Genomic DNA, 53,518 nt, shown 5'->3' on the forward strand with positions numbered 1-53,518 from the left:
GCCCCGGCCCCCCCCCCCCCCCCCCCCCCCCCCCCCCCCCCCCCACACGTGTGGTCGTCCGTGCCCTGAAGAGGGCGTCACGTCCGAACTGCATCACTCTCGAAGTACGCCCGAAGAAGGGCGGGAGAGCTAGTCCTGCTCGAACCTGCGTTTGAATCGATCTTCCATCCGCGACGAGAATCCGCCGCCGGACTTCCGGCCGCGTCCCCGCCCGGATCCGCCGGCACTACCCCTACCCGGCGGACCGGAGGGATGATTGCCACCTTCGGAAGCGGAGTCGGCGGCCGGCGCAGACTTACGTCCACCACCCCAGAGGAACAACACCCCTGCGCCGAACATGAACAAGAAACCGAACAGGCTGATGATCGGAAAACCGCCCGGCTTGAGCGGGAGTGCAACCCCCGCGATCAGCAGGACCAGACCCAGCACGAATAGAGCCGCTGCTTGGAACCGCCGTCTACTCGACGGCGCCCGCATACGGCCGCCCCTCACATTGGAGGCGAACTTGGGGTCTTCGGCATAGAGAGCGCTCTCGATCTGATCGAGCATGCGCTGCTCGTGCTCGGAGAGTGGCACGGTACCTCCCCCGGCACTGGAAGTTTGGCAACCACCCCACGGTGTGAGGCGGCGGGTAATCAAGTTGGACGATTACCTGTTTTCATAATACGAGCAGTTTAGGTCTCGGACCACCAACTCCGGGTACGAGTTCCGCCACAAGCGTACGTATTCGTGCGGAAGGGCCCCGATTCGGCTCCATTTGCCTGTGCGGACCAGGAAATTCCCCGGAAACAACTGCCGACACGGACCATTTGTTCACGACGCTCGCAAATGCTCGGACGCGTCCTGACCGATGAAATCTTCGACCGCCGTGAGAAAACGGCCGACCTCGGCGAAGAATGCGTCGGAATCGGAGTCCGTGATCACGATCGACACGCCGGTTTCCACGGCCGCACGCGTAGAGGACCACCCTGCGAAGAACTTCGACCACGCTCCGAACGCGGGCGCTGCGGCGTCCATCAGAACCCACGCGTTTCCGCTTCGCTTGCGCTTCGAGCCGGCACCGGCAGGAGCTGCGGCCAACACTGCCCCGGCACCACGTAGGGCCGCCAGGTAGGCACACCGGAACCGGTCGGCAGGATCGCCCGCCCCAATCGCTTCCTCGAGAAGCGCATCCGCCTTCCGGAGCAGCCCCCACGCCACACCGGACTTTCCCACTCGAGCAGTGCGGTCGCTGGCGTCCCTCGCGCCGAAGGACCGCCTCGCCGACATCGGCAATCGAGAAATTGCGGCATCCGACGGACTCGACAACTCGGCAGGAAGAGTTCGTTGGCACTTCACACGTTCAGGCTTCACACGCTCGGACATCGGGGCACCTCCTGCACCGTGAGGATCCAAGACCAGGTGGGCCGGAGATGCCCGCTTCCCTTCGGGCATCTCCGGATCACCCACATCGAACATCTGTTCGACCTATTCAATATAACTGCACCCACCGACACGCCGTCAAGAGAAGAGGTGAGACCGGTCGACCCGCAGATCGCCTGGACACCACATACGGTCGACCTCGATCGCGCAGAATTCGCGAGTCGACTCCACGAGGCACTGGCCGTGTACGTCACCGCGATGGACTATCCGCGAGGAACCGAGTTCCATCGCGCACCGATGTGGCAGGAGCACGCGAACCGGCCTGGCTGGAAGGCAGTCGGCGCTTTGGCGGTTCCTCAGCAACCGTCACACGAAAATCTGCCGCTGGTGGGGATCGCTTACGGGTATCGCGGGAGCCCGGACCAGTGGTGGCATCAACAGGTACTGCACGGGCTTCGGCGCTCGGGTCGTCCCCAGAGCGAGATCGACGCGATTCTGAGCGACTACTTCGAACTCACCGAACTCCACGTGCATCCGAACGGACAAGGTCACCGGTTGGGCGAATCGCTCTTGCGTCACCTCCTCGTCGATCGACCCGAACGCAGTGTTCTGTTGTCGACACCCGAGGTGTACGACGAGGACAACCGAGCCTGGCGGCTGTACCGTCGCCTCGGCTTTCGTGACGTGCTCCGCAGATTTCGTTTTGCCGGCGACAACCGGCCGTTCGCAGTCCTCGGCCGTGGACTGCCGCTGTGAGCGCGCTTCTCGACGCCGTCGTCGTCGGCTCCGGACACAACGCGCTCGTATCGGCCGCCTACCTCGCACGCGAGGGTTGGTCGGTCGAGGTTCTGGAGAAGGACACAGTTCTCGGCGGCGCCGTCTCGACCGTCGAGCGATTTCCCGGATACAAGGTGGACCGGGGGTCGTCGGCACACCTCATGATCCGACACAGCGGCATCATCGAGGAACTCGGACTCGGCGCGCACGGACTGCGCTACATCGACTGTGACCCGTGGGCGTTCGCGCCGCCCGCCCCGGGCACCGACGGGCCGGGCATCGTGTTTCACCGCGACCTCGACGCAACCTGCTGGTCCATCGAACGAGCATGCGGGACAAAGGACGCCGACTCCTACCGGCGATTCGTCGCGGTCTGGTCGGAGCGCAGTCGACATGTCATGAAAGCGTTTTCCGCACCGCCCACCGGATCGAACCTGATCGGTGCGTTCGGAGGTCTCGCCACCGCACGCGGCAACAGCGAACTGTCTCGGCAGTTCCTCGCGCCTGGCGACGCACTGCTCGACGAGTATTTCGACAGTGAGGCACTCAAAGCAGCGCTTGCGTGGTTCGGCGCCCAGTCCGGGCCTGCGATGTCGGAACCAGGAACCGCTCCGATGGTCGGCTTCGCGGCCCTCATGCACGTCTTGCCGCCAGGGCGAGCAGTCGGTGGAAGCGGCGCACTGAGTGCTGCGCTGGCCTCCCGAATGGCTGTCGACGGCGCCACCGTCGCGCTCGGTGACGGCGTGACGTCGATCCGCCGAAACTCGAGTCACTGGACCGCCACAACCGAGAGCGGTCGAGAAGTTCACGCTCGCAAGGTAATCGCCGGGTGCCACATCCTGACCACGCTCGATCTCCTGGGCCGAGGGGGCTTCGACCGAACCACGCTCGATCACTGGCGGCGGAAAATCAGGGTCGGCCCCGGCATCGGCGCGGTACTTCGACTGGCGACATCCGCGCTTCCGTCGTACCGCGGCGACGCCACGACACGGGAAAGTACCTCGGGATTGCAATTACTCGTCTCCGATCGCGCACACTTGCGCACTGCACACGGCGCAGCACTGGCGGGGGAACTTCCTCCTCGCCCTGCGGTTCTCGGAATGAGTTTCAGCGGAATCGATCCCACGATCGCCCCGGCCGGTCGGCATCAGGTGACACTGTGGTCGCAGTGGCAACCGTATCGCCTCAGCGGACATCGCGATTGGGCATCGGTCGCCGAGGCGGAGGCCGACCGGATCGTCGGCGAGATGGAGGCTTTCGCACCCGGGTTCGCCGATTCCGTCCTCGACCGGTTCATTCAGACCCCCCGGGACATCGAGTCGGAATTGGGGATGATCGGCGGAAATGTCATGCACGTCGAGATGTCACTCGATCAGATGATGTTGTGGCGACCGCTTCCGGAACTGTCCGGCCATCGCGTTCCGGGAGCAGACGGGTTGTATCTGACCGGAGCATCGACTCATCCCGGTGGCGGTGTGTCCGGAGCCAGCGGTCGCAGTGCGGCTCGAATCGCACTGTCGGACAGCCGCCGGGGCGCGACTCGTCGTTGGATGCGTCGTTCGAGCAGGTCGTGAAGGTCACCCGCCGAACTTCACCCGCCGACACGCCCCCGCCTCGATGACTGGCTACGCCACGGCTGGCACGATGACCACTGTGCAACAGTCCACCGATCCCGCCGCCAAGCCGACCAGTCGGAAACGTTTCCTGACGGTTGCCGCGCTCGCCCTCATGCTTGTTCCCTTGCTTGCCGGGTGCATCCGCGTGCAGGTGTCGATGGGAGTGTCCGCGAACGATCGTGTGACCGGACAGGTGGTAGCTGCCGCTATTCCGGCGAACGAGGCGGACAAGGGTCCGCAGCTGACCCCACCTTCGTCGCTGGAGGACAAGATACGGGTTCAGGAGTACAAGAAGGACGGGTACGTCGGCAGCCAGGCGTTCTTCAGCGACTTGTCCTTCGGTGACGTCGCCCAACTGGGCTCCATGTACGCCGAGGGGTCCGGGTCGTTCCAGATCACCCTCAAGCGATCCGGGGACACCGTCACGCTCGACGGCAAGGCAGACCTGAAGACGGTTCCAACTCAGGGCGCCGACGTCCAGGTCAGCATCGCCTTCCCGGCACGGGTCGGCACGACCAACGGAACACGAGACGGCGATTCCCGGGTGTCGTGGACCTTGCCCGCCGGCGAGGTGTCCACGATGCGCGCCGAGGTCAACTACGCGGACCCAAGCACCCGAAGCTTCGCCGGGTGGGCAGGAATCATGGCCGGGCTGGCGCTCGGTGTCGCGATTGTCGTCGGTGCGATGGCCTGGATGGCGCGCAATCGAGCACCGATCAAGCGCGCGCCCGCCGCGAAAGCACCGGTCATGAAGACGCCTGTCACGAAATCACCTGCCAGCAAGCAAGCTGACAACAAGAATCCGAAAAACACCACGAAGTAGCGCCTGGCGATTGCCCCACTCGATTGCCCCACTCGATTGTCGTCGAGCGGGGCAACCGGAGATCAGACGGCTTGTGCTGTCCCGACCGAAGTGTCGGGAGTGAGACCGAGTCGCTCGAGGACCTCACTGGTGGCGCGCGCGAAGTTCAACGTGATGAAGTGCAGGCACGGAGCGCCTTCGGCGATCAACCGCTCACCCATCTCGGTGGCCAGATCGATGCCGAGTTCGCGGACCGCTGCACGGTTCTCGTCCGGACCGCTTCCGGCCGCGGCGTCGAATCGACGCTCGAGAGCGGGGGGCAATGACGAGCCCGAGAGCTCGAGCATGCGCCGCACCGAGCGTAGCGACGTCACCGGCATGATCTCCGGGATGATCGGCTTGGCGCCCTGTTCTGCGTCGTACGCACTCACCCGGTCACGAAGACGCAGGTAGTCCTCCACGTCGAAGAACATCTGTGTGATCGAGTACTCGGCGCCGGCACGCAACTTCGACACCAGGTACTTCGTGTCGTATGCCAAGTCCGGAGCGCGGTAGTGCCCCTCGGGGAACGATGCGACGCCGACGTGGAAGTCGCCCAGGTCACGGACCATCCGCACGAGTTCCTCGGCGTACTCGACGCCTTCGGGATGCTTCTTCCACTCGCCGAGCGGATCGCCGGGCGGATCGCCGCGCAATACCAGGATGTTGCTGATCCCACGATCGGCGTAGGCACCGACCATGGCGCGAAGCTCTTCGGTGCTGTGTGAGACAGCAGTCAGGTGAGCAACCGGCAGCAGGGTCGTCTCTTCGGCAAGTTCGCCGGTGACACGCACCGTACGATCGCGCGTCGAGCCACCTGCGCCGTAGGTCATCGAGACGAACGCCGGTCCGAGCCGCTCGAAGGTACGCACCGCACGCCACAGGCGCGCTTCGGCGTCCGCGTCACGCGGCGGCGAAAACTCGACCGAGAACGGAATACGGCTACCTGTCGAGGAAGCGATCCGATCGACGATCGACGGTGTTCGGGTGGCCCACCCCTCGCTGGAGCGGCCCCTGACTGGATCGAATGTCACCGGTCAAGCATATGTTTTCCAGCTGCAAACAAGCTCATCGCCCAGTACTGCGTATCCCGAATGTCAGGATCGCGCAGTTCACGGCCCGACCCGCCGTTGATTCCAACCCCTACTAAGCTGGGCCCCAAGCTCGCTTCCGTGTAACCATCCGGCGCGAGAACATACCGATCTTGGAGGCCACCCTGTCCGCAGGAACCGCGCGCGTTGGACAGAGTTCGACCAACACCGCACCGCATCCGACCTCACTCGAACTGCCAGGTCTGTTCGAAGCAGCGCTCCGCGACTTCTTCGCTTCACGCCGCGAACTCGTCTCGAACATCGGCGGTGGATACGAGGAGGCCGTCAGCACCCTCGAGGCCTTCGTCCTGCGCGGAGGAAAGCGCGTCCGACCGTCGTTCGCCTGGACGGGATGGCTCGGCGCCGGAGGCGACCCGAACGGTAAGGGCGCAGACGCGGTGATTCGTGCGTGCGCCGCCCTCGAACTGGTGCAGGCCTGCGCGCTCGTCCACGACGACATCATCGACGCATCCACGACCAGGCGCGGCTTCCCGACCGTTCATGTCGAATTCGAGGACCAGCACCGAGACGAGGAGTGGAGCGGCGATTCCGCGCACTTCGGCGAGGCCGTCGCCATTCTTCTCGGCGACCTGGCCTTGGCCTGGGCGGACGACATGATCCGAGAATCCGGGATCAGCCCCGAGGCGGCCGCACGTGTCAGCCCGGTCTGGTCGGCAATGCGGACCGAGGTGCTCGGTGGCCAATTCCTCGACATCAGCAATGAAGCCCGAGGCGACGAGACCGTCGAGGCAGCCATGCGGGTCAACCGCTACAAGACCGCCGCGTACACGATCGAACGCCCACTGCACCTCGGCGCCGCGCTGTTCGGTGCGGACGCCGAGTTGGTCGATGCCTACCGGACCTTCGGCACGGACATCGGTATCGCCTTCCAACTTCGCGACGACCTGCTCGGTGTCTTCGGAGATCCGTCCGTCACGGGCAAACCGTCGGGCGACGATCTCATCGCCGGTAAGCGAACTGTCCTGTTCGCGATGGCGCTTGCCCGCGCCGACGCCGCAGATCCGGCGGCAGCAGAACTGCTCCGCAACGGAATCGGCACCCAGCTGACCGACACCGAGGTCGACACTCTGCGCCAGGTGATCACCGATCTGGGCGCCGTCACCGACGTCGAAACGCAGATCGACACCCTCGTCGAGGCAGCTGCGAACGCCCTCGACTCGAGCACGGCAACGGCAGAGTCCAAGGCTCGCCTGACCGACATGGCGATCGCGGCCACGAAGCGAAGCTACTGACCGTGGCACACGTGCACCGCACTCGAACCGTCAGCTCGCCGACCGATCGAGTCGTGATCGTCGGCGCGGGACTTGCCGGACTGTCTGCGGGGTTGTATCTGCGTGGCGCCGGCCGCGACGTCACGATTCTCGAGAGCAACAGCTCGGCCGGTGGGCGAGTCGGTGTCTACCAGGGCAATGACTACAGCATCGACAACGGCGCAACGGTGCTCACGATGCCCGAACTCGTCGAAGACGCGCTTGCGGCCGTCGGTGCCGACCCAGCCTCGACAAACCCCAAATTCGTTGTGCACAAGCTCGATCCGACGTACCACGCGCGATTCGCAGACGGCACCGCTCTCGATGTCCACGCCGATCCAGAAGACATGGCTGCCGAGGTCTCCCGTGTCTGCGGGCCGGAAGAAGCGCAGCGATACCGTGCGTTGCGGCGATGGCTGAACCGGATCTTCGACGCGGAATTCGACCGCTTCATGGACGCCGACTTCGATTCTCCACTCGGACTGGTCAATTCGCGTGACGCAGTCAAAGATCTGAGCCGGCTCGTCGCACTGGGAGGATTCGGGAAACTGGGCGGGCAGGTGGATCGCAAGATCCGCGACCCTCGCCTCCGGCGGATCTTCACCTTCCAAGCGCTGTATGCGGGCGTTGCTCCGTCTCGGGCCCTCGCGGTGTACGGGGCGATCGCTCACATGGACACCTCACTCGGCGTCTACTTCCCCGAGGGCGGGATGCGCACAATCGCCGAGTCGATGGCCGACGCCTTCACCGAGGCCGGCGGAATTCTGCATCTCGGCCGCACTGTCGAACGCCTCGAGGTGAGCGATCGGCGCGTGCACACTGTTCACACACGCGACGGCGAGCGCTTCGACTGTGACGCCGCCGTCCTCACTCCCGACATGGCCGTCACGGACTCGCTGTTGCGCCCGCATACGCGATTGCGTCCGCGCCCGGTGCGTACATCGCCGTCCGCTGTCGTGATTCACGGCACTGTTTCCTCCGCGGTCGCCGACGAATGGCCCGCGCAGCGACACCACATGATCGACTTCGGCGAGGCGTGGAAGCGTACCTTCGCCGAGATCACGGCACGCCGCGGCCGCGGGCGACTGATGAGTGATCCGTCACTGCTCGTCACCCGACCGGCACAGACCGATCCGAGCCTGACCTTCTCGCGAGACGGCCGAATCCGTGAACCGCTGTCAGTCCTCGCGCCGTGCCCGAATCTGGACAGTGCAAGGCTCGACTGGTCGACTCTCGGCCCGGCCTACGTGCGTGAAATCATCCTCACGCTGCAAGAACGTGGCTATACGGGACTGGTGGAGGGGTTCGATATCGATCACATCGACACCCCGCAGACCTGGCTCGAAAAGGGCATGGCCGCGGGTAGCCCGTTCGCGGCGTCACACACCTTCACCCAGACGGGGCCGTTCCGACGCAAGAACCTAGCCCGCGGCTTCGACAACGTCGTTCTCGCCGGATCGGGAACCGTTCCGGGGGTGGGAGTACCGACCGTTCTGCTGTCCGGACGGCTCGCCGCCGAACGTATTACCGGTACACGCGAGCGAGCCAGCGCGGTGGGCACTCGTGCGAGCAACTAAACTAGCCCCTCGTAACCGACCATTCATCCACGATTCACCGACTCGGGCGCTGCATGCGCCGATCGACACCGATCTCCTCGGGGGAGGAACCTGCACCGATGACGTCCTCTGCCGCAGCCACTGAAAGACCGTGGCACCTAAGGGCCGCCAATTTCCTTCGGACTCCCGAAGGTCACAGTGCACTGCTCGGTTTCTTCGGCGCAGTCATGATCACCTTCGGCGGATTCGGTGCCGGTAGCGTCCGGCGCCAAGATCCGCTGCTCGAGTCGATGCATCTGTCCTGGCTCCGTTTCGGCCACGGATCGATTCTGTCGGCGGCCATCGTCTGGATCGGTGTCCTGTGCATGATCGCCGCCTGGGTTCGACTGGGCCGCTCGACTCTGCGCGGTGACGTCTCGTTGCGCGGATTGCGCTACGTCGTCCCGGTCTGGACGTTTCCGCTGCTGTTCGCGGTGCCCATGTTCAGCCGTGACGCCTACTCCTACCTGGCGCAAGGCGCGTTGTTGCGCAACGGCTTCGACCCCTATGCCGTCGGCCCCGTCGTCAATCCGGGAATCCTGCTCGACAACGTCTCAAACGTGTGGACGACGACAACTACCCCGTACGGTCCGGTTCACCTTCTCCTTGCCGACGCCATCGTTCGGCTGACCGGTGAGAACGTCATCGCCGGCACGATGCTGTTGCGGATCACGATGCTGCCCGGACTCGCCCTGATGATGTGGGCCGTTCCCCATCTCGCGACGAAGCTCGGCGGAAACACCTCGATCGCCCTGTGGCTCGCAGTACTCAATCCCCTCGTCCTGATCCACCTGATCGGCGGCGTTCACAACGAGATGCTCATGGTCGGCCTCATGGCCGCAGGCATTGCGCTCGCTCTCGAACGCAAGCACCTCTTCGGGATCGGGCTGATCGCGCTCGCCGTCGCGATCAAGGCAACCGCGGGCGTCGCACTTCCCTTCATAGTCTGGATCTGGATGATCCACGAGCGGGAGGACGCCGCAGCGGCCGGGCGAGAACCGGCGTCACCGATCCGATCGTTCGTCAAAACGGCCGGCGCAGGTTTCGCGGTGTTCGTGGCGGTACTCGGATCCACCTCACTGATCGCCGGAGTCGGCCTCGGCTGGACGACGGCACTCTCCGGTTCGGCAAAGATCATCAACTGGCTCTCGCTGCCCACGATCGTGGCGCACATCGGAACCATGGCAACCTCCTGGTTCGCCGGCGACCATTTCAACGACATCCTCGAAGTCTCCCGGACCATCTCGGCGGTTGTGTTGGTCGCGATCATCGCCGTCGTGTGGTGGCGCTACCGCAAGACCGAGCGCGACGCCGTCATGGGCATCGTGATCGTGATGGTCGCCATCGTCGTTCTGTCCCCCGCAGCACTCCCCTGGTACTACTCCTGGCCGCTGGCAGTAGCTGCCGGTTTCGCAATGTCGCCGACGACTCTCGCCGTACTGACCGGGCTGTCCACCTGGCTGATGCTGGTGTTCCAGCCGGACGGATCGATCGGCCTGTACACCTTCCCGCACGTGGCTCTGGCCATCGTCGCTGCCGTGATCGCGGCGATGTCCTTGCAGACGGAAGACCCACTGCGACTTCGTGGACGCAAACACGAGAAACCGATCGAAATGACGTCAGCCGCCTCGGCGCCCTCGACGTCAGGATCTGCGTGATCCGCGTGTCATGAACGCACTGCCTGCGTCCTATGAATTCTGCGAGGACGTGACGAGGGAACACGGCCGAACGTACTTTCTGGCCACCCGGTTGTTGCCCGTACCTCGACGCCGCGCAGTTCACGCGCTCTACGCATTTGCTCGCGTCGTCGACGACATCGTGGACGAACCCTCGGGTCCGCATGAACGAGGCACGGTGCTCGCCGACGTCGAACGTGCAGCCGTCAACGCACTCGACAACCCCACTGCGACAGTTGGCTTCCCGTCGACGGTTCCCCTCGACCTGACACGCGTACTCCCGGCCTTCGCCGATGCTGTGAAGACGTTCGACATCCCGCGCGCATATTTCGACGCCTTCTTCGAGTCCATGCGGATGGACGCCCCCGACACGGCGAAGTTTCGACCCGTTTACAACACGATGGACGAACTCAGCGAGTACATGTACGGCTCTGCCGTCGTCATCGGTTTGCAGATGCTCCCGATTCTCGGAGTGAGCGTTCCGCAGCAGGAAGCGGTAGTGCCCGCGTCGAATCTCGGTGAGGCGTTTCAGCTGACCAACTTCATCCGCGACGTCGGTGAAGACCTCGACCGGGGACGTCTGTATCTACCGGCGGGCGAGTTCGCCGCATTCGGCGTCGACATCGAGATGCTCGAGCACGGGCGCAGAACCGGAACGGTGGACGTTCGGGTCAAGCGCGCGCTGGCACACTTCATTGCCGTGACGCGGGGGCGGTATCGGTCTGCCGAATCCGGCATCCCGATGCTCGATCGGCGGGTCCAGCCGTCTATCCGCACGGCTTTCGTGTTGTACGGAGCAATTCTCGACCAGGTCGAGCGCGCCGACTTCCGGATACTGCATCGACGTGTGTCCGTTCCCGGACGCACGCGACTTCGAGTCGCTGCGCCGGGTCTGGTCCGGTCGGCAACCTACGCGGCGAAAAACCGCATGCGGTGAGTTGTCAGAAGGCCGGCAGCTCAGAAAGCCATGGCCTGTGCGCGGCGGATGACCTCACGCGCGAGATCACCATGCAGTGCGTCCACCGGGCGCCCCGGCAGGGAATCGTCGGCCAGGAACAACCAGCGGAGGATTTCGACATCGGTGTAGCCGCCGTCGTGCAGCACCGCCAGCAGACCGGGCAGCCACTTGACGATCTGGCCGTCCTCGCCGAAGAACACTTCGGGGACACCGAGAACGCCATGCCGCTTGACCGCGATGATCTTGTGATCGCGAAGCAACTGGTGAACCTTGCTCACCGGCAACCCGACGTTCTTCGCCACATCCACAAGCTGGAACAGGGAAACCGAAGAATCCAGGACATCATCACAATAAGGAATCGCGCTCACCGCGAGAAGTTTATCCGGTCCGGCGAGCCCGCTGTGTACCGCCCGGTGCAGTGCTCGAAACTGCCGCTCCGCTCAGGTCACAGCGCTCTGTGACGTTCTCGAGACTTCCGCGTCGGTATCGCTGGCTACGATGGACGGGATGCGGCGTATCAGTAACCGGGATTTCGCGGTGGATGTAATTCGGTGCCCTCACTGCGGGAACCGGTACGCGGTATACAACCACCCACATTGCTGACAGCTACCACCCAGACCGCAAGCAGACAGATCACAAGCACGCAGATCGCAAGCACGGAGGAACAGTCATTACGGAGGTCGAGGGTTGATCGGCGAAATGCTCGAGCGCCGCTATCGAGTGGACGCACCGATCGCGCGCGGCGGTATGTCGACCGTGTATCGAGGCCTCGATACACGGTTGGATCGACCTGTCGCGATCAAGGTGATGGACCCGCAATTCGCCGGCGATCCAGCGTTCCTGACTCGTTTCGAGTTCGAGGCCCGGGCCGTGGCCCGACTCAAGCATCCGGCCCTTGTGGCCGTCTACGACCAAGGCAGCGATCGCAATCACGTGTTCCTCGTGATGGAACTCGTCGACGGTGGAACCTTGCGTGAACTCCTTCGTGAGCGCGGACCGATGCCGCCACACGCAGTCGCTGCAGTCGTGGCACCTGTCCTGGACGCGTTGGCGGTGGCGCATCGAGCGGGACTGGTTCACCGTGACGTCAAACCCGAGAACATCTTGATCTCGGACACCGGCGAAGTGAAGATCGCCGACTTCGGATTGGTGCGTGCAGCTGCGGCAGCAACCACCACCTCCAACAGCGTGATCCTCGGCACCGCGGCCTATCTGTCGCCGGAACAGGTGACGTCAGGAATTGCCGACACTCGAAGCGACGTCTACTCGACCGGTGTGTTGATGTTCGAACTTCTCACCGGTACAACACCGTTCACCGGCGATACGTCACTCTCCATCGCCTACCAACGCATCCACGACGATGTCCCGCGCCCAGGTTCACGTATCCCCGGTGTACCGGCGCAGTTCGATCGTCTGGTCGCCGAAGCCACTCACCGCGAGCCCGCACATCGTTTCGCCGACGCCGGTGAGATGGCAGCTGCACTTCGCAGTGTGAGCGAGCAACTGGAACTTCCGGCATACCGCGTTCCCGCTCCGCGTCGAAGCGCCCAGCACCAGAGCGCGCAAGTTGCCCCGGCCCGGCCACAACCGGCGCCCGCGCCTCCCACGGAGGTACACCCGAACTCTGCTGCGCGCCCGAACCCTGCTGCCACGACGGTATTGGCGTCCGGCGTGGCCCCGGCTGTGGCAGCCACCACGGCGCTCGGCACGGGCTCTCCTCCCCCTGGCGGTATCCAGCACACTCGCGCGGTCACCGCACAAACTGCTCGTCCGGCGACGGTCGACGGTGACTCGGATTTCGACGACGGTTCCGATTTCGGCGACGACCACCCGGGGCACGACGATCCGCATGCTCATTTTGTCGAGGCACGTCGTAAATCGCGACGAGCCACCCTGATCTGGCTGCTCGTCATCGCGGTCCTCGCGCTCGCGTTGGGCTTCGGCGGATGGTGGATGGGATCTGGCCGCTATACAGCCGTTCCCTCGATCGACGGGCTGACCAAGGACACTGCGGTCACCGCTCTGCAGGACGCCGGGCTCTCCCCCGACGTCCAGGGTCAGTACTCCGACGCCCAACCCATCGACACGGTGATCGGGACAGACCCGGCCTCCGGCTCGAGGGTTACCAAAGGCTCGACCGTGGCGTTACTGACTTCGCTCGGGCGTCCGACTGTCCCGCCCATTCCGGCCGGCGGCGACGTCTCGGCCCTGGGCGCACAACTCGCCGACCGCACTCTCGTCGCGGTCGACGGCGGGGACACATTCAGCTCCAAGATCCCGATCGGCGGCGTGGCCGCGCTCGACCCGGCACCGGGAACCGAAGTTGCCGTGGGCTCCTCGGTCAAGGTCATCACGTCCAAAGGGTCACCGCCCGTAGACATTCCCGATGTGAAGGGCATGTCCGAGAACGCTGCGCGCGCCGCCCTCGACAAGGTAGGCATCTCAGTCAGCACCACCAGAACAACGTTCGACGACGCCGTCGAGGGCGGTAGCGTGATCGGCACCGATCCCGCAGTCGGGTCCTCCGTCAACGCCGGCACCTCCGTGGTTCTCCTCATCTCCGATTCCGTCAAGGTTCCCTCGCTGATCGGCCGCTCCGTCTCCTCAGCACGCGAAGAACTCGGCCGCCTCGGCCTCGAGATCACCGTGCGTCAGCTCACCCAGAACGACAGCTCGGTCATCATCAGCCAGAGCGTCAAGAACGACCTCGTTGCCAAGGGCACCGACATCAGCGTCGTCGCAATTCCCTGACAGTCCGCTTCGGCCTAATCTGAATTCATGGCCACGTGGGAACCCGAGAGCATTGGGATACTCGACTTGCCGTCGGGGAGATCGATTCGGGGTCGAGGACTCCGCAATCCACTTCCTTCCGGACCTCTCCCCACCTTCGGCGTCTATCTGACCGGCAAAGAACCTCCCGACACCGAATGGGAGTCGGAGTGGGTCCGCTGGCGAGATTTCTGGTTGCCGAGCGATCCCGATGCGCTGCGCAGGGCCTTGCACGAAGTGTGGGTGCGCTCGGAAACCGAAAGAGTCGAGATCGCTTGTGGTGGTGGATACGGCCGCACCGGAACAGCGTTGGCCGCTCTTGCCGTCATGGACGGAGTGCCCAGTAAGGACGCCACCGCGTACGTTCGCGCACGTTACTCACCTCGCGCCGTCGAAATGCCCTGGCAGCGCCGATTCGTCACACGATTCACGCAATAGCGAACGCCCCCACCTGCGCGAGCGGGTGAGGGCGGTTGCCGAAAATCTATGCCGGCGCGAATCAGCTTCGGCGAAGCAAGGTTTCAGCCTCGCAGCATCTCGGCCACGAGGAACGCGAGCTCCAACGACTGTTGGGTGTTCAATCGGGGGTCGCACGCCGTCTCGTAGCGACCGCCGAGATCGAGGTCGGAGATGTCCTGCGCGCCGCCGAGGCACTCGGTGACGTTCTCACCGGTCAGCTCGACGTGGATGCCACCCGGATGCGTGCCGAGACCGTTGTGGACCTCGAAGAATCCCTGGACCTCGTCGACGATGCGGTCGAAGTGGCGCGTCTTGTACCCGGTGGAGGCTTCGTGGGTGTTGCCGTGCATCGGATCGCACTGCCAGATGACCTGGTGACCGGTGGCTTGGACCTTCTCGATGATCGCCGGCAGCAGGTCGCGGACCTTGCCGTTGCCCATGCGCGAGATCAGAGTCAGACGACCTGGCTTGTTGGTGGGGTCGAGACGCTCGACGTATTCCACCGCCATTTCCGGCGTCGTGCTCGGGCCGATCTTGAGGCCGATCGGGTTGGACACCAACTCGGCGAAGGCGATGTGCGCGCCGTCGAGCTGACGAGTGCGGTCACCGATCCAGAGGAAGTGAGCCGACAGGTCGTAGAGCTTGGGGTGATCGCTGTCGTTGTCGAGACGCAGCATCGCGCGCTCGTAGTCGAGAACCAGGGCCTCGTGGCTGGCAAAGATCTGTGCCTGGTGCAGGCTCGGATCGGTGACGCCACACGCGTTCATGAACTGCAGGCCGCGGTCGATCTCGGCTGCCAGTTGCTCGTAGCGTGCGCCCGCGGGAGACGCTGCGACGAATTCGCGGTTCCAATCGTGCACCTTGTGCAGGTCGGCCATGCCGGCGCCGGTGAGTGCGCGAACCAGGTTCATCGCGGCGCTGGCGTTGGCGTATGCACGCACCAGTCGCGAAGGATCGTGGGCGCGGACTGCCTCGTCGGCGACGAGCGAGTTGATCATGTCGCCGCGGTAGGACTTCAGACCCAACGAGTCGATGTCGGCAGAGCGCGGTTTGGCGTACTGGCCGGCGATGCGAGCCACCTTGACGACCGGCATCGAGGAACCGTAGGTGAGCACGACGGCCATCTGCAGCAACGTGCGGATGTTTCCCTTGATGTGCGGCTCGGTGTTGTCCGCGAAGGTCTCGGCGCAGTCACCGCCCTGGAGCAGAAATGCCTCACCACGCGCGACCTGCGCGAGACGCTCTTGCAGCGCCTCGACTTCGCTGGCCACCGTGATGGGAGGCACGCTCTCGAGCACAGTCCGCATGGCGGCCGCCTGGTCAGCGGGCCACGAGGGCTGCTGAGCAGCGGGCTTCGCGAGCGCCTCGTCGAGCTGCTTACGCAGTCCGGCAGGCAGCGGCGGGAGTTCGGGCAAGCGGTCGATCGGCACGTCGACAGTCCAGTTCACCTCTACAGGATATTCGCTCGCTCGTCGGCGCGTCACACAGGCTCTCGATCGCAGCCCAATCGGAACACTTCCCGCGCACCGAAACCTGGGTCAGCGAAGTGACCGTGCAGCCGAAATGGCGTCGAACTTCACGAGGTTGTGCCTGGCGTCGGCAAGTGCGTCGTGTGCGTCGGCGGGCGCCGACGGGAGGGCAGGACTGCCGTTGTCTTCCCAGAACTGTCGGAGTTCGCGGGTGTACCGCGGCATCGACTGCGGTAGTTCCGTCATGTCGCCCCACAACTGGCACAGCGCGACGTGGTCGTAGGCGGCGACCCACGCCCAGAGCTCCGGAACCACCATCGGCCGCGGAACGAAGAATTTCAGAAGATCGTCGCGGATCTTCTCGCGTGATTTCCACAGCGGCGACGAAGGCTGCGGCAACTTCGGCAGCACGTTCTTGCGCACCCAACTACCGGCACGGGCGGGATCGAACTCCGTCGAAACCGCGTAGTACTCTCGGCCGTCCTCACAGACAACGCCGATGGACACGAGATCGATGGTTCGACCGTCTTCGATGAATTCACAGTCGTAGAAGTAGCGCACGTCCGAAAACTATGCCGCACGCGCAGGCTCTGGAGCCAATGCGCGTGCGGCCGGTGTGGGAAATCTCTAGCTGGCTTGTGCGTCCGGGAGCGAATCCTTGTCGGACTTCGCGGATTCCTTCGACTCAGCCGAGGCCACGAGATCGACAACCGACTCGCCGCCTTCCGCCGGAACGTCGACGGCAGCTTCGGGTTTCGTGGGCGCCTGGTTCTTGAGGCTTGCCGCGTAGATGTCCACGTACTCCTGGCCGGAGAGTTTCATCAACTTGTACATCACCTCGTCGGTCACAGCGCGCTCGACGAAGCGGTTTCCGCCCATGCCTTCGAAGCGGGAGAAATCGATGGGTTCGCCGACGATCACGGTGACCTTGGCGGGACGCCACATCCGTGAGCCGATCGGATTCATCTTGTCGGTGCCGACCATCGCTACCGGGATCACCTTGACGCCCGATTCAAGTGCGAGGCGCGCCATTCCGGTCTTGCCCTTGTAGAGGCGACCGTCAGGCGAGCGCGTCCCCTCGGGGTAGATACCCAGCAGGCTGCCCGAACCGAGGACCTTGAGACCGGCGTTGAGTGCATCCTGCGCCGCGTCTGCACCGGTTCGGTCGATAGGGACCTGACCGACCGCGGTGAAGAACCACTTCTGGAAAGCGCCCTTCAGACCGGAACCGGTGAAGTACTCACTCTTGGCAAGGAACGTGATGCGGCGGTTGACGCGAAGCGGAAGGTAGAACGAGTCCAGAACCGCCTGGTGATTGCTGGCCAGAATGGCCGCCCCGTCAGTCGGAATGTTCTCGTGACCCTTGACCGTCGGACGCCCGAGCAGCCAGAGAATCGGCCCCAGCAACACATACTTGAAGAGCCAATACCACACGGCGTCCCTCCCATTCACAGCTGAATTTCGCTGAGTACGACCTTACTGCCGACCGGTAACCCCCGCTACACACGCCCCTGCAGGATCGACCCGATCACAGTCCGGCAGACGTGGTTCCAGCGCCGTCGACCCCACCGAGATCCTGAGGCACTACCGATCGGGCCAAAGCGGCGGCGCCGACCATGCCCGCAGCTTCGCCCAGCTGAGCGGAACGGATGCGGGCCAGTGGGCGGTGCTTCGCCCCGGTCAACAATGTCGCGTATTGCTCGCGGGCGTCGTCGAGAAACAGTGGGGCAGAACTCGCGACGCCGCCGGCGATCACGACCAGATCGGGATCGTAGACGTCACCGACCATGGCCAGACCCACGGCCAGCCAGCGGGTGAACTCGGCGATCGTTGCCAGCGCGAGTGGGTCACCGTCCTGCGCGGCGTTGGCGATCCGGCGACCGGTGAGCGAACCAGGATCCACCGCTACCTCACGCGCCAGGACCGTCGACGCGGCCGGGTCGGCGGCAAGCAGTTCGATTGCCGTGTCGACGAGCGCCGTTCCGCTGCAATAGCGCTCCCAACACCCACGTTTGCCACACGCGCACTGACGCCCGCCCGGAACGACCTGGATGTGGCCCAGTTCGGGAGCGACGCCGTGACTCCCCCGGTACAGCTCACCGTTGATCAGCAGCGCTCCACCGATTCCGGTCCCGATCGCCACCATCACGACATTGCGGCCACCTGCGGCCGCGCCGAATCGGTGCTCCGCGAACGCCGCTGCATTGGCGTCGTGTTCGAGAACGACCGGCAAGCCGAGCCGCTTGCTCAAGTCACTTCCGACCGGCGCGTCCACCCATGGCAAGTGCGGAGCGAACCGAACCGAGCTTCGATCGGAGGTGATGAAGCCGGCGACCGCCAACCCCACGGCCGATACCTCGTGCCTGGTGACCAATTCGCGCACGACGCGATCGAGACCGTCTTCGAGTGCCCTGGCCGACTGCGGGGTCGGGGCTTGAATCATCTCGAGCACTTGTCCGTCGACGTCCACGACGGAGGCCCTGATACTCGTCCCGCCGACGTCGATGCCGACCGTCAAGATGTCGTCCATGGTGGAGTCGGAGACCGCTTTCAAGCGGCGCGCGCTCATCGCGACGATTCCCGCGCGAGCGGCGTCCGCTGGAGTGCGCACCCTGAATCGGTGCCTCGTGCGTCGGTGACCATTGTGTCGATTGTGCTCATCTCGGGCCGTTCGCTCTACCCGGGGTACTGAGTCAGTCCTTGACCGTCACGTTGATCGGGACAAATGCCGCCGTGCGAGTTCGCTCCGCACCTGGCGTCGTCGGACCGCCTTCGGGTCCACGATCGGGGCCTGACGGCCCCCCGAGAAACTCGTCGAGAATCTCACGAAGCAACGCAAGGAATGCTGCTGCTTGACCCGCGAGGAATGCCAACAGTTCGTGGTGCTCACCGCGAACCAGTGCGGCGAGGGCGCACACCGGACACCAGCTGCAGCCGGTGAACACCGGCTGCGTGTCCGTGGACGCCGAGTCACTCGCAACGTCGGCCGTCGCTGCTGCGGCCTTCTGCAGCACCGGTTCCAGGCGCGTCAGAACGGTTTCCGCCAGCGCGCGAAACTCCGCGACGAGGCGCTCGTGCTCTTCGCTCATACCGGCCACACCGCGGGATCCGGGCTGAACCGGATGATCAGGTAACTGCCGTCCAACTCCGCCCCGTTCACGACACAACGACGCAGCACCGACGCCAAACGAACTCTGCGTCGTACGCCGTCTGCTCCCACCAGCACATCGTCCTCCACCCGGCCCAACGACAACGACGACGGATCCACGAGCGGAAGGTACATCCGCATCACGTACACCGAATCGACTCCGGTCCCGGACTCCAACGACACCACGATGTTGTCCGCGGTACCGACGGTGCCCGAATCCGTGCCCGTTCCACCCTCGAACGTGGCCGCGATCTCGCCCAGAGCGGCCAACCCTACCGGTTCGGCGCAAGCGCGTTCGACCGTTGTGACGGACATTCCATCGGTTGATCCACGCAGTTCGTCCACGACGAGTGCCTGAGCCGCCCGGATCGACGCGAGCCACTGCGCCGCCGGTGAATCGTCGACACCCTTCCCGGCGGACGAGTTGAACTGCGGGACAAGGTTGTTGACCACAATCCCGTCAACTCGCAACCCGGCCAGAGCCAGCCCGGACAACGTCCGACGAGTCGCCGCGACCGACACGCCGTCGGCCGACGTCACCACACGCACGCCGGTGTTCTCCCGATCCGAGAGGTGAACCGCGATCCGATCCACCGACGCGAGCACGCGTTCGACGACGGACACGAGCAGGAGCAGCCGCATGTCCGTACCTGTCACAGCGACCATCCGCCTGTGCCGCGGCCACAATCGCTCGAGATACTCCGACACCATCGACGGCGAGCCGAGTATCCGCAGCGCTTCGGCGGCGGCCGGACAGTCCACGATCACGAGGTCGTAGTCGCCGCTGTCCGAGAGGTCGACGATCTCGGCGAGCCCGAGCATGTCTTGGATGCCCAGGGATCCCGTCAACTCTTCCGGTTCCAAGCCCTCGAACGACGAACCGTGTTCGTGATCTCCCGCTCCGAAAGTTCCTGCAGCGTCGATCAACCCCGACAATCCTCGGAACTTGTCCTCGAGGAGCGCTGACGTGTCGAGTTGCCGGACGTCGAGACGCTCGGTGAGAGATGTGGTCGTTCGCGGATTCGGCACGCCCAGGACGTCTGCAAGAGAACCTGCCTGATCGATCGACACGAGCAGCACTCTCGCCCCATCGGTCGCAGCCGACACAGCAGTCGCTGCGGCAAGCGTCGTCGTGCCTACTCCGCCTTTACCGACGAACAGTTGGACGCGCGATCGTTGCTCCGGCACTCAGCCCTCGACTCGCTTCTTCAGTTCCTTCAGAGCTGTGTCGGTGATGATCTTCTCGGCCTTGCGCTTGAACAGTCCGATCATCGGAATCGTCAGGTCGACCGTCAACTCGTAGGTGACCGACGTGGTGCCGTTCGGGCCGGGCTCGAGTGTGTACGAACCGAATTGGGACTTCTGAATCTCGCCCGAGATCAGCTCCCAACTCACCGCCATACCGTCCGGTGCCCACGAATACTGCAGTTCGTAGGTGTCCTTCACCATCCCCGCGTCGAGGACGAAACGTACTCGGTCCGCGCGGCCGCCCTGTCCCGGCGCCGTCACCTCGACGGACTTCGCCGCGGCCACCCACTCGGGGTACCGCTCGAAATCGGCGATGACGTCCATCACGGCGTCGGCAGGAGCGTCGATGCTGATCAACCCCTTGGTCTTCTCGGCCATACGACTGCGCTACCTTCCTTCGTCAAAAGTCCAGAACCTGCACAACGTGCAGTGCTTCGATTATCAGTCCGGTGCTACTCCGGCGGCACGTCCCGCTTCGAGTTCGCGTTTGAGCTGGAACGACATGACCTTGCCGTCGACCCGACGCTTGCGGTTCATCCCGGCGAGGTCGAGGGTCGCCAGATCGGACGGCGATACGCCGACCGGCTCACAGTGCAGGAAGTAGTGCGCGATCGTCCCGTCCATGACCGGTTCGAGCCACACCTCCATGGTGCCGACCAGCTGACCTGACACTCCCCAACGGAATCCTGCGGGACCGCGATCTTCCCGGACTTCGAGCTCGAGATCACTGAACCAGCGACGCCACTGCGCGCGCGAGGACAACAGTTCGGCGACCCGCTCGGGCGGGGCGGCGATGAAAGTCTGGTCTGCGACCTGAATGCTGCTCACCGAAGTAGCTTCACATATCGCGTCCGCGAAGCGTCGAGGGGTGTCGCAACACTACATACCGGACAGACTGTAAGCCTGGCCACAACTGCGTCGGACATGCGACTACAGTAGGAGACGAAAACCCTACTCGTCAGTATTTCGCAGTGTCGGAGGTATTTCGTGCCTGAGTTCAGCGCACCCCAGACGTTCACCATTCCCGAGGATGCCTCCGCGGTCGACTCGGTCTTCGCCTTCGCGAAGACGAAGCCGGCGGCGGTTGTCTACAAGCGCAAAGTCGGAAATGCATGGGTCGATGTCACTGCAGGCGATTTCGCCGCTCAGGTGACTGCCGTCGCCAAGGGCCTCATCGCGATCGGCGTCAAGCAGGGCGACCGCGTCGGCCTCATGTCGGCGACGCGTTTCGAATGGCCGCTCGTCGACTACGCCATCTGGGCAGCCGGTGGCGTGACGGTTCCGATCTACGAAACCTCCGCAGCCGAGCAGGTTCGTTGGATTCTCGAGGACTCCGAAGCAATCGACCTCATCGTCGAGAACGACACTCACGCCGCGACCGTGAAGGACGTCGCTGCAGCCGCCCCCGCGCTGCGCACGGTCTACCAGATCGATGCCGCGGCGGGCGGTAAGGGTGTCGTCGAGGAATTGACCGCACTGGGCGCCGACATCTCCGACGAGGACGTCCACGCCCGCGTCGCGGCACTGAAGGCATCCGATCCCGCGACCCTGATCTACACGTCGGGCACCACGGGCCGACCCAAGGGCTGCCAGCTGACGCACTCCAACCTGATTGCCGAGTCGAAGGGCATCCTCGACTCCAACCTCGGCACGCTGCTCAAGACTCCTGGCGTCCGCACGCTGATGTTCTTGCCGCTCGCGCACGTTCTCGCTCGCGCAGTCAGCATCGCGTCGTTCGACGCCGGTGCAGCGCTGGGGCACACGAGTGACATCCCGAACCTCGTTCCGACGTTCGGCGAGTTCAAGCCCGACTTCATCCTCTCGGTGCCGCGCGTGTTCGAGAAGGTCTACAACAGCGCACGCGCCAAGGCGCACGGCGACGGCAAGGGAAAGATCTTCGACGCGGCCGCAGACACCGCCGTCGCGTGGAGCGAGGCGCAGGACAAGGGCGGCGCCGGCATCGTTCTCAAGGCCAAGCACGCTCTCTTCGACAAGCTCGTGTACTCGAAGCTGCGCGCAGCGCTCGGCGGGCAGTGCCAGCTGGCCATTTCCGGTGGTGCACCTCTGGGCGCTCGACTCGGCCACTTCTTCCGCGGTATCGGCGTCACGATCTACGAGGGCTACGGACTGACCGAAACCACCGCGGCCTTCGCCGTCAACACCATCGGCGCACAGAAGGTCGGCTCTGTCGGAAAGCCGTTGGCCGGCAACTCCGTTCGTATCGCAGAAGACGGCGAAATCCTCCTCTCGGGACCGGTGGTCTTCACCGGCTACTGGCGCAACGAGAAGGCCACCGCCGAGTCGATCGAGAACGGCTGGTTCCACACCGGCGACCTCGGCACCGTCGACAAGGACGGCTACATCACCATCACCGGCCGCAAGAAGGAAATCATCGTCACGGCAGGCGGCAAGAACGTCTCCCCCGCTCAGCTCGAGGATTCCCTTCGCGCGCACCCGCTGATCAGCCAGGCCATCGTGGTCGGCGACCAGAAGCCTTTCATCGGCGCCCTCATCACCATCGACGCCGAAGCTCTCCCCGCCTGGAACGAGCGCAACAACAAGGCCGCAGGAACCACAGCGGCCGACCTGGTTTCGGACGGCGAACTGGTCGGCGAAATCCAGGACGCCATCGACGAGGCCAACAAGCTCGTCTCACACGCCGAGGCGATCAAGAAGTTCCGCATTCTTCCGGTCGACTTCTCCGAGGACACAGGCGAACTCACGCCCACGATGAAGCTCAAGCGCAACGTCGTGCACGAGAGCTTTGCCGCCGACATCGAAAAGATCTACGCCAAGTAGTCTTTCGCCGATCAGTCCTCTGCCGACACGAACGTGCCGACATGAACGGCCCGCACCGAATTCGGTGCGGGCCGTTCGCGTTCGAGTCCCGTTTGCTCAGCCGAGGAGATTACGCAGTTTCGAAGCGAGCGTGTCCCACTTCCAGTCTTCGGCAACCCATGCCCGGCCGGCTGCTCCCATCGCGGCCGCGCGATCACGATCGGACAGCACCTCGATCACGGATTCGGCGACGTCGCGAACAGAGGTGCCGTCGACCACGAGCCCGGTCTTGTTCTGCTGCACCGTTTCCGGAGCGCCACCACTGCGCCCGGCGATGACCGGCACACCGGTAGCCGAGGCCTCGAGGTAGACGATTCCCAGTCCTTCGACGTCCAATCCGGCGCCTCGGGTACGGCACGGCATGGCGAACACGTCGGCGATCGTGTGGTGCGCCGCCAACTCTGCGGCGGGCACCGTGCCCGTGAAGACGACGTGATCGTCCATCCCGGTCTTACGCGCCAATTGGCGGAGATGGTCCTCGTACGGCCCACCTCCGACGATCACCAGTACCGCCCCGTCAATGCTCTTGCGTACGGTCGGCAGCGCCTTGATGAGCATGTCCTGCCCCTTGCGTGGCACGAGCCGCGACAGGCACAGGATCGTGGGCCGCTCGCCCAGCCCGTATCGCTTACGCAGTTCCGCGCGGGCGACCGAGTCCGGGTGGAACACTGACGTGTCCACTCCGGAAGGAAGGTGCTCGAGCGCCGCTTGCGGGCCGAAGGCCGCCGAGAACCGCCCACGGGTGTATTTGCTGACGAACGTCACCGCATCGGTGTGGTCACCGATCACACGCAACGACTGCCGCGCACCGGGAATCATCGACCATCCGACCTCGTGGCCGTGAGTACTCGCGATCACTCGGCTCGCTCCGGCACGTCGAACAACCGGCGCCAACAACGCCAACGGCGCTGCCGCACCGAACCAGACCGACTCGCAGTCGTGCTTCTTGACCAACTTCGCGGCTCGACGAGCGACAAAAGGCGACGGCAGCATCAGCGTCGTCGGGTGCCGAACGACCTCGAAAGGCTGTGCCGCATCGAACTTCTTGTGCGAGTCGCCCCGCCACCGCGGTGCGTACACCACCAACTTGTCCGGCGGCAGATGCCCGGCGAACGTGTGGAGATAGGACTGGATACCTCCGGGGCGAGGAGGAAAATCGTTGGTCACCAAGAGGGTCCGGCGCATCCGTCCACCGTAGGGCACTCGGTGCTTCAAACGTGCGAAGGGCACCTCGCCGCTGCAATCGACCCAGCCGCGAACCGCTCAGCCCAGATGGCTGTTGGTCCAGTCGACCCATCCGGCTCGCAGTTCCTCGGTTCCGACGCCAACGACCGCTCGGATCCGCGAATCGAGGTCTTCGGCAGTCATCTTTCCGGAGGCGAGAGCGCGAAAGAGGTCGGTCAGCTTTGCTTCTCCGAATCGATCGGCGATATACGCGTTGATCGACCACGCCGATTCGTACGCCAGTGAACTCACGACCGGTACACCGCTGAACTGCGTGTCGTCCGGAAACTCGGTCGGAGTATCGCCGGAGCGTACCGCTGCCGCCAGAGTCGGCGCGATCTCACCCCAGGCCCGCGAGGATCCACGGTTTCCCGCGTATTCGGCAAACCCTTCCAATACCCACATCGGCGACCCGTCACGGGTTTTCGATCGGGCGGCTATGTGCATCAGTTCGTGGCGCAACACAGTTCGCCTGGTGATGTCGGTCAACCTCGAAGCCGCGGCAGGCGAGAAGACCACCCGCTGGCCGCTCACGTCGGAAGACCCGTCCGCCGTCGCATCCGCGACCGACACTGCGGCAATCGAAGCGCCGTCGTGATGGGAGCCGACCAGTGCGGTGAATTCCTCAGCGGACCCCGCCACCATGAGCACCGCGCGCTCGGACCACCACGGCCCCCACAACTGCGTCGTGTTCTCGATGGCTGAGTCCACATCGGCAGCCAAAGCGTCGACGAACGCCTGCTGACCCGGGTGGCCGATCACCAGCGCGTTACCCGCAGAATTCTCGGCGACGGCAAGCGGGCCGAAGTCCCAGGGGCCGTTCCAGGATTCGCCCGCCGTTCGGGCGCCGTCCAGTCCGACGATCGACCCGTCCGCAAGAACCGACCACTGATCGCCGCGTTTCGCGAGTGTCATGGACACTGCCTTGCGCGTGGGCAATGCGTCGACGCCGTCGAGGGCGTACCGCAACAGAACTTGCGCATTCCATACTTCGACGTCTCCGCCCGGCGCACCGGTTCGCGGCGCCGGAGTCAGGCCGCCGCTGGGAATCTCGTATCCCCAGTCGGAGAATTCGAGCGCTCCCGCTGCAGTGGCTCGTCGAACTTCCGCCTCGAGCACACCGGGTGCGGCGGAACTGTCGACGAACTTCGCCAGCCCCGACGGATCGTCGGACATCTGAGCCGCGGCCCATGCATCGAGAAAGCTCTGGACTTGAGCGCTGCGTTCCGCGTCCTGTTCGGCGGCGGCGTTTTCGTCGGAATCGGACCTGTTCGTCAGGAAGATCGTCAGGCCCAGAACGAGCACCACGGCTACACCGAGCGCCACGAGGGCCGGATACTCCCAACGGCGTGGTCGATCTGCGCCGACGTCGGGCGTCGTCATCGGTTCAGTCGGCACGGTGCCGAGTGTAGGAGAACTCGACTCGACGCTTCACGGCGGCTGGCCACACGCCACTCAGGCGCAGCAAGCCGTCAGTAACGACGCGCAGTGGAGAACTCCATGCCTGCCATCGACTGGACCTTCACCGGTACGCCGAACGTCGACGCATGCAGAATGTTTCCGTCGCCGGCGTAGATGCCGACATGCGAGTTGTCGCTGTAGAACGTCACGACGTCGCCGGGCTGTAGTTGGTCCCTCGACACCGGTACACCGCCCTGCGCCTGCGCTTGGCTCGATCGCGGCAGAGTCTTTCCGATCTGCTTGTAGGCCCACACCACCAGACCTGAGCAGTCGAACTCGTTCGGGCCGGTCGCGCCCCAGACGTACGGGTCACCGATCCGCGTGAGGCCTGCCTGCAGAGCAGCAGCACCCGAGCCAGGGGTCAAGTTAGCCAGAATTTTGCTGAGATCGACATCCGGCGGGAAAGGCGTACCGCTCAGTTGGTTACGTTCGTCGTCGGTGAGATTCTGGAAGGCTTTGGTCACGTCGGCGATCTGCGTCTGCAGTTCACTCTGCTTGCGCTGCAAATCGTCACTGAGTGCGCGGGCTTGATCGGCGGCGGTTCGCGCTTCTTCGGCCGATCGCTTCGATGCTTCCGAGGCGGCACGCGCATCGGCAGTGGCTTGGTTGAACTGAGAGACCTGTACTGCCGCGTCGTTGGAAATCACGTCGAGCGCAGACATCTGGTCGAGCAACTGCTGCGGCGAGTCGCTCACCATCAACGCAAAGAGGCGATTGGTTCGCGCACCCTGGTAATTCGCTGTGGCAATACGGTTTACCGCCGGAGCGAACTCGGCGACGCGCGCCGAAGCCGCGTCGAGAAGACCCTGATCGGCTGCCGATCGCACGTCCGCATCATTCGCGACTGCCAGCTTCGCGTCGAGGTCGATCTGCGCGTTGTGCAGCGCTTCGTTGGTCTGCTCGGAAACCCGGGAGAGTTCACCGAGCTTGTCGAGCGCCTCGGTGGGGTTGGTGATGACGGGGTCGGCACCGGCCTGCATCGAAGGCCCTGCAACGAGTCCGAACGCCAGCACTCCCACTGTCAATGCGGCCCGTACTCGACTGTTGTTTTTCGATGAAACCACGGAATGCAACTCTCCGTCTCGGTGAAGCGACGCCGACCGGGGCCGGTCGACGATCTGTTAGCTGGCTGTCAACTATCCACAGTACCTGTCTCGGCCGCGCAATGTCTCGATAAGGTTACGGAACGGCATACGTTTGTGTCTACTCGCCGGTAGGCGTGTCGGGGTGAAGTACCGGGCGAATTGTCGCGAAACGAAAATGTGGGCCCCGAATCGAAGATTCGAGGCCCACATTCGAAGATCCGGAGCTCCCCCGAGCTCCGCCGCATCACAGCGGCGGATCGTTCCGACTGCCTACCGGAGACAGCCGTCGAGCGTGTTCAGAAATCAGTAACGGCGAGCGCCGTCGTACGGCATCGAGGACACCGGAGCGAGCTTCACGGGCTGACCAGCGGTCGACGCGTGGATGACATTGCCGTTACCGGCGTAGATGCCCGAATGCGATCCGCCGTAGAAGGAGATCACGTCGCCGACCTGAAGATCGGACTGTGCGACGGCAACGCCGGCTGCAGCCTGGTCGTAGCTCGTGCGAGGCAGGTTGAGACCGGCCTGCTTGTATGCCCACTGAACGAGACCTGAGCAGTCGAATGCGTCCGGGCCGGCTGCGCCGTACACGTACGGGGAGCCCAGCTTGCTCTCTGCGGCGCGAACTGCCTGCTCACCAACACTGGAGATGGGAGCGGCCGGTGCAGCCGGTGCGATGTCGGTGATGCCCGGAATGACCGGCAACTGAGGAATAGAAACGCCCGGAACCTCGAACGTGCCGACGCCGGGGATGGTGATGGGGTCTGCCGAGGCAGGTGCAGCGGTTGCAGCGAATGCTCCGACTGCGAGCGCGCCGGCTACTGCCAACTGCGCTGAACGCTTGAAACTCTGTGACGCCACTTAAGGGGTGCTCCATTTCTTCCATTCATCCGCCGACCGAGTTAGCTGACGGGTTCGGGCTGGGAAGATCAGCCCTACCCGCGTGGTCTGCAGCGATCCTGCGTGCTGCACCCCAGGCGGGATTCACCCCAGTGGAAACTTGGGTTCCCGGTTCGGGTTCCTCGCGGAGATCCCGATTAGGCGGTTCCTGACGATGCCGGTCCTGTTTGGTCCGGCAAGACTTCGTTAGGTCTCAGGAAGGTTACGAAATGATCGCGACGATGTCGACCGCTTCGTGACAATCGCGCCCGATTCGCCGGAAATCGCGGTGCCGCGCCCGCGATACGCCCGGCGGGTCACGGGGAGATAACAACAGGTCGGTTCGGCGACCCACTCCAGGCCGTCAAACCCGCGCCCGCTACCCACTGCCAAGGCTCACCAAACCCGACAATCCGATCTTCCATGCAGTTCAACGATGATTACTTGAAACTAGAACTTGTTCCGGTCACGGACGCGGTTTCAGCCGTCGACAGACGCACCGAAGACCCCCTCGACTCGCCCTACTCACAAGTAGGCGCGCGTCCACATTCGCGAGTTCCCACCGCAAGTGTGATCCTCGTCTCTCCTACTTTTGTCGGGCGTTCATCGACCGATTTCGCAACGGAAGTCCGTGCGGGTCGGATTCCGTGTCTGCACTCTCGAATTCGTGTCGGGGGGTACTTCTACTGTCTGCGGTGTGAGTCCCGCCTCGGCCCGAGAATTTCCGTCTCCGCCCCCGTTCTCCGACGGGGAGAAGTTCGACGTCGGGCGGCAACTGAGCTTCGACGAACTGGACACACCGCTGAGCGAGACAACATTTGTCGTCGTCGACCTCGAGACCACAGGGGGCAGCGCCGACCAGGACTCCATCACCGAGATCGGCGCCGTCAAGATCCGCGGCGGCGAGGTACTGGGCGAAATGGCAACACTCGTCGACCCCGGCCGGTCGATTCCGCCGTACATAGTCGAACTGACCGGAATCACCACAGCCATGCTGATCGGTGCACCTCCCATCGAACGTGTCCTGCCTGCTTTTCTCGAGTTCGCCGAGGGCGCGGTGCTGGTGGCACACAACGCGCCGTTCGACATCGGTTTCCTCAAAGCAGCGGCGTCACGCAGCGCGCGCCCGTGGCCTGCGTTCCGTGTCCTGTGCACCGTCAAACTCGCCCGGCGCGTACTCTCACGCGACGAAGCACCTTCGGTGAAGCTCTCCGCACTCGCCCATCTCTTCCAAGTGACCACCCAGCCGACGCACCGGGCTCTCGACGACGCGCGTGCGACCGTCGACGTCCTCCACGGACTGATCGACAGGGTCGGAAACCAGGGTGTCCACAGTTACAGCGAACTGGTCGACTACCTGCCCAACATTTCCTCGCATCAACGGGCCAAACGGTCCTTCGCCGCAAACCTGCCGCGAAGCCCCGGTGTCTACCTTTTCCGCGGTCCTTCCGACGAAGCCCTCTACATAGGAACTGCTACCGACCTTCGACGCCGCGTCCGCAACTACTTCACCGGTTCGGAGACCCGCGGCCGGATGAAGGAAATGGTCGCGCTGGCCACCCGCGTGGACCATGTCGAGTGCGCGCACGCTCTCGAAGCCGGGGTGCGTGAACTACGACTGCTGAGCGCGCATGCGCCGCCGTACAACCGTCGCTCCAAGTTTCCCAAGCGAGGTTGGTGGATCACCCTCACCGACGAGGCGTTTCCGAGACTGTCCGTGGTTCGCACGCCCACGGCCGATTCGATCGGCCCGTTCACCTCTCGCGCCGACGCAGTCGACGTCGCCGACACCGTCGCAGAGTTCAGTCGTCTGCGCACGTGTACCAAGCGTCTCGGACGCGGCGCCGTTCACGGCCCTGACTGCCCCGCTCGCGAACTGGGGGCGTGTCCAGCCTCCTGGACCCCGGAAATCAACGCAGAGGACTACGCGGCCGCCCCTGAGGCCGTGCGTGGATTCTTCCGAGGAACCAACGACACTCCCCTCCAACAGATGCAGGCCCGGATCGACGAGCTGTCCGCACACGCGTTGTTCGAGAATGCTGCGCGTCTGCGTGACCGAACGGTCGCAGTCGCCACCGCAGTGCGGCGCACTCAGCGACTCGCTGCAGTCGCGGCGATCGAACAACTCGTTCTCGCCCGCCCCACCGGAGACGGCGGCTGGGAGCTGTCGGTGATCCGGTCCGGGCGTCTCGCGTCCGCCGGGCTCGCCAGACGTGGGACTCACCCGATGCCCGTCGTCGACGCCATCACCGCGGCGGCCGAAACCGTCCTACCGGACGACGCCCCGTTCCGCGGCGCGTCACCCGAAGAACTGGGACTGATCGCAAGGTGGCTCTCGTCGGACGGTGTCCGAATCGTGTCGGCGACATCCGGATACGTCGAACCTGTGAGCGGCGCCGGCAAGTGGGAAGCCTGGTGCCGACTCGCCCGAGCCGGAACCGAATCCGAACATCGATGACGTAACGGCGGGGCGGCACCCCTAAGCTCGATCGAAACCACCGGGTCATCACAACCCGCAGGGAAATCGAGGAGAGAAATGATCAACGCCATCGTCATGATTCACGCCGAGTCCGCTCGGATCCCGGAAACCGCGCAGGCCGTCGCCGACCTGTCCGGAGTGACCGAGGTCTACTCGTGCGCAGGTGACGTCGATTTGATCGCCATCGTGAAAGTGCGTGACCACGCCCAGATCGCCGACGTGGTCACCGGAGGAATCAACAAGGTGCCCGGCGTTCTCCGAACCGCCACACACATTGCGTTCCAGTCATTCTCCAGCGCAGACGTCGAGGCCGGTTTCTCGCTGGGTGAATAGCCCCTCGATCAGGCTTGGTCGGCCAGCTCGGCGGTGAGCGCCGCCCACTTGTGAAGCAGTTCAGCGCCCGCGCCGCTGTCGATCGCGGCAGCGGCTGCAGTCATCCCGGCAGAGATCGCACTCTCGAGATCGTCGCCGACACCGTTGAATGCCGCGATGGCTGCTCCCGCGTTCAGCAGGACCGCGTCCCGGACCGGCCCCTTCTGCCCGGAAAGCAGCGTTCTGGCGACGGTGGCGTTGATTTCGGCGTCGCCTCCACGCAACTCTTCGAGAGGAACGCGGTCGATTCCGAGGTCACGCGGATCCAGCGTGACAGTTCGCACACTTCCACCGCCGACGATGTGAACCGTCGACGTCGTCGATGTGGTCAGTTCGTCCAGTCCGTCGTCTCCCCGTACCACCAACGCCGAATTGCCGCGCTGCGCAAGGACTCCCGCGACGACCGAGATCAGTTTCGGAAATGCGCACCCGATCAGCCCGGCACGCGGACGAGCCGGATTGGTCAGTGGACCGAGCACGTTGAATGCCGTCGGAATGCCGATTTCCTTGCGAGGCACCGCCGCAAAGCGCAGTGCGGGATGGAAGACCGGCGCGAAACAAAAGCCGATGCCGACCTCTTCGACGCACCTCGCAACCTGCTCCGGCCCGAGGTCGATGCGAACGCCGAGCGCCTCGAGCACGTCGGCGCCACCGCTCTTGGACGAAGCAGCGCGGTTGCCGTGCTTGACAACTCGCACACCGGACGCGGCAACCACGATCGAGGCCATCGTCGAGATGTTCACCGTGTTGGAGCGGTCACCACCCGTGCCGACGATGTCGACGACGTCGGAATCGACCGGCACGCGCCTGGAGTGTTCGAGCATCGCGGCGGCGAGCCCTTCCAACTCCGCGGGGGTTTCTCCCTTCATCTTCAGGCCGACCCCGAAAGCAGCGATCTGAGCGGAGGTGGCGTTGTCCGACATGATCTCGCCCATAGCCCAGCGACTGTCGGCTTCCGACAAGTCACTGCCGTCCGTGAGCAAACCGAGAATCATCGGCCAGGACCGCACCACTGCACTCGAATCGACGTTCACGGCGTTGGATGCGTCGGTGCCGGCCATAGTGCCTTGGTCCCCTGTCGTTCAAGTGGGCTGGATTTCGAGCTGTCGTTTCGAGCTGTCGTTTCGCGCTGCCATTTTGTGCTGCCGATGACCCTCGCAGCCTAGTCAGTGAGGTAACGAGGAAACCGAATAGGGCCGCTCAGGACTTTCTGCGACCGCGTTTGGGCGGCGCCTCCGCAAGTATCGGGGGCTGGAGCGCGTCCCACCCGGCGACCGAACCACCGAGTCGCTGCGCCAGACCAGCCATTCGTGACCGCTCCTGGGAGCAATGCAGGGCGTCAAGCACCTGGACACGCTCGAAGACGACGCGAACCGAATTCTCGACCACCGGAGTCACGTCCTCGGGCCGACTCGAGCCTCGCACATATCCGTCCTGGGCGACGATGCTCTCGGCATCGGCTACCGAGCCCTCCGGGAGGTCGAGATGATGCCGCAGAACCACTTCGGACTCCGCCCTGAACTCCGGCTCGGTGGAGGCGGCACGTTCGAGAGCCGTCGAGCTCGCCTCGGCGTCGTCGAAGCCTTCGGCAACGACGACCAGATCCGACCGCCCTGCATCGAGCGGTGTCGGAATCTTCGTGCCGAAAATTCTCAGGAACCACGGTCTACTCTTGTGTGTAGCTGCCATCGCGCCAGCATATTCCGACCACGCCACCAGCGCGTTCGCCGCCCGATCCCGCGAACTCGAGCCGAGCGACGCGCCGATGGTGGACCCGAGTGGTCGTCTCTTACGACGAAGCGTCATACTTCTGTCTGTGACGAGCGCAGTAGGGACTTCAGGATCGGCAATCACCCAACGCGTGCACTCGCTGAACCGGCCGAATATGGTCAGCGTTGGCACCATCGTGTGGTTGTCAAGTGAGCTCATGTTCTTCGCAGGGCTCTTTGCCATGTACTTCGTGGCACGAGCTCAGGCGAACGGAAATTGGCCGCCGGAGCCAACCGAATTGAACCTTTATCTGGCCGTGCCGGTGACCTTGGTGCTTATCGCATCTTCGTTCACCTGCCAGATGGGTGTCTTCGCGGCTGAGCGTGGCGACGTCTTCGGACTTCGTCGCTGGTACACCATCACCTTGGTCATGGGGGCGTTCTTCGTCGCCGGCCAGGGTTACGAGTACTACCACCTCGTGCACGAGGGCACCACGATTTCGAGCAGCGTGTACGGCTCGGTGTTCTACATGACCACCGGCTTCCACGGTCTGCACGTCATCGGCGGTCTCATCGCCTTCGTCTTCTTGATCGCACGTACCCGGGTCAGCAAGTTCACGCCCGCCCAGGCCACCGCCGCGATCGTTGTTTCGTACTACTGGCACTTTGTCGACATCGTGTGGATCGCGCTGTTTGCCACGATTTATTTCATCCGTTAATCAGCTGTACGCCCCAGGCAGCCCCTGACGTCCAGTTCCGTCCCGACATACCAAAGGGATACAGATGAGTTCATCCCCCCCTCCCGCATCCGATAACTCAGCGAATGCCGCGAAGTCGCGTCGCCAGCGGAAAATCCGCCGGCGCGTCACTGGCGCGCTCGTATTGATGATGGGATTGATCAGCGCAGGTTTCCTCGCTTCGGCGTTGACACCAGCTCCGCAGGTTGCGACCGCCAGTGACGATTCAGCAGCCCTGATTCGTGAAGGCAAGCAGCTGTACGACACGTCATGCATCACGTGCCACGGCGCGAACTTGCAGGGCGTGCAGGACCGCGGTCCCAGCCTCATCGGCGTCGGCGAAGCAGCCGTGTACTTCCAGGTCTCCTCTGGTCGTATGCCGGCAGCTCGCAACGAGGCCCAGGCTGCACGCAAGGACCCCAAGTTCGATGCTGCGCAGACCGACGCCCTCGGCGCTTTCATCCAGGCCAACGGCGGCGGCCCGACGCTCATCCGCGACGAGAACGGCGAAATCGCCCAGTCCTCGCTGCGCGGTGGCGACGTCGGACGCGGCAGTGAGCTCTTCCGGCTCAACTGCGCGTCGTGCCACAACTTCACCGGCCGCGGTGGCGCACTGTCCTCGGGCAAGTACGCCCCGGTCCTGGATCCGGCCAGCGAGCAGCAGATCTACGCTGCCATGGTTACCGGTCCCCAGAACATGCCGAAGTTCTCGGATCGTCAGCTGACGATCGAGGAGAAGAAGGACATCATCGCCTACGTCAAGTCGTCGGGCGAGTCGAAGGACCCCGGTGGGTACGGGCTCGGTGGCCTCGGTCCGGCCTCTGAGGGTCTCGCCATGTGGGCCGTCGGAATCATCGCTGTCGTCGGTGCAGCATTGTGGATCGGAGCAAGGTCATGAGCGACGCTGGCCAGCATGGCGGCGATACGCCTAAGAAGTACACAGATGAAGAGCTCGACGCGATGTCACGCGACGACCTGGTCAAGCTGGGTACCAATCTCGATGGCGTCGATGTCGTCTACCGCCGTGATCGTTGGTCGGTAAAGGGCACCAGGGCGGAAAAGCGCGCCGAGCGCAACGTCGCCTTCTGGTTCGGCCTCGCCGGCGTTTCGGCGATCGCGTTCATCGCGATCTACCTGTTCTGGCCCTGGGAGTACGCAGGCGCCGGTGACGAGAACTACGGCAAGTACAGCCTGTACACCCCGCTGATCGGCTTGACCATGGGTCTGGCGATCCTCGGCGTCGGCATCGGTGCCGTTCAGTTCACGAAGAAGTTCATCCCCGAAGAGGTCTCGATCCAGGACCGCCACGACGGTGGTTCCACCGAGGTCGATCGTCGCACGATCGTCGCCGAGCTCGGCGACACCCTCGAGACGTCCACCCTCCCCCGCCGCAAGGCCATCAAGCGCAGCTTGATGTTCGGCGGCGGCGCACTCGGCGTCATGATGGTCATGCCCCTCGGCGGACTCATCAAGAACCCGTGGGCCAAGGGCGACGACTCACCTCTGTGGGTGTCCGGCTGGACCCCGAACTACCCGGGCGAGACCATCTACCTGCGTCGTGACACCGGCCGTCCCGAGGACATCGTCCTCGTTCGCCCGGAAGATCTCGATGCCGGTTCGATGGAAACGGTCTTCCCGTTCCGCGAGTCCGACCGTGGCGACGAGCACGCTCTGCTCGCAGCACTGCGCGGCATTCGTAACTCGGTGATGCTCATCCGCCTCCGCACGGAAGACACCGCGCGTGTCACCAAGCGCAAGGGCCAGGAAAGCTTCAACTACGGCGATTACTTCGCCTACTCGAAGATCTGCACCCACCTGGGTTGCCCCACCTCGCTCTACGAACAGCAGAGCAACCGTATTCTGTGCCCCTGCCACCAGTCGCAGTTCGACGCACTGACCTACGGCAAGCCGATCTTCGGTCCCGCTGCTCGCGCACTTCCGCAGTTGCCTATTACAGTGAACGAAGAGGGCTTCCTGGTCGCCGACGGTGACTTCATCGAAGCACTCGGCCCGGCATTTTGGGAGCGTCGACCGTGACCACAACAACAACCAAACCGTCCAAGATCAGCGCGGCAGCGGCTGGACAAGCGGAGGCTATGGACTCCCGCTACCACCTCGCCGCAGGCATGCGCCGGCAGATCAACAAGGTCTTCCCGACGCACTGGTCCTTCATGCTCGGCGAGATCGCGCTCTACAGCTTCGTGATCCTGCTGATCTCCGGTGTGTTCCTGACGCTGTTCTTCGATCCGTCGATGGCACACGTCGTCTACCAGGGCGCATACCAGCCGCTTCGCGGTGTCACGATGTCTCGCGCCTACGAGACGACCCTGAACATCTCCTTCGAGGTGCGCGGCGGTCTCTTCGTTCGCCAGATTCACCACTGGGCTGCACTGATGTTCGCGGCGTCGATCATCGTTCACCTCGCTCGCATCTTCTTCACCGGCGCCTTCCGTCGCCCACGTGAAGCGAACTGGGTCATCGGCTGCCTGCTGCTCATCCTGGCGATGTTCGAAGGCTTCTTCGGTTACACCATCCCCGACGACCTGCTCTCGGGCACCGGCCTCCGCGCCGCCTTCGGTGGTATCACGATGAGTATCCCGATCGTCGGTACCTGGATGCACTGGCTGATCTTCGACGGCGACTTCCCCGGCGACCTCATCATCCCGCGTCTCTACGTCGCTCACGTGCTGCTGTTCCCGGGCATCATCCTGGCTCTGATCGCCGGCCACCTCGCGTTGGTCTGGTACCAGAAGCACACGCAGTTCCCCGGCCCCGGCCGTACGGAACAGAACGTCGTCGGCGTCCGCATCCTCCCGGTCTTCGCGATGAAGGGTGGCGCGTTCTTCGCCATGACCTTCGGCGTGCTCGCACTGCTCGGTGGTCTGTTCCAGATCAACCCCGTGTGGAACATCGGTCCGTACAACCCGTCACAGGTCTCGGCAGGTTCCCAGCCCGATATCTACATGATGTGGACGGACGGCCTTGCTCGACTGTGGCCGGCGTGGGAGATCTATCTGTTCAACCGGTACACGATCCCTGCAGTGTTCGCCGTCGCCCTGATCATGGGCCTCGTCTTCGCACTGTTGATCGCGTACCCGTGGATCGAGAAGCGTCTCACCGGAGACGACGCTCACCACAACATCCTGCAGCGCCCGCGCGACGTGCCGGTCCGTACCGCTATCGGTGCGATGTCCATCGCGTTCTACCTGGTGCTCACGATCTCCTGCATCAACGACATCATCGCGTACCACCTGCACATCTCGCTGAACGCAATGACGTGGATCGGCCGTATCGGCATGGTCATCCTTCCGCCCATCGCGTACTTCGTGACGTACCGGTTCTGCATCGGCCTGCAGCGCAGTGACCGTGCAGTCCTCGAACACGGCATCGAGACCGGCATCATCAAGCGGATGCCGAACGGCCAGTACATCGAGATCCACCAGCCGCTCGGCCCCGTCGACGAGCACGGACACCCGATCCCGCTCGAGTACCAGGGTGCTGCTGTCCCGAAGAAGATGAACAAGCTCGGCCTCGCCGGCAAGCCCGGTAGCGGTAGCCTGATCACCGCTGACCCAGTCGAGGAGAGCGAGGCTCTCGAAGCCGCTCATCACGAAGCTGAGCACGAGCAGCTTCAGATCCTTCTGGACTACCAGAACCGAACCAACGGCAAGTCCGATGGTTCCAGTGGAGAACTCCACTAAGAACGTCAGTTGACCAGTGAGGCCCCGAACCGGATTCCGGTTCGGGGCCTCACTCGTTCTCTGAGCGATTCAGTATGGACAACCTCCAAGTGGGCACCACTCCCCCGGTTCGTTGTCCGAGCGCCGACAACAGCGGGCACTACGCCTTACTAGTCCTCGAACAGAGTTGAATAGTGCTCCACCGTCGGGAACGGCTCGTAGAAGTGATGGAGAAGTTCTCGCCACTTCTCGTATCCCGTGGACTGACGGAAGCCGATGGTGTGTGACTCCACGTCTTCCCACTCGACCAGCAGGAGATATCGCTCCGGTGATTCCAGGCAGTGCGAGAGCCGCAGCCTGATGAATCCGGGAACCTCGGAGATGATGGTTCGGGCCACGTCGAATGCGGCCTCGAAACGCGCTGACTGCGACGGATCGACCTGCAGGACGGCATGTTCGAGAATCATCTACGGAGTGTTGCACGTTCTCGGGAGTCCCCTCGAGGCGTTGTCGCCTGGTGAGATACTCGGACCATGACATCCCATGCACGCGGCACCTTCGAGATCGATCTTCGCCCCGCCGATCCTGAGCTCTCCGGACGCGTCGGACGCTTCGAGTTCGACAAGACGTTCATCGGCGGCATCGAAGGCACGTCGTCCGGCCTGATGCTGTCCGCGGGCGATCCGACAGCCGGTGCAGCGGGCTATGTCGCTTTGGAGTTTGTCACGGGGCAGGTCGACGAAGCTGTGGGATCGTTCGCCCTGCAGCAGTTCGGTCAGATGATCGACGGAACGCAGAAGCTTCTGTACGAGATCGTGCCGGGGTCCGGAACCGGCGAGTTGAAGGGCATCGCAGGCACTCTCGAGCTGGAGGTCGTCGACGGTCTGCACCGCTACGACCTCGAATACTCGCTCCACGATTGACAGAGAGCGGTTGTTGACAGGCACCCTCCTACCACCGAAACGTACATAAACGACAACAGAGGCGCCGTACCCGGGTGGGTGCGGCGCCTCTGTTCGAGTGCGGGTGAAACTAGTGCTTCTCGGGTCCGGTGTAGTACTCGAACACCAGGCCTGCGGCTGCGGCGAGCACACAGACAACTGCGACTGCGATGAGCCACGGCTGGAAGTACGCCAGCGACACTGCCGCGAGTGCAGCAGCAGCGGCAAGCAGGATCGGCCAGAAGCTACCCGGGCTGAAGAAGCCCAGTTCTCCTGCACCATCCGAGATTTCAGCGTCGTCGTAGTCCTCGGGACGGGTGTCCAGACGACGGGCGACGAAGCGGAAGTAGGTACCCACGATGAGCGTCAGACCTGCAGACAGGACGATGGCCGTCAGTCCGGCCCACTCGATACCTGTGCGTGACAGAGCGGTGAACACTCCGTAGATGATCGCGACGAGAATGAAGAACATCGTCAGGATCTCGAAGAGCTTGGCTTCGATCTTCATATCAGCACTTGTCCTTGTTCAGTGAAGAGGCTGGCCGGCTCAGTTGCCTGCAGTGGCGACGGTTGCCTGACGGTACTCGCGGTCGGTGTTGAACGGCGTGGTCGACGTAGCCACCGGCGACTGACCGATTGCCTGCAGAGCCTCAGCGGTCGTCAGACCACCCTTGCCCTCCGCGTCACCCTTGCGCAGTTCGATGTACTTGGCGAAGTCCTCGGGCGAAACCGCACGAACCTCGAAGTTCATCATCGCGTGGAACGTGCCACACATTTCTGCACAACGCCCGACGAACGCGCCTTCCTTCTCGATCTCACTGATCTGGAAGATGTTGTCCGAGTGGTTCTCCTTGGGGTTCGGGAGAACGTCGCGCTTGAACAGGAACTCAGGCACCCAGAAAGCGTGGATGACGTCCGAGGAAGCAAGTTCGAACTGGATCCGCTTGCCGGTGGGCAGAACGAGGATCGGGATCTCCTGGCTGGAGCCGACGGTCTCGATCTTGTCGTAGTGCAGGTAGCTCAGGTCCTCGGTGCTGTTGCCGTGGATCGGGCCGGGGACTTCTTCCCCGTGTTCGTTCACGGTGGAACCCTCGGTCTTGGCAGCCTCTTCGGCCTCGACGTCGATTCCGTTGTACTTGGCGGAGCCGTCACCGAACTCGATGGAGCGGTAGCCGAACTTCCAGTTCCACTGGAAGGCCGTGACGTCTACAACGACGTCAGGGTTGTCCGTCTTGTCCAGAACATGGTTCTGAACGATGACGGTGAAGTAGAAGAGAACCGCGATGATGACGAAGGGAACTGCCGTGTAACCGAGTTCGAGCGGCACGTTGTATGCCGTCTGACGCGGGAATTCCGGCGAGTCCTTCTTCTTGCGGTGGAAGATGACGGCCCAGAAGACCAGCCCCCACACCAGCACACCCATGACGAGGGCGGCTACAACCGACCACGTCCACAGCTCACGCATGCGCGTCGCCTCCGGGGTGATGCCCGAAGGCCACCCGAAACGAAGCACTTCGTTGTCGATGGAGCAACCCGACAGCAGCAAGGCAGCAATGCCCAGAGATACTGCCAGCCCCGCTCGCCGAAGGATCCGACCTTGCGCCACGTTCACGCCTTCCTGATCGCCACAAAATTCAACTAGGGCATGCCCGGAGGGAAGGCCCAATTACTACGCAGCGTAGACCAAAGCCGGGCGCTATCCATCCTCGGGTCCTCGCCCGTGTCGCGGCGGACGTCACACAGCTCTCTCAGGTGCTGCTCAGGAACGGCTCAGGTCGTTTCGGCGACGCACATCACGTCGATTCGTTCCGCCGCGATCGGCAGGGACGTCGATCTGCGGCATACTTTCGTCAAGAGTTCGTTGACCTCTCCCCGACACTCGTGTCCGGGAGCCTTCTGTACAAAAATTCTGAATCGAGGAACCGGACGCTGTGTGTGGACTGCTCGGGCTACTGACATCTGGCGGAACCAGCGAGGACGCCGTCTCGCGGGTCGACCAGGCGATGCATTGCCTTCGTCACCGCGGGCCGGACGAACACGGGACGTGGAACGACGATCACCTCGTCTTCGGGTTCAACCGCCTGGCGATCATCGACATCGCTCATTCCCACCAGCCGCTGCGTTGGGGCCCACCGGAGAACCCGGAGCGTTATGCGCTCACGTTCAACGGCGAGATCTACAACTACTTGGAGATCCGCGCCGAACTGGTCAAGGACCACGACGCCAAGTTCTTCACCGAGGGCGACTCCGAGGCCATCGTCGCTGCATTCCACTACTGGGGTGAGGACGCGGTCCGGCGCCTGCGCGGAATGTTCGCGTTCGCGATCTGGGACACCGACACACGCGAGCTGTTCATCGCGCGCGATCCATTCGGGATCAAGCCGCTGTTCATCGCGACCGGCGCCGGCGGCACCGCGTTCGGCAGCGAGAAGAAGAGCCTGCTCGAACTCACCGATCTGATCGGCATCGGTACCGAGCTGGATCCGCGTGCCATCGAGCACTACACCGTTCTGCAGTACGTACCGGAGCCGGAAACACTGCACAAGCAGATCCGACGCCTGGAGTCGGGCAGCTTCGCTCGGGTGCGTCCGGGCGAGGAGCCCACGTTCACGCGGTATTTCACGCCGAAGTTCCCGGCCAAGCCTTTTGCACCTGGCACCGAGAAGGCGCGCTACCAGGAAATCGCCGAGGCACTCGAGGATTCGGTCGCCAAGCACATGCGCGCCGACGTCACCGTCGGTTCGTTCTTGTCCGGTGGTATCGACTCCACGGCGATCGCGGCGCTGGCGATGCGCCACAACCCCAACCTGATCACCTTCACGACCGGTTTCGAACGTGAGGGCTATTCCGAGGTCGACGTCGCTGCAGAATCTGCCGCAGCGATCGGCGCGAAGCACGTCGTCAAGGTGGTCTCCCCCGCCGAGTTCGCCGCTGCCATCCCCGAGATCGTCTGGTACCTCGACGACCCGGTAGCCGATCCGGCATTGATTCCGCTGTGGTTCATCGCGAAGGAAGCGCGCAAGCACGTCAAGGTCGTGCTGTCCGGCGAGGGTGCCGACGAGCTGTTCGGCGGCTACACGATCTACCGTGAGCCGTTGTCGCTCAAGCCTTTCGAGTACCTCCCCAAGGGACTGCGTCGGGCTGCCGGCAAGTTGTCCGAACGCATCCCGGACGGCACTCGTGGCAAGAGTCTGCTCAACCGCGGTTCCTTGACGCTCGAGGAGCGCTACTACGGAAATGCTCGTAGCTTCAACGACGCTCAGCTCCGCGCCGTCCTGCGCGATTTCCGCCCCGAGTGGACTCACCAGGACGTCACTGCGCCGATCTACGCGCAGTCACGGGACTGGGATCCGGTTGCGCGAATGCAGCATCTCGACCTGTTCACCTGGCTGCGCGGCGACATCCTCGTCAAGGCAGACAAGATGACGATGGCCAACTCGCTGGAACTGCGTGTGCCGTTCCTCGATCCCGAGGTCTTCGACGTCGCGTCACGCGTACCGCTCGATCAGAAGATCACGAAGGACACAACCAAGTACGCACTGCGCCAGGCCCTGGAAGGCATTGTGCCGCACCATGTTCTGCACCGTGCGAAGCTCGGATTCCCGGTTCCCCTACGCCACTGGCTGCGCGGCACCGAACTCTTCGACTGGGCACATCTGCAGATCGAGGAGTCGGGTACCGACCACATCTTCGACAAGCAGGCCGTCGTGAAGATGCTCAACGATCACCGCGAGGGCGTGTCCGACCACAGCCGACGCCTGTGGACCGTCCTGACCTTCATGGTCTGGCACGGAATCTTCGTGGAGAAGCGCATCGTGCCGCAGATCCAGGAACCGGTGTACCCGGTCAATATCTAGGCCTTCGGCCCCGTGAGCGGTTAGGGAGTCTCCGGACTCCTCAACCACTCACGGGGCGGAGCCCTACTTCGGCAGGATCGTCGCGATCTCGTCCGCTGCCGCGCTGCCGTATGCGTCGGTAAGGCGCTTGAGTGCCTCGTCGCGATTGAACACCCACTCCTGCGTTCCCACGGTCTCGAGAATCAACACAGCGACCAAAGATCCCAACTGTGCAGCACGCTCGAAGCTCAGACCGGCGCCGTGTGCGAGCAGGAACCCGGCGCGGAAGCCGTCACCAACGCCCGTCGGATCCACCTTGCCGGTCTCGGGCACTACGTCGACACGCACCCAATTACCTTCGGCGTCAACAATTTCCACACCCTTGGAGCCGAGGGTGGTGACACGGATGCCGACCTGCGCGCGGATCTCTTCCTCGCTCAGACCAGTCTTCTGCTGAAGCAGACCCCACTCGTACTCGTTGGTGAACAAGTACTTCGCGCCGTGAATGAGCGCCTTGGCCTCGTCACCGGACAGGCGGGCAAGCTGCTGCGACGGATCCGCTGCGAACGGAATCCCGAGCAGACGGCATTCGTCGGTATGGCGAACCATGGCCTCGGGGTCGTTGGCGCCGATCAGCACCAACTCGACTGCGCCCGCAGTCTTGGCCACTGCCGCGAGTTCGATCTCGCGAGCCTCGCTCATCGCACCGGGGTAGAACGACGCGATCTGCGCCATGTCCTCGTCGGTGGTGCACACGAAACGCGCCGTATGTGCCTTGTCCGAGATACGGACCGCGCTGCAGTCGACGCCGTTGTCCTCGAGCCACGTGCGGTACTCGGCGAAGTCGGCACCGACTGCGCCGACGAGTAGCGGGGACCCACCGAGCACGCCCATGGCGTAAGCGATGTTGCCGCCGACACCACCGCGGCGAATCACGAGATCGTCGACCAGGAAACTCAGCGAAACGTGGGCGAGCTGATCGGCGAGGAGCTGATCGGCGAAGCGGCCGGGGAAGCGCATCAAGTGGTCGGTGGCGATGGAACCGGTTACCGCAATAGTCACGGATCGTGGCCTTTCAGCGAAGTGAGTACAAGAATGAAAGAGGAGCAAAAGTTCACGTTACCGCCCGTAGCGCCGTCATCGGCGCCCGAGCTGTCGGATCGGAACGGTCTACGTACGAGTCACCACAAACAACTGACGCGAAACCGAATGTCGGTTCCGCGTCAGTTGTTCGTGAATTGAGTTGTGATCGACAGACTCAGTTGAACGAGTCACCGCAGGCGCAGGAGCCTGTTGCATTGGGGTTGTCGATCGAGAAGCCCTGCTGCTCGATGGTGTCGAGGAAGTCGATGGACGCACCTTCGACGTACGGCGCGCTCATCCGGTCGACAACCAGGTTGACGCCGTTGAAGTCGACAGTGAGGTCACCGTCGAGCGTGCGGTCGTCGAAGAACAGCTGGTACTTCAGTCCGGCACAGCCGCCGGGCTGCACTGCAATACGCAGCGCGAGGTCGTCGCGACCCTCCTGATCGAAGAGTGCCTTCGCCTTGGCGGACGCGGCCTCGGTCATCTTGACGCCGTGGGTGGCGGTCTCGTTCTGCACAGTCATGGGCTCTCCCTAATGTTCGTACCAACCCGTGAACGCTTCAACGGTACGCCGCTGCCGACTTATTCCCGCCAGTCCTTTACCGGGTGCGATTCATCTTCATCCTATCCGGTCTTCCAGACACGGCAACGGCGCATCGACGCTTGTGGATCCTCACCTCCGGACGCCGCGCCAGAAGTTCCACTCGCGCGCCGTGTGTTCGGCGAGTCCCTCGAGACACGCCGACGCTTCCTCCATCGCACGTTCCACCGACCCGGCGAAATCCGTCACCGACTTCGCCGCGACTATCGAGGTCGACGCATAGTCCGCCTCGTCGAGCGTCACCTGGCCGGCAAAGACGAGCGTCGGAACGCCGTGCGCTGCCCCCGCCGAAGCGAGCGTTGTGACGAGTTTGCCGCGCAGAGATTGGTGGTCGAACTTGCCTTCGCCTGTGATCACCAGGTCAGCGGAAGCCAGTAGCGCGGCCTGTCCGGTGCGATCCGCGACGACGTCGGCCCCGGATCGCCGCTGTGCACCGAGCGCAAAGAGCGCGGCACCGATACCACCCGCGGCGCCGGCACCCGGAAAATCCGACACTCGTTTTCCGGTGGCGGACTCCAACTGTTCGGCCCATCTCGCGTTCCGCGCTTCGAGAACAGCGACAGCTTCGGCGTCGGCACCCTTTTGCGGGCCGAACACCGCTGCCGCACCGTGCTCGCCGAGAAGTACGTGTTCGACGTCGGTGGCGGCGACCAACTGAGTGCCTGCCGTAGCCGCCGCTGCAACCTCCAGGCCGCCCAGCGCCTCCACCAGTCCACGTCCCCCGTCGGTGCAGCAACTCCCACCGAGTCCGACGACAACCGTCTTCACGCCTGCCTCGAGCGCGACAGCGATCAGCTCTCCCACACCGAGACTGTGCGCGGCGAGTGCAGTGTCCCGCGTCGGCGGACCTCCGAGCAGGCCGAGCCCGACGGCCTCGGCGGACTCGATGTACGCCGTGTCCGAATCGAACAGCCACGTGGCGTCGACGGCGGCGGTCAAAGGCCCGGACACCCGTGCAGTCCGGATGTCGCCCCCGGCCGTGGCCAAGACGTCGACGAATCCCGGACCACCGTCGGATTGTGGCGCGGTGACGACGTCGTCGCCGGGTCGACCGCGCCGCCAGCCGGCAGAAATGGATTCGGCCGCCGCGACGGCAGTCAGGGTTTCGCCGAATGAATCCGGAGCAACTATTACCCGCATAGCCGAAGTCTAAGAGTCGCGAATGACCCCGATGTTTCACGATCTCGCGCGTTTCAGTGCCTCGGGCGATTGGGTTTTTCAGAAAGACCGAGGTCGGTTTCCCAGACCGTGCACTTATCCAATAGCCTGGAGGTGTGAAATTGCTACGCCGCGGTGACTCAGACAACTCCGACAAACGTGACGTCGAGGGCACTGAGGCATCCTCGGCCTCCGAAGAGGCGCCCATCGAGCAGGTGGGCAAGGGCCGCCCCACACCCAAGCGTCGTGACGCCGAGGCGAAGAGGCGTGGCCCCGTTGCCCCTGCCCCGCTGACCGCGAAGGAAGCCCGCGCCCGCCGCAAGGCGACCCGCGGCTCCAAGGAGGACCGCAAGGCCGAAGCCGCCGAGCGTCGCGCATCGTCGGCAGACCGCCGCGCCCGCATGCTCGCCGGCGAGGACAAGTACCTGCTCCCCCGCGACAAGGGACCGGTTCGCGCCTACGTCCGTGACTTCATCGACGCTCGCCGCAACCTCGTCGGGCTGTTCATGCCGCTCGCGCTGATCCTCATCATGACCATGTTCGTCACGCCCGCGCTCCAGCAGATCGTCACACTGGCAATGCTCGTGATGATGCTCTTCATGGTCGGTGAAGGCATCTGGCTCGGTCGCATGATCAACAACCGCGTCGCCGAGCGCTTCCCCGACAGCACCGACGGCGGATTCAAGCTCGGCTGGTACGCGTTCGTTCGCGCGTCGCAGATCCGTAAGCTGCGCGCACCGAAGCCTCGTGTGGGGCCGGGCGACGCAATCTGAGCGTGACGAACACGTATAGAACTTTGGTCCTCGGCGGCGCGCGGTCTGGTAAGTCCGCGCACGCCGAGGATTTGGTTTGTGCAGGCCACTTACCCGAAAGTTCGGCACCGGTCCGGTACCTGGCGACAGCCAGACGTGATGTCTCCGACGCAGACTGGGAGAGCCGGATCGACCAGCACCGCAACAGACGGCCCTCCCATTGGTCGACGGTCGAAACCGCAGATGCCGGTGACCTCGCGGCGCAACTCGAAAGCGATTCACACACAGCGACGTTGGTCGACGATCTGGGAACGTGGCTGACCGCGGAACTCGATCGGCAAGGCGCCTGGGACGCACCGCGCGGCACCGTCACGCCCGCGGCGGACAGCCTGGTCGCCAGTGTCGAGAACTACCGCGGACACCTGGTGCTGGTCAGCCCCGAAGTGGGTTTGGCCGTCATCCCCGAGACGCGGTCCGGACGATTGTTCCGCGACGAGATCGGCACTCTCAACGCTCGTATCGCCGCGGTGTGCGATCGTGTCGTACTAGTGGTTGCAGGGTTACCGCTCATCTTGAAAGATACTGCTGCACAACCGGAAGGCACGATGTGAGTACCGAGGCCAATCCAGGGGCCATTTCAGGGGCGAATCCAGATGCCAACCCTGACGTCGCGCCAGTCAGTAGCGCCGACTTCGAACCCGTCACCCCGCCCGACCGCGAGGTGCGAGCGCAGGCCGATGCGCGTCAGCGTGATCTGACCAAGCCGGCCGGTTCGCTGGGCCGACTGGAGGCTCTCGCCGGCTGGGCATCAGCCTGCCAAGGAGTTTGTCCCCCACACGCTTTCGCTCGGCCTCGCGTCGTCGTGTTCGCGGGTGATCACGGAATCGCCCGCAACGGCGTCTCCGCCTATCCGCCGGAAGTGACCGCACAGATGGTCGCCAACTTCCTCGGGGGCGGCGCGGCAGTCAACGTCCTCGCCGAGGTCGCCGGCGCCACGGTACGCGTCGTCGACATCGCAGTGGACGGCGATACCGATCCGTCCGTCTCGAACCACAAGGTGCGCAGGTCTTCCGGGTCCATCGACCGCGAAGACGCCATGTCGAACGAGGAAACCCTTCAGGCCATCGCCGCCGGCCGAGCGATCGCGGACGAGGAAATCGACGGGGGCGCAGATCTTCTCATCGCCGGCGACATGGGCATCGGCAATACGACGCCCGCAACCGTACTCATCGCCGCACTCACGGACAGTGAACCCGTCGCGGTCGTGGGTCGAGGTACCGGTATCGACGACGCCGGATGGATCCGCAAGACCGCAGCGATTCGCGACGCTCTCCGGCGTGCCCGTCCGCACGTTCGCGACACAGTCGCGCTGCTGCGCACGTCTTCGGGTGCCGACCTCGCCGCGATGGCCGGCTTTCTGGCCCAGGCAGCTTCGCGTCGTACGCCGGTGATCCTCGACGGCGTTGTGGTCACCGCAGCCGCCATGGTTGCCGACGAACTGGCTTTCGGCGCACGTGAATGGTGGGTCGCCGGACACCGCTCCACCGAACCCGCCCACACCATCGCATTGACCCGAATGGGTCTCGACCCGATCGTCGAGTTCGACATGCGTCTCGGTGAAGGTTCAGGTGCAGTCACCGCTCTCCCGATTCTTCAGGGCGCAGTGGCAATCCTGAGCAAGATGGCGACATTCTCCGAAGCCGGTGTCAGCACTCAGGGCAGCGCACCTGCCGACGAACCGGAGTCGATCGACCTGACCAAGACCGATACGGCGGAGTGAGCGTGGCGGGCCCGCTGTCCGGAGTGCCGCTGGCCTTCTCGTGGCTGACGGTCCTTCCGGTTCGTGGTCCCTCCGACATCGATCGAACTGCCGGCCGTCGCGCCATCGCGGCAGCTCCGCTCACCGGGATCGCTCTCGGCATTGCCGCGACGTTTCTGCTCTGGGGCACAACCAGTATCGGCCTGAATCCCTATCTCGCAGGCTTGCTGACGGTAGGTGCGCTCGCTCTCGGGACACGCGGGATGCACGTGGACGGACTGGCAGACTCCGTCGACGGACTGGGTTGTTACGGTCCACCGGAGCGCGCCCGCGAGGTCATGCACAGCGGCGGTGCCGGACCGTTCGGGGTCGCGGCACTGTTCATCTTCCTCGGGCTGCAATCGGTCTCCTTCGGCGTCCTCGCTGTTGCCGACTCCCCCACGCAGTGGATCGCCGTTCTCGTATCTGTCGCTGCGGGTCGTGTGGCCGTCGTTTTTGCCTGCCGCCGAGGTATTCTCGCGTCGAGCCCGAGCGGATTCGGTGCGCTCGTCGCCGATTCACAACCGCTGTGGGCCGCAATCGTGTGGTCGGTTCCGCTGATCGCCGCTTCCGGCTTTGCCACCGACCGGTGGTGGCTCGGCCCTCTCGTGACCGCGTCGGCGCTGGTGATCAGTGTGCTGTGCGTGCGTCACTGCGTCCGTAGATTCGGCGGACTCAACGGAGACGTTCTCGGATTCGCACTCGAACTCACTGTGACGCTTACGGCCGTCGGCCTCACTCTCGGACTGTGATCCGACGTCGTGCGAGTAGGTGTCCTTGCGTACGAAGGTTGCCTCGCGGCCGAGATCTTCGTTTTCACCGACCTTCTCCTGATCGCCAATCGCGTCGCTGATGGAGCGCCCGCCGACCCCTTCGAGGTATCGGTCATCGCAGCGTCCGGCACGCCCGTCGTTGCGGCAGGTGGATTTTCGCTCGGCGTGCAGGAGGGGCATCACGACATCGATCACCTGGTTGTGCCGGGGTTCGAACTCGTGCCGTCCGAAGACCCTGCGACGCGTTTGTCGCTGTGGGACAGAGAAATCGAGTTCATCCGTGCGTGCGAGGCGCGCGGCGTTCGGGTGTCGTCGGTCTGCGTCGGCGCGTATCTGCTGGGCGAGGCGGGACTGCTCGACGGACGCCGATGTACGACGTCGTGGCTGTACGGTGCGGACCTCGCAAGTCGTTACCCCGGTGCGACGGTTCGAACCGACTCGTTGATCGTCCAGGACGACGGCGTCACCACCACTGCTGCGTTCACCGCCGCGCTCGACCTCGCAACAGCACTCGTGCGCGAGCATCTCGGCGACAAGATTGCGCGTACGACCGCAAGAATTACGCTGGCGCCCGAAAACCGAACCAGTCAAGCTCCGTACATCCTCGACTCGATGCTACCCGCCAAACACACACAGTTTGCCGACGACGTCGGAAGGTGGCTGGTCGAACGGATGGCGGAACCTTACGACTTGGATCTGCTGTCGAGTGCTTTTCACCTCAGCACCCGAACCATGCTTCGGAAGTTCAAGGACGAGACCGGGGAATCGCCGCGCAGTTATCTGCAGCGTGCACGGATCCGAAAAGCTAAACGGTTGTTGGAATCGACCGACTGGTCTCTCGGAAAGATCCTGGGGCACATCGGCTATCAGGATCCTGGAACCTTCCGTCGCCTGTTCACCGACCGCGTCGGCATCAGCCCGGCCGACTACCGAAAGCGATTCCGCAACGGCGGCGCGGGATAGGTGCGTGGCGAGCCCGCCCGAAAACATGGCGAACCGCCCTCTTCTGTAGTCGATCCCGCGCCGAAAGACTGTGCAGAGGAATTGTTTCGACTACTGAGAGGACTCACCGTGCCGAACCGGAGCATGACCGAAGACGATCCGCTCGAAGACTTCGACCGTCGAACGATCACCATCGACGCAGTGGCGAAGTCCGTGTACGTGGCCGGCACCGGTCCCGCAGTAATCGTCATGCCGGAGATGCCGGGCATCAGCCCGCATGTAGCGCGATTCGCCCGCTGGGTGCGCGACGCCGGTTTCACTGTCTTCGTTCCGTCACTGTTCGGGCACGACGGCGCGGTCCCCACAGTGAACGAGGGGCTGACGGTATTCAAGAGAGCCTGCGTCAGTGCAGAATTCCGCGCCCTCGCTGCCGATGAACCGAGTCCGGCGGTCCGTTGGCTGCGTTCACTCGCCGCTTCCGCCCATGAGGAGAGCGGCGGACCTGGCGTCGGCGTGATCGGAATGTGCTTCACCGGTAACTTCGCGTTGTCGATGATGCTCGAACCCTCGGTCATCGCGCCGGTTCTCGCCCAACCGTCGTTACCGCTCGATCGACCGGACGAAACCGACAGCGGGCCCGAAGAACTCGAAGCCGTGCGCTCGAGACTCGAGGCCGAAGACCTCACGGTGCTTGCATACCGCTTTCGAGGTGACTCGTTCTGCCGCGCACAACGATTCGCCGCCTATTCGAAGGCCTTGGGCGAGCGCTTCGTCGGGAAGGTACTACCCGACGAAGCGGCCAACGCGACAACGTCGCCGTTCTTCGAACACGTCATTGCCAATCCACACAGCGTGGTGACGGCTCATCTCGTCGACGAGGCGGGATCGCCCACCACCGTCGCACGAGACGAGATTCTGCAGTTCTTCCGGGAGCGATTGCTCGCGGAACGAACCAGCGATCAGTGAAGTTTCGTCATCCAGCCGTGGGTGTCGGCGAAGGTTCCGCGCTGGATACCCGTGAGGGTGTCGCGCAGTGCCATCGTCACCTCACCCGGCTCGCCGTCGGCGATGGTGAACTCGCCCTCGGCGGACTTGACGCGTCCGACGGGGGTGATGACTGCTGCTGTGCCGCAAGCGAAGACCTCGGTGATTTCACCGCTCTTGCACTTGGTGCGCCATTCGTCGGTGCTGATCTTGCGCTCCTCGACGGCGAAACCGGAATCGGCGGCAAGGGCAAGCAACGAGTTGCGCGTGATGCCTGGCAACAACGAACCGGACAGCGACGGCGTCACGAGGCGAGCGTCGGGGCCCGAGCCGAAGACGAAGAACAGGTTCATTCCACCCATTTCCTCGACGTACGTGCGCTCGATGGCGTCGAGCCAGACCACCTGGTCGCAACCCTCGTCGGCGGCTTGCGCCTGGGCGAGGAGTGAAGCGGCGTAGTTGCCGGCGAACTTGGCCGCGCCGGTACCACCGGGGGCCGCGCGAACGTATTCGGTGGACAGCCACACACTGACCGGCTTGACGCCGCGCGGGAAGTACGCACCGGCAGGCGAGGCGATCAGCAGGTAGCGGTACTCGTCGGCGGGACGGACACCGAGTCCGGCTTCGGTGGAGAACATGAACGGACGGAGGTAGAGCGCGTCCTCGCCACCGGCTGCGGGAACCCAGTCGAGATCGACGTCGATCAGTTCGGTGATGGAATCGATGAACATCTGCGACGGGAGCTCCGGCATGGCCAGACGGCGCGCAGATGCCGCGAAACGCTCGGCGTTGGCCTCGACGCGGAACGAGCTGATCTCGCCACCCGGCTGACGGTATGCCTTGAGGCCCTCGAAGATGGCCTGTCCGTAGTGCAAAACCATTGCGGCCGGATCGAGCTCGATGTTTCCGTACGGCAACACCTGGGCGTCGTGCCAGCCCTTGCCCGCGGTGTAGTCGATCGAGACCATGTGGTCGGTGAAGTGCCGCCCGAAGCCGGGCGCCGCCAAAATGTCACGGCGCTCGGCGTCGGACTTCGGGGACGAGCTCTGAACACGAACGAAATCGGCGGCACCTGTCATGGGCGCAATCCTATCGAACGTGAAAAAGCTCTCTACTTGGTGTTGGTCTCCACGAACGGAGGAGACACCACGACGCACCGAAGAGCACGACCACGGACGTCGACTTCGATCTCGTCGCCGGCCGAGACATTGGCACCGGAATCGAGGAGCGCCAACGCAATTCCCACTTTGAGCGAGGGCGAAAACGTCCCCGAGGTGGTCTCGCCGATTGCCTCGCCGTCACGCAGAACACCGAGGCCGGCACGAAGCACGCCGCGATCGAGAGCCTTGATCCCCCAGAGTTTGCGAGCCGGGCCGGCAGCCTTCTCGTCGGTCAAGGTCTCTTTGCCCCAGAATGTCGGCTTCTTCCAACCGATCGCCCATCCGCAGCGCGCTTCGAGCGGAGAAATCTCGAGCGAAAGCTCATGCCCGTGCAGCGGATACCCCATCTCGGTACGAAGAGTGTCACGGGCGCCGAGTCCGGCGGCCTGCCCACCCTCGGCGCGCACTGCCTCGAGAAGCGCGCGGAACAACGGCTCGCTGTCCTCCCACCGCGGCAGGAGTTCGTAGCCGACCTCACCGGTGTAACCGCTGCGGCACACACGAACAGGCACGCCGTTCCATTCCGCATCTTCGTACGCCATGTACTCGATCTCGGTGGGAAGTCCCAGAGCGGTCAGAACCGCCACCGATTTCGGACCCTGCACAGCCAGCACACCGTAGGCACGATGCTGATCCTCGACGGTGATTCCATCCGGTGCCACAGCGACCAGAGCCGCAACGACGTCCGCGGTATTGGCTGCGTTCGGGACGAGGAAGATCTCGTCGTCGCTGACGTAGTACGCAATGAGGTCGTCGATGACACCACCGGACTCGTTGCAGCACAACGTGTACTGAGCCTTACCCGGCCCGATCTTGTTCAGGTCGTTGGTCAGTGCGGAGTTCACGAATTCCGCGGCGCCCGCGCCACGCACGACGGCCTTGCCGAGGTGACTGACGTCGAAGAGTCCGACATTCTCACGCACAGAGGTGTGTTCGGCCACGACGCCGGCGTACGAAACCGGCATCTGCCACCCCCCGAACGGCGCGAACGTCGCGCCGAGTTCGACGTGGACGGGGTGGATCGGGCCCTGCAACAGTTGTTCGTCGGTCATGGCCCACAACCTATCGGACTTCGCCGATCGAAACATGTCCGCAGCGAGAGCTCACCCGACCGTGACGATCGCCCGTCCGCAAACTGCAAAGGGCCTAACATCGACTCAGGCATCCGCCAGAACCGGACGCATCGCACACTCACCTCACAGGAGACACCTTGAGCACTCGCACAGCCCGATCGTTGGGACCCGACCTCGTTCTCGCCGGCACAGTCGCCAAGCGCGCAGAGTTATTGGTCGTCGGTCTGACGTCGGGCCCGGACGGCCCCGAAATCGCACTCAGCGAAGGCATCGTCGCCGAAGACGTACTCGCCGAGATCCTCGACAGCCTCATCGCCGTCGGCGCCACCGGCAAGCCCGAGCAGCTCACTCGTGTCCCGGCACCGAGCGAACTGTCGGTCACCAGCGTTCTCGCCGTCGGACTCGGCTCCGCCGACAAGCTCGGCAGCGAGCAGATCCGTAAGTCCGCCGGCGCCGCAGCTCGCTCGTTGTCCGGCATCGACACCGTCGCAACCACGCTCTCGATCCTCGACCTCGGTGCAGCCGCCGAAGGATTTGCGTTGGGCGCGTACAGCTTCACCGAATTCAAGTCGTCCATGACGGCTCCCGGTCCCGATTCGCAGCCACTTGCCCGAGTCGAACTTCTGGTGCCGTCGCCGCGCACGAAGGAGACCAAAGCGACGCTGGCACGGTCGGCTGCCATCGCCGAGGCCGTCGCCACCGCACGCGAGTTCGTCAACACTCCCCCGAGCCACCTCTACCCCGCCGAGTTCGCCGCGCGCGCGAAGGCACTGGGCGTCGAGGCCGGGCTCACCGTCCAGGTTCTCGACGAGAAGGCACTCGAGAAGGGTGGCTACGGCGGAATCATCGGCGTCGGCAAGGGCTCGTCACGCCAGCCGCGTCTCGTCCGCCTCGAATACGCGTCGAAGAAGCGTGGTGCCCGCAAGGTCGCACTGGTGGGTAAGGGCATCACCTTCGACACCGGCGGAATCTCCATCAAGCCCGCCGCCGGTATGGAGAACATGACCTCGGACATGGGCGGCGCCGCAGCCGTCATCTCCACCGTCGTGCTTGCCGCCAAGCTCGGCCTGCCCGTCAACGTCGTCGCATACGTACCGATGGCCGAGAACATGCCGTCCGCGACCGCCCAGCGTCCCGGCGACGTGCTGACCCAGTACGGCGGAATCACCATCGAGGTCGTCAACACCGACGCCGAGGGCCGTTTGATTCTTGCCGACGCGATGGTTCGCGCGGGTGAGGACAATCCCGACTACATGATCGACACCGCCACCCTGACCGGTGCGCAGATGGTCGCGCTCGGCAACCGCACCCCCGGAGTCATGGGCACCGACGAGTTCCGTGACCGCGTCGCCTCCATCTCGCAGAGCGTCGGCGAGAACGGCTGGGCCATGCCGCTGCCGGAGGAATTGCGCGGAGATCTCGACTCCAAGGTCGCCGACATGGCCAATGTCACCCCACACCGCTGGGGCGGCATGCTGGTCGCAGCTCACTACCTCAAGGAATTCGTTCCCGAGGGTGTCCAGTGGGCGCACATCGACGTCGCGGGGCCGGCCTACAACACGTCAGGGCCGTGGGGTTACACCGGCAAGGGCGGTACCGGCGTTCCCGTTCGCACGATGATCTCGGTCCTGGAGGACATCGCGGTAAACGGCTGACCCCTTGCTGTGCGC

51 protein-coding genes and 1 riboswitch are annotated in these 53,518 nt (G+C 64.0%); of the genes, 25 read left to right on the top strand and 26 right to left on the bottom strand.

All coding sequences use genetic code 11. The annotated features are described in order from the left end of the window. Positions 1-129 precede the first annotated feature (129 nt). Together ACN50D_RS30175 and ACN50D_RS30180 are read right to left on the bottom strand one after the other, a co-directional pair. On the bottom strand, positions 130-576 hold the full coding sequence (locus tag ACN50D_RS30175; RefSeq protein WP_003941660.1) for a DUF3040 domain-containing protein: 447 nt from the start codon (positions 574-576) through the stop codon (positions 130-132). A gap of 237 nt (positions 577-813) precedes the next feature. Continuing rightward, positions 814-1,365: an SAV_6107 family HEPN domain-containing protein gene (locus ACN50D_RS30180; RefSeq protein ID WP_223304500.1), complete on the bottom strand. Its 552-nt coding sequence runs from the start codon at positions 1,363-1,365 to the stop codon at positions 814-816. Positions 1,366-1,512: 147 nt separating this feature from the next. On the opposite strand from ACN50D_RS30180, the gene ACN50D_RS30185 reads away from it, so the two are divergent. The 3 genes from ACN50D_RS30185 (at position 1,513) to ACN50D_RS30195 (ending at position 4,578) form a co-directional block, all read left to right on the top strand. Next, positions 1,513-2,118: a GNAT family N-acetyltransferase gene (locus ACN50D_RS30185; protein ID WP_003941672.1), complete on the top strand. Its 606-nt coding sequence runs from the start codon at positions 1,513-1,515 to the stop codon at positions 2,116-2,118. Continuing rightward, positions 2,115-3,713: a phytoene desaturase family protein gene (locus ACN50D_RS30190; protein WP_042452826.1), complete on the top strand. Its 1,599-nt coding sequence runs from the start codon at positions 2,115-2,117 to the stop codon at positions 3,711-3,713. Before ACN50D_RS30185 ends, ACN50D_RS30190 begins: the two co-directional genes overlap by 4 nt. Positions 3,714-3,783: 70 nt before the next feature. Continuing rightward, positions 3,784-4,578: an LppM family (lipo)protein gene (locus ACN50D_RS30195; RefSeq protein WP_064444269.1), complete on the top strand. Its 795-nt coding sequence runs from the start codon at positions 3,784-3,786 to the stop codon at positions 4,576-4,578. 62 nt (positions 4,579-4,640) lie between these two features. Here ACN50D_RS30195 and ACN50D_RS30200 read toward each other — a convergent pair whose 3' ends face one another. Next, complete coding sequence (locus ACN50D_RS30200; RefSeq protein ID WP_003941803.1) at positions 4,641-5,630, bottom strand: methylenetetrahydrofolate reductase; 990 nt, start codon at positions 5,628-5,630, stop codon at positions 4,641-4,643. Positions 5,631-5,800: 170 nt separating this feature from the next. Between ACN50D_RS30200 and ACN50D_RS30205 the strand changes: the two genes are divergently transcribed. The 4 genes from ACN50D_RS30205 (at position 5,801) to ACN50D_RS30220 (ending at position 11,166) form a co-directional block, all read left to right on the top strand. Then, complete coding sequence (locus tag ACN50D_RS30205) at positions 5,801-6,940, top strand: polyprenyl synthetase family protein (protein WP_080726734.1); 1,140 nt, start codon at positions 5,801-5,803, stop codon at positions 6,938-6,940. 2 nt (positions 6,941-6,942) lie between these two features. Then, entirely contained in the window at positions 6,943-8,535 is a 1,593-nt protein-coding gene (gene crtI, locus ACN50D_RS30210) for a phytoene desaturase family protein (RefSeq protein WP_211921178.1), read from the top strand. Positions 8,536-8,633: 98 nt separating this feature from the next. Next, positions 8,634-10,211, top strand: coding sequence for an alpha-(1->6)-mannopyranosyltransferase A (locus ACN50D_RS30215; protein ID WP_118602988.1), 1,578 nt, complete (start codon positions 8,634-8,636; stop codon positions 10,209-10,211). A 10-nt stretch (positions 10,212-10,221) separates the two neighbouring features. Continuing rightward, on the top strand, positions 10,222-11,166 hold the full coding sequence (locus tag ACN50D_RS30220) for a phytoene/squalene synthase family protein (RefSeq protein ID WP_211921179.1): 945 nt from the start codon (positions 10,222-10,224) through the stop codon (positions 11,164-11,166). A 20-nt stretch (positions 11,167-11,186) separates the two neighbouring features. Here ACN50D_RS30220 and ACN50D_RS30225 read toward each other — a convergent pair whose 3' ends face one another. Beyond that, complete coding sequence (locus ACN50D_RS30225; protein WP_003941747.1) at positions 11,187-11,555, bottom strand: Rv2175c family DNA-binding protein; 369 nt, start codon at positions 11,553-11,555, stop codon at positions 11,187-11,189. Positions 11,556-11,874: 319 nt separating this feature from the next. Here ACN50D_RS30225 and pknB point away from each other — a divergent pair, with 319 nt between their 5' ends. Together pknB and ACN50D_RS30235 are read left to right on the top strand one after the other, a co-directional pair. Next, positions 11,875-13,938 carry a Stk1 family PASTA domain-containing Ser/Thr kinase gene (pknB, locus tag ACN50D_RS30230; RefSeq protein ID WP_211921181.1) on the top strand — a complete coding sequence of 688 codons (2,064 nt, stop codon included), beginning with the start codon at positions 11,875-11,877 and terminating at the stop codon, positions 13,936-13,938. A 27-nt stretch (positions 13,939-13,965) separates the two neighbouring features. Continuing rightward, positions 13,966-14,394 carry a protein-tyrosine phosphatase family protein gene (locus tag ACN50D_RS30235; RefSeq protein WP_003941706.1) on the top strand — a complete coding sequence of 143 codons (429 nt, stop codon included), beginning with the start codon at positions 13,966-13,968 and terminating at the stop codon, positions 14,392-14,394. Positions 14,395-14,477: 83 nt separating this feature from the next. On the opposite strand, the gene ACN50D_RS30240 is transcribed toward ACN50D_RS30235, so the two are convergent. From ACN50D_RS30240 to ACN50D_RS30275, 8 genes are all read right to left on the bottom strand, one after another. Beyond that, a complete protein-coding gene (locus tag ACN50D_RS30240) occupies positions 14,478-15,863 on the bottom strand; it encodes a class II 3-deoxy-7-phosphoheptulonate synthase (RefSeq protein ID WP_007730070.1) in 1,386 nt (461 codons plus the stop codon). A 90-nt stretch (positions 15,864-15,953) separates the two neighbouring features. After that, positions 15,954-16,445: a polyadenylate-specific 3'-exoribonuclease AS gene (locus tag ACN50D_RS30245; protein WP_003941683.1), complete on the bottom strand. Its 492-nt coding sequence runs from the start codon at positions 16,443-16,445 to the stop codon at positions 15,954-15,956. 66 nt (positions 16,446-16,511) lie between these two features. Further along, on the bottom strand, positions 16,512-17,318 hold the full coding sequence (locus ACN50D_RS30250) for a lysophospholipid acyltransferase family protein (protein WP_003941692.1): 807 nt from the start codon (positions 17,316-17,318) through the stop codon (positions 16,512-16,514). Positions 17,319-17,412: 94 nt separating this feature from the next. Next, positions 17,413-18,453: an ROK family protein gene (locus tag ACN50D_RS30255; RefSeq protein ID WP_020969875.1), complete on the bottom strand. Its 1,041-nt coding sequence runs from the start codon at positions 18,451-18,453 to the stop codon at positions 17,413-17,415. A gap of 124 nt (positions 18,454-18,577) precedes the next feature. Next, positions 18,578-18,973 carry a hypothetical protein gene (locus ACN50D_RS30260; RefSeq protein WP_007730069.1) on the bottom strand — a complete coding sequence of 132 codons (396 nt, stop codon included), beginning with the start codon at positions 18,971-18,973 and terminating at the stop codon, positions 18,578-18,580. Next, positions 18,970-20,220, bottom strand: coding sequence for an ArsA family ATPase (locus ACN50D_RS30265; RefSeq protein ID WP_073512214.1), 1,251 nt, complete (start codon positions 20,218-20,220; stop codon positions 18,970-18,972). The genes ACN50D_RS30260 and ACN50D_RS30265 overlap by 4 nt, the downstream gene beginning before the upstream one ends. After that, positions 20,221-20,658, bottom strand: coding sequence for an SRPBCC family protein (locus ACN50D_RS30270; RefSeq protein WP_003941701.1), 438 nt, complete (start codon positions 20,656-20,658; stop codon positions 20,221-20,223). It abuts the gene before it with no gap. Positions 20,659-20,721: 63 nt separating this feature from the next. Next, complete coding sequence (locus tag ACN50D_RS30275) at positions 20,722-21,108, bottom strand: hypothetical protein (RefSeq protein ID WP_003941776.1); 387 nt, start codon at positions 21,106-21,108, stop codon at positions 20,722-20,724. Positions 21,109-21,267: 159 nt separating this feature from the next. Here ACN50D_RS30275 and ACN50D_RS30280 point away from each other — a divergent pair, with 159 nt between their 5' ends. Next, positions 21,268-23,079 (top strand): AMP-dependent synthetase/ligase, encoded by a 1,812-nt coding sequence (locus tag ACN50D_RS30280; RefSeq protein WP_047887999.1) that lies wholly within the window; start codon positions 21,268-21,270, stop codon positions 23,077-23,079. Between the two features lie 96 nt (positions 23,080-23,175). Here ACN50D_RS30280 and ACN50D_RS30285 read toward each other — a convergent pair whose 3' ends face one another. The 4 genes from ACN50D_RS30285 to ACN50D_RS30300 all read right to left on the bottom strand — a co-directional run bounded on the left by ACN50D_RS30285 (position 23,176) and on the right by ACN50D_RS30300 (position 27,749). Then, positions 23,176-24,303: a glycosyltransferase family 4 protein gene (locus ACN50D_RS30285; RefSeq protein ID WP_003941734.1), complete on the bottom strand. Its 1,128-nt coding sequence runs from the start codon at positions 24,301-24,303 to the stop codon at positions 23,176-23,178. Between the two features lie 78 nt (positions 24,304-24,381). After that, the gene (locus ACN50D_RS30290; protein ID WP_230691661.1) at positions 24,382-25,740 is read right to left on the bottom strand and encodes a peptidase MA family metallohydrolase; all 1,359 of its coding nucleotides are present in this window, start codon (positions 25,738-25,740) and stop codon (positions 24,382-24,384) included. 74 nt (positions 25,741-25,814) lie between these two features. Then, positions 25,815-26,867: a C40 family peptidase gene (locus ACN50D_RS30295; protein WP_003941704.1), complete on the bottom strand. Its 1,053-nt coding sequence runs from the start codon at positions 26,865-26,867 to the stop codon at positions 25,815-25,817. 324 nt (positions 26,868-27,191) lie between these two features. Continuing rightward, positions 27,192-27,749 carry a C40 family peptidase gene (locus tag ACN50D_RS30300; RefSeq protein ID WP_003941754.1) on the bottom strand — a complete coding sequence of 186 codons (558 nt, stop codon included), beginning with the start codon at positions 27,747-27,749 and terminating at the stop codon, positions 27,192-27,194. A 14-nt stretch (positions 27,750-27,763) separates the two neighbouring features. Further along, positions 27,764-27,942: riboswitch (cyclic di-AMP (ydaO/yuaA leader) on the bottom strand. A gap of 522 nt (positions 27,943-28,464) precedes the next feature. Here ACN50D_RS30300 and ACN50D_RS30305 point away from each other — a divergent pair. Both ACN50D_RS30305 and ACN50D_RS30310 read left to right on the top strand, forming a co-directional pair. Beyond that, complete coding sequence (locus ACN50D_RS30305; protein WP_211921183.1) at positions 28,465-30,225, top strand: DEDD exonuclease domain-containing protein; 1,761 nt, start codon at positions 28,465-28,467, stop codon at positions 30,223-30,225. Between the two features lie 78 nt (positions 30,226-30,303). Then, positions 30,304-30,579, top strand: coding sequence for an Lrp/AsnC family transcriptional regulator (locus tag ACN50D_RS30310; RefSeq protein WP_003941677.1), 276 nt, complete (start codon positions 30,304-30,306; stop codon positions 30,577-30,579). An 8-nt stretch (positions 30,580-30,587) separates the two neighbouring features. Here the strand turns inward: ACN50D_RS30310 and trpD are convergent, their stop codons facing one another. Then, positions 30,588-31,679 carry an anthranilate phosphoribosyltransferase gene (gene trpD / locus ACN50D_RS30315; RefSeq protein ID WP_211921185.1) on the bottom strand — a complete coding sequence of 364 codons (1,092 nt, stop codon included), beginning with the start codon at positions 31,677-31,679 and terminating at the stop codon, positions 30,588-30,590. 139 nt (positions 31,680-31,818) lie between these two features. After that, positions 31,819-32,307, bottom strand: coding sequence for a hypothetical protein (locus ACN50D_RS30320; protein ID WP_054826532.1), 489 nt, complete (start codon positions 32,305-32,307; stop codon positions 31,819-31,821). Between the two features lie 127 nt (positions 32,308-32,434). Here ACN50D_RS30320 and ACN50D_RS30325 point away from each other — a divergent pair, with 127 nt between their 5' ends. From ACN50D_RS30325 to ACN50D_RS30340, 4 genes are all read left to right on the top strand, one after another. After that, positions 32,435-33,046: a cytochrome c oxidase subunit 3 gene (locus tag ACN50D_RS30325; protein WP_007730060.1), complete on the top strand. Its 612-nt coding sequence runs from the start codon at positions 32,435-32,437 to the stop codon at positions 33,044-33,046. A 64-nt stretch (positions 33,047-33,110) separates the two neighbouring features. Continuing rightward, a complete protein-coding gene (locus tag ACN50D_RS30330) occupies positions 33,111-33,962 on the top strand; it encodes a cytochrome c (protein WP_003941682.1) in 852 nt (283 codons plus the stop codon). Then, a complete protein-coding gene (locus ACN50D_RS30335) occupies positions 33,959-35,101 on the top strand; it encodes a ubiquinol-cytochrome c reductase iron-sulfur subunit (RefSeq protein WP_007730058.1) in 1,143 nt (380 codons plus the stop codon). The genes ACN50D_RS30330 and ACN50D_RS30335 overlap by 4 nt, the downstream gene beginning before the upstream one ends. A gap of 59 nt (positions 35,102-35,160) precedes the next feature. Then, positions 35,161-36,765, top strand: a complete 1,605-nt coding sequence (locus tag ACN50D_RS30340) for a cytochrome b (RefSeq protein WP_007730057.1) — start codon at positions 35,161-35,163, stop codon at positions 36,763-36,765. Positions 36,766-36,914: 149 nt separating this feature from the next. On the opposite strand, the gene ACN50D_RS30345 is transcribed toward ACN50D_RS30340, so the two are convergent. Next, complete coding sequence (locus ACN50D_RS30345; RefSeq protein WP_075833449.1) at positions 36,915-37,211, bottom strand: antibiotic biosynthesis monooxygenase family protein; 297 nt, start codon at positions 37,209-37,211, stop codon at positions 36,915-36,917. Between the two features lie 66 nt (positions 37,212-37,277). On the opposite strand from ACN50D_RS30345, the gene ACN50D_RS30350 reads away from it, so the two are divergent. Further along, the gene (locus tag ACN50D_RS30350) at positions 37,278-37,667 is read left to right on the top strand and encodes a DUF3224 domain-containing protein (RefSeq protein ID WP_211921187.1); all 390 of its coding nucleotides are present in this window, start codon (positions 37,278-37,280) and stop codon (positions 37,665-37,667) included. A 109-nt stretch (positions 37,668-37,776) separates the two neighbouring features. Here ACN50D_RS30350 and ACN50D_RS30355 read toward each other — a convergent pair whose 3' ends face one another. Both ACN50D_RS30355 and ACN50D_RS30360 read right to left on the bottom strand, forming a co-directional pair. Further along, positions 37,777-38,193 (bottom strand): cytochrome c oxidase subunit 4, encoded by a 417-nt coding sequence (locus ACN50D_RS30355; RefSeq protein WP_003941723.1) that lies wholly within the window; start codon positions 38,191-38,193, stop codon positions 37,777-37,779. 39 nt (positions 38,194-38,232) lie between these two features. Further along, on the bottom strand, positions 38,233-39,297 hold the full coding sequence (locus ACN50D_RS30360; protein WP_030537048.1) for a cytochrome c oxidase subunit II: 1,065 nt from the start codon (positions 39,295-39,297) through the stop codon (positions 38,233-38,235). A gap of 319 nt (positions 39,298-39,616) precedes the next feature. On the opposite strand from ACN50D_RS30360, the gene asnB reads away from it, so the two are divergent. Beyond that, positions 39,617-41,542: an asparagine synthase (glutamine-hydrolyzing) gene (gene asnB / locus ACN50D_RS30365; RefSeq protein ID WP_003941790.1), complete on the top strand. Its 1,926-nt coding sequence runs from the start codon at positions 39,617-39,619 to the stop codon at positions 41,540-41,542. A 63-nt stretch (positions 41,543-41,605) separates the two neighbouring features. Here the strand turns inward: asnB and ACN50D_RS30370 are convergent, their stop codons facing one another. The 3 genes from ACN50D_RS30370 to ACN50D_RS30380 all read right to left on the bottom strand — a co-directional run bounded on the left by ACN50D_RS30370 (position 41,606) and on the right by ACN50D_RS30380 (position 44,348). After that, the gene (locus ACN50D_RS30370; protein WP_003941700.1) at positions 41,606-42,583 is read right to left on the bottom strand and encodes a carbohydrate kinase family protein; all 978 of its coding nucleotides are present in this window, start codon (positions 42,581-42,583) and stop codon (positions 41,606-41,608) included. A 196-nt stretch (positions 42,584-42,779) separates the two neighbouring features. Beyond that, positions 42,780-43,130, bottom strand: coding sequence for a HesB/IscA family protein (locus ACN50D_RS30375; RefSeq protein WP_007730053.1), 351 nt, complete (start codon positions 43,128-43,130; stop codon positions 42,780-42,782). Between the two features lie 150 nt (positions 43,131-43,280). Continuing rightward, positions 43,281-44,348, bottom strand: coding sequence for a glycerate kinase (locus tag ACN50D_RS30380; RefSeq protein ID WP_211921189.1), 1,068 nt, complete (start codon positions 44,346-44,348; stop codon positions 43,281-43,283). 134 nt (positions 44,349-44,482) lie between these two features. Between ACN50D_RS30380 and ACN50D_RS30385 the strand changes: the two genes are divergently transcribed. The 6 genes from ACN50D_RS30385 to ACN50D_RS30410 all read left to right on the top strand — a co-directional run bounded on the left by ACN50D_RS30385 (position 44,483) and on the right by ACN50D_RS30410 (position 49,597). Then, positions 44,483-45,139 carry a DUF3043 domain-containing protein gene (locus ACN50D_RS30385; RefSeq protein WP_007730051.1) on the top strand — a complete coding sequence of 219 codons (657 nt, stop codon included), beginning with the start codon at positions 44,483-44,485 and terminating at the stop codon, positions 45,137-45,139. A 2-nt stretch (positions 45,140-45,141) separates the two neighbouring features. Then, the gene (cobU, locus tag ACN50D_RS30390) at positions 45,142-45,729 is read left to right on the top strand and encodes a bifunctional adenosylcobinamide kinase/adenosylcobinamide-phosphate guanylyltransferase (RefSeq protein ID WP_039973133.1); all 588 of its coding nucleotides are present in this window, start codon (positions 45,142-45,144) and stop codon (positions 45,727-45,729) included. A 23-nt stretch (positions 45,730-45,752) separates the two neighbouring features. Further along, positions 45,753-46,898: a nicotinate-nucleotide--dimethylbenzimidazole phosphoribosyltransferase gene (gene cobT / locus ACN50D_RS30395; protein ID WP_054187294.1), complete on the top strand. Its 1,146-nt coding sequence runs from the start codon at positions 45,753-45,755 to the stop codon at positions 46,896-46,898. A 2-nt stretch (positions 46,899-46,900) separates the two neighbouring features. After that, positions 46,901-47,668, top strand: coding sequence for an adenosylcobinamide-GDP ribazoletransferase (locus ACN50D_RS30400; protein ID WP_080961137.1), 768 nt, complete (start codon positions 46,901-46,903; stop codon positions 47,666-47,668). 9 nt (positions 47,669-47,677) lie between these two features. Beyond that, a complete protein-coding gene (locus ACN50D_RS30405; protein ID WP_042452794.1) occupies positions 47,678-48,652 on the top strand; it encodes a GlxA family transcriptional regulator in 975 nt (324 codons plus the stop codon). Positions 48,653-48,775: 123 nt separating this feature from the next. Further along, positions 48,776-49,597, top strand: a complete 822-nt coding sequence (locus ACN50D_RS30410) for a dienelactone hydrolase family protein (RefSeq protein ID WP_007730045.1) — start codon at positions 48,776-48,778, stop codon at positions 49,595-49,597. Here the strand turns inward: ACN50D_RS30410 and ACN50D_RS30415 are convergent. Beyond that, the gene (locus ACN50D_RS30415; protein WP_003941766.1) at positions 49,591-50,694 is read right to left on the bottom strand and encodes a branched-chain amino acid aminotransferase; all 1,104 of its coding nucleotides are present in this window, start codon (positions 50,692-50,694) and stop codon (positions 49,591-49,593) included. The two genes, ACN50D_RS30410 and ACN50D_RS30415, sit on opposite strands and share 7 nt — an antisense overlap. A 32-nt stretch (positions 50,695-50,726) precedes the next feature. Further along, complete coding sequence (gene gcvT, locus ACN50D_RS30420; RefSeq protein ID WP_019748918.1) at positions 50,727-51,827, bottom strand: glycine cleavage system aminomethyltransferase GcvT; 1,101 nt, start codon at positions 51,825-51,827, stop codon at positions 50,727-50,729. Between the two features lie 158 nt (positions 51,828-51,985). Between gcvT and ACN50D_RS30425 the strand changes: the two genes are divergently transcribed. Next, positions 51,986-53,503, top strand: a complete 1,518-nt coding sequence (locus tag ACN50D_RS30425) for a leucyl aminopeptidase (RefSeq protein WP_211921191.1) — start codon at positions 51,986-51,988, stop codon at positions 53,501-53,503. Positions 53,504-53,518: the final 15 nt, after the last annotated feature.

Origin of the sequence: Rhodococcus sp. SB1D (assembly GCF_048573875.1) — a bacterium.
Lineage (GTDB): Bacteria > Actinomycetota > Actinomycetes > Mycobacteriales > Mycobacteriaceae > Rhodococcus_F > Rhodococcus_F qingshengii.

Bases quoted from the DNA above. Each gene is read 5' to 3' on its own strand.
- ACN50D_RS30180 (WP_223304500.1), bottom strand. From the start codon at position 1,365: ATGTCCGAGCGTGTGAAGCCTGAACGTGTGAAGTGCCAACGAACTCTT.
- ACN50D_RS30195 (WP_064444269.1), top strand. From the start codon at position 3,784: ATGACCACTGTGCAACAGTCCACCGATCCCGCCGCCAAGCCGACCAGT.
- ACN50D_RS30215 (WP_118602988.1), top strand. From the start codon at position 8,634: ATGACGTCCTCTGCCGCAGCCACTGAAAGACCGTGGCACCTAAGGGCC.
- ACN50D_RS30220 (WP_211921179.1), top strand. From the start codon at position 10,222: ATGAACGCACTGCCTGCGTCCTATGAATTCTGCGAGGACGTGACGAGG.
- ACN50D_RS30235 (WP_003941706.1), top strand. From the start codon at position 13,966: ATGGCCACGTGGGAACCCGAGAGCATTGGGATACTCGACTTGCCGTCG.
- ACN50D_RS30255 (WP_020969875.1), bottom strand. From the start codon at position 18,453: ATGAGCGCGCGCCGCTTGAAAGCGGTCTCCGACTCCACCATGGACGAC.
- ACN50D_RS30260 (WP_007730069.1), bottom strand. From the start codon at position 18,973: ATGAGCGAAGAGCACGAGCGCCTCGTCGCGGAGTTTCGCGCGCTGGCG.
- ACN50D_RS30270 (WP_003941701.1), bottom strand. From the start codon at position 20,658: ATGGCCGAGAAGACCAAGGGGTTGATCAGCATCGACGCTCCTGCCGAC.
- ACN50D_RS30285 (WP_003941734.1), bottom strand. From the start codon at position 24,303: ATGCGCCGGACCCTCTTGGTGACCAACGATTTTCCTCCTCGCCCCGGA.
- ACN50D_RS30310 (WP_003941677.1), top strand. From the start codon at position 30,304: ATGATCAACGCCATCGTCATGATTCACGCCGAGTCCGCTCGGATCCCG.
- trpD (WP_211921185.1), bottom strand. From the start codon at position 31,679: ATGGCCGGCACCGACGCATCCAACGCCGTGAACGTCGATTCGAGTGCA.
- ACN50D_RS30320 (WP_054826532.1), bottom strand. From the start codon at position 32,307: ATGGCAGCTACACACAAGAGTAGACCGTGGTTCCTGAGAATTTTCGGC.
- ACN50D_RS30330 (WP_003941682.1), top strand. From the start codon at position 33,111: ATGAGTTCATCCCCCCCTCCCGCATCCGATAACTCAGCGAATGCCGCG.
- ACN50D_RS30335 (WP_007730058.1), top strand. From the start codon at position 33,959: ATGAGCGACGCTGGCCAGCATGGCGGCGATACGCCTAAGAAGTACACA.
- ACN50D_RS30340 (WP_007730057.1), top strand. From the start codon at position 35,161: ATGGACTCCCGCTACCACCTCGCCGCAGGCATGCGCCGGCAGATCAAC.
- ACN50D_RS30345 (WP_075833449.1), bottom strand. From the start codon at position 37,211: ATGATTCTCGAACATGCCGTCCTGCAGGTCGATCCGTCGCAGTCAGCG.
- ACN50D_RS30350 (WP_211921187.1), top strand. From the start codon at position 37,278: ATGACATCCCATGCACGCGGCACCTTCGAGATCGATCTTCGCCCCGCC.
- ACN50D_RS30355 (WP_003941723.1), bottom strand. From the start codon at position 38,193: ATGAAGATCGAAGCCAAGCTCTTCGAGATCCTGACGATGTTCTTCATT.
- ACN50D_RS30375 (WP_007730053.1), bottom strand. From the start codon at position 43,130: ATGACTGTGCAGAACGAGACCGCCACCCACGGCGTCAAGATGACCGAG.
- ACN50D_RS30380 (WP_211921189.1), bottom strand. From the start codon at position 44,348: ATGCGGGTAATAGTTGCTCCGGATTCATTCGGCGAAACCCTGACTGCC.
- ACN50D_RS30410 (WP_007730045.1), top strand. From the start codon at position 48,776: ATGACCGAAGACGATCCGCTCGAAGACTTCGACCGTCGAACGATCACC.
- ACN50D_RS30415 (WP_003941766.1), bottom strand. From the start codon at position 50,694: ATGACAGGTGCCGCCGATTTCGTTCGTGTTCAGAGCTCGTCCCCGAAG.
- gcvT (WP_019748918.1), bottom strand. From the start codon at position 51,827: ATGACCGACGAACAACTGTTGCAGGGCCCGATCCACCCCGTCCACGTC.